This window comes from Tychonema sp. LEGE 07196, assembly GCF_963890365.1.
Classification (GTDB): domain Bacteria; phylum Cyanobacteriota; class Cyanobacteriia; order Cyanobacteriales; family Microcoleaceae; genus Microcoleus.
The window spans coordinates 1-55,233 of sequence record NZ_CAWPRX010000179.1 but is presented as its reverse complement, the minus strand read 5'-3'; the positions used below and the strand labels follow the sequence as shown (position 1 = coordinate 55,233).

Below are 55,233 nucleotides of genomic sequence, written 5' to 3'. Positions count from 1 at the left end.
AGAAACAGCCAAAACCCCTCCCCACTTCCGCCAAATCTGGTTCGGCGGCAAAGTAAAAATCCCCCAAATCATCCCAAAAAAACTTCCCCAAATCGAACCGACAAAAATCGCCCCCAAAATCGCGCCGCCGCCCTGGGCCACAGCCGAAAAAACCCCCGCAGCCGCCGCCAAACACAAAGTACCCCAAACACCACCCCAAGCCGCATCCCGAACAATACGCTCCAAATTGCCCACCGGAGCCCTCGCCGCAGGAGTCCGACTCCGAGAAGACATCGGCATCGGTAACAGTGGCACTGCGTACTGGCCTAGTTGGCGCGGCAGCCCCGTTGAGGAGTATTGACGGCGCGGTGCGGTGTCCCTCACAGGCGCTGTGGGTTGGGGCTTTTTACGCTTGGTTTTGGCGGGCTGCAAGTGCAATCCGTTGTTGACTGCTTGTCGCGAAGGAAACGGATCGCGGCCTTTGAGGAGTTTTGCCCGATCGCACCAAGGACACCGACTCAGATGATTTCCGTATTTGTGCTGAGTGTTTTTGCTGCAAGTAATTAGAGAATCTTCCGCTTCCCGAATCGCATTCACCCAAGTTTTTGCATCCGGGCGTGCCGCCGGATTGAGGTGTCCTTCCTCAAAACAGCGGATAAACATCTGCCGCAGCCTGGGCGGCAGCATATCGAAGGGCGGCGCTGCAGGCATCGGGCGGTAGGGTATCCGTTTGGTACCGTTGGGGAAATGGCCCGATCGAATTCTCGCTTCCAAAGGCGGCGGTTCGTCGCTACCGAGATAAACCCCCGAAAACGGGTGCGTACCTTCCATCAGCAATTGAAAAATTAGCACCGCTAAACCGAACAAATCGTGCTCTGGGGATCGATCAATATCCCGAAAAGTCTGTCCCTGCAATTCCGGCGGCGTAAACTCCGGCTTCCCCACGGGACACCGATAAACGTAACCCGTATAAGGATCGCGCACTTGAAACGAATCGGTGTCTACCAGCGTTACCAAAGCCGTATCCGTCACCAAAATGTTCGACTCGTTCACGTCGCCGATGACGTAACCCCTGACGTGGAGGGCGTTTACCGCCGAGGCGAGATTTCGGGCAGTTCGGTGGAGGTAAAGATAGCTAAATAGCGGCTTTTGTTCGCGCCTGGTTTTGGGAGTGTAGAAAGTGTGTATTGGCATCACTTTCTTGACGCGCGGCATCACAAAACCGACGATTTTTTCGCGCCCGCCCACAGTATGCAGCAAATCGACTGGCCAAGCTATTGAGGCGTGTCCCGGTTCGGCGATCGGCGCATCCGGCGGCATACTGAACATGACTGTGAGTTTGTCGCCGTCTTCGTCTGTCGGTTTGTGGTAGATTTTTGCTACTAGGGATGGATCTTGGGCGATCGGGTAGATGCGACCTTCACCGCCGCTGGCGATCGCGCTGTTGCTGTCGATCGCAATCAGTTGTCCGCTAAATTGGCGCTGCAACTGCATAGAATTCCGTTAGGGGATAGAGGATTAGTCGATTTTAGATTTTAGATTTTAGATTTTAGATTTACGGTATGGGAGCATCTCAGTTTTCCAAAAAGCATTTTTTTTGACAGTGCGAGCGTCCCCGAAGAGCGAGTCTTTTATAGCTCGCGAGCGGGGACGCTCGCACTATAAATGCAAAACTGAGATGCTCCCTACGGTAGTGGTGCAGAAGCGTCCGTTGATTCATGGGATTGGCATCCCGCCCCTCCCATGCAAATTAGACGTGAATCAGCTTCAAATCTACCGACAATAACATCTTATCCTCAATTTTTTGTTTAACGGCGGGTGTCACCTGACAATTATCGGTGTTGAGGCATTCCACCAGCAAGTTGTAGGCGTAGTAATACTGTTTCAGCAAGGTTTTTTGTTGAGGGCGAAAATCTAAATTGTAGCCGATCGCGCTCTTAAATTTTGCCAGCCAACTTTTGCCGCACTCTTTCCGCCACGTTTTCCAATTTTGCAAATCTGGCATCTGATGCTGAAATTGTTGCAGCAGTTGTTTGAGTTCCGGTTCAATATTCAGCCCCAATATCCCCACCAATACACCAGTCAAATCCTCGTCAAATTCCAGTTTTCCCATCCCGAAATACTCCGCAAATTCTACATTTTTGCCTGCTTTTGCCAAACAATTTCGCAACTTGCAAACTTTCGATTTATCAAAATCGAGACTTGGTTCGAGGACGCGAGTTAAAGTCAAATCTAAGACACAAACCAAGGCTACATAAAAGGCCCGAATTTCCCCCTTCTTTAAATTATTTTCCACTGACACCGACTTCTGATTTGCCCAGATTAGCAACTGTTGCAAGGTTTGATCTTTAGCTGCCATACTGTCAATTTTTTCTTGCATTAGCAGCACAAGTTCGTCAGCAGGTTGCAAAATTTCTGCGACTCTCAAAAATTCATTTCTCCACTTTTTGTCTGCAATCCGGCTGACAAATTCTGGCAGCGATTCCGGGTTGGCACTGTCAATCAGATATTCTGGTTGAGTGTCGGTTTCCTCTATTAGTTCGTCAACTGCGGTTTTGATAAAGTTATCCACCAACCAGTCGCGGGTACGCGAGAAATTGCTGTTCAATTCCAAGTAATGACTGCCTAATTTTGCCTTAAAGTCTTTGGGGAAAATCTCTTTGGCGGCTAACAGATTTTTCCAGTGAGTTAGCTGGCTGCTGTTACGTTCGGGAAAGCGGTTGTACAGATAGTCGATCGCGATCGCCTCTAGAATCGCCGCACCCAAGATTTCCCGCCGTTTTAGTTCGTTCTCTGGCGCACTTTCGGGCCGCTGATTTAGGTCGATATGCTGGCTGAGGGTTGTTTCGACCGATCGTTCAATCAACCATTTACCCGCACGGTAAAAATTGCGATCGAACTCTAAGTAAATCGCCCCAAACAATGCCTCAAAAGTCTGAGACAAAAAAATATTGTACTCGCCATTGTCTGTTTCTTTACAGTTACCGACAGGCCGACCAAATTCGCTCAATTTTAAATTTTGTGCTGATTCGGCAATTTTTTTTTGGTCTGCTAAACGACTTTTTAGCGTTGCTATATAATCGCAGTTCAGATCGGGATAGGTGCGGTACAGGTAGTCGGTAACAACAGCATCAAAAATCGCTCCGCCTAGGAGTGACAGCCGTTGTTGCTTCATCTCTTTCCCTGTTTGGCGATCGCACTTGTTGCCTAGCTGCCAGCGGCTAGTCAAGGCAATTTCCAGCAGTTCGGTTTGCCCGAAGTCCTGCAGGTCGATCGCTGCTTTGACTGCTTCAACATCTACCTTTTGAATTTTTATCTGCTTTAATTCTTTTTCACATTCATCCCATTTTTCTAACCAATCACCGCCTGCATCTTCCACGTACAAATCAACAAAATCTACCCCGCGATCCATCCAATCATCCTGCATTTTCCTGGCTGCTTCCAGTTCTTCCAAGACTTTTTGCAAGTTGCTTTCAACGGTGCTTGTACCTTGTACTGTCATAGTATTGATTTTGATGTAATTTGATTTTATTTCCAACAATTTCACTGCGATACAATCAAATCTCTATCTTTCTTAGGGTGCAAATTAGGAACCTTACCGCTATTGATTGCTGCGGTAAATCTTCCGTTGCTTAGCATTCGTATCGATCGCCTGTTGCCCTTCATGATGTCAACAATCGCTTAAAAACCTTTGTATTTTTCGTTTATAACCGAATCTCGATCCCCCTCAATCCCCCTTAAGTGGGGGACGCAATAAAAAACTCTTGTCCCCCCGATAGATTGGAGGGGCCAGGGCGATCCAAGGCCTAATAATCAAACAGCAGACCCATACTAAGTTTGACATTAAATTGACAGCTATGCCTGCAGCCGCAGTCTGGCAGAATACCCCTCCCAGAAACAGAAAATGGGAGGAAAAATCTTGGCGCAGTCTTCCCGGACAAGAGAAGCGAACTGAGGCTTAGATTTTGACCGTCTAGAGTTGTGGAATATATGAGGCAATTCAAAATTTCTTCTTCACCGAGTTTTTAGGAGTCGAACTATTCTCAGCAGCAGATTTGGTAGATTTACGGGAACTTCAGGTAACGACCTGGGGGCAAATTATCACTATTATATAATGCAATGTTAACTAACTGGTTCAGGAAATTTGCATCGTTTCTATCATAACTTAAAAATAATCCTCTGTCAATCCCCCAATCTTGAAGAGTCTGTTGCCATTTTTGATATTTTTGTTCCGAAAACTCATCAGAAAGAGTAGTGACTTGAATGCAGAGGGGCTGCTGTTGGCGGTTGCTAACGATCGAATCAGTTGCCATAGAAAGATCGGCAACATAGCGATACAAAAAACTGCCTTGGCGTTCGACAATCCGGGATGCGATCGCCCGAATCACGATATCGTCCGCCTGATCGAATTCACCAGCCTTGAGTTTTTGTTTCCAGATGTGTAATTTGCGATCGTTTTCGTTCAGCCATTTAGGAAATAAATAACCGTACCAATACCTTTCTCCCGGAGTCATTAACTCAAACGCCGCTTGTTTTTCTATTTCCGAAGGTAGAGATTGAACCGCCAGCCAAACCTGAGAATCTCGGATAAGCTGCAGCAAAAAAGCCATCACAAATTTCTTAGCAGTTAGCGAACCGGGTTTAAGATCCTTTACCCAGCGATTGATTTCCTCCAATCTTCTCGCCAAACTCGGATCTATTCGATCTGCTGCGCTAATTAGGGAGTTGAGCTTATCCTTAATATCTTGTGCTTGCAAGTGACGACCTACTGTACAGATTAAACCAGAATTGTTGACACCTCGATTTTATTATAGAACCGCACCCAATTTTCGCCGATCGTTAAACATCTCCAACAATCGTTGGTGGCGCAGGTATCCTGCATCCTTTAACTTTCTTTGAGGAGATGTCTATTAAATAGTTCCTGCCGATTTCCGCAGAGCCTTGTACAATAAAATCACATAAACATTTATCAACACTCCGGCTATCAATCCGAGTACCTGACCCACAAGCTGAGATGCTAGCAAATTCCCCAATATTGAACCGATTAATCCAGAAATCAATATGGTTGGCACAAAAACGACAAAAGTTATCAGAAAAATCGCTCGACATACCAACCACCAATGCCCTTTAGTTAAATTCCAACTGCTACTAATACTGTCCAGCGCCGAAGAGTTATCAATGACGGTAGCGTAGGATGAAAATATTAAGCGACACGATACATAAATTCCAGGAATTATTAATGCAATAAAGCCTGCTGACACCAGCAGCGCCAACAGAATATTAACCAAAATCAGGTGCAGGAATCTTCTGCTTGCTTGATTGAAAGCTTGACCAACAGTTACTTGATTTCGAGCAAAACTTCGGTAAGTGTAGAAAATCATGGCTCCCGACAAGAAAGGAATGACCACAAACGAGTAGATAGTATATAAAGCAACACCTGTTGAATTTTGTAGGCCACCCAAACTATTGAACGCGACAAAAAATATCAAACTGGGAGAATAGATTATCAATAGGGGAGCGTATAGAGTTCCCATAGCGGCAAATGTTTCTCGTAACAAGTTTCTGGCACTAATTCCTTGAGCATTCATAATTTTTTATCCAACTTTTAAAAGTAAATTTGAACAGATTAGACATTGCTCGAAAAAGTTGCTAACAATAATGTTAAGTCATCGTCGGTGCGTTGGGAAACTCTGGGCGATCGCAAAAAAGACTCTAACTGCTGTTTCGCATCTTCCTCTTCTTTCGCTTCGCCCGAAAACCGAAACAACGGCGTAAAAAATGGCTTGTGGGGCGTACCTTCGGGGATTTTGAGAGCTAGCATTTGCAAGCCGTCGGAAAACACAGCCAAGTGCCGCAGCGGTTGCCGCATTACCTGAAATTGCGCTGTTTCGATCGCATTTGGCGAAACCAAAAAGATGGTTTCGTTGATATATTCGCCGCAGGGGGGTACAGTAAGGGCGATCGCATTTCCCTCACTGTCACCCGCAACCGCCGCACCATCACCAATTTGAGCAACTGCGATTAATTCCGGTGTCGCCACAACCGCAATTAAAGTGCAAGCCAAATCCCTCGCCGGCACTTCCCGCACAGCCGCTTCTGCTTCCACCTGCGCCCGCGCGACTTGCAGCGATGCTGTCAAAAACACCTGCCATTCACCGTCATTCTCAGGCTGCAAATCCTGTTGACAAATCATTTCGACAACCGCTTCTACAGCAATTTTTGCCCCAACTTCTGCCAGTGCAGCCGAGCCCGCGCCGTCAGCAACTGCTGCTACCAAAACACCGTTGGCCAAGACGCGCCAGCAGTGGGCATCTTGACAGGGCTGCGATCGTTTTTCGTGGCTAGTACCCGTCACGGATGCCGCTACAACTTGCCAATTACTCAATAGTTCAGATTCGTTAGTCATCAGTCATTAGTTATTAGTCTGTGGTCATTAGTCAACAGTCATTAGTCAACAGTTATTGGTTGTTAGTTATTGGTTGTTGGTTATTGGTTATTGGTTATTGGTTATTGGTTATTGGTTATTGGTTATTGGTTGTTGGTCTTTACTTATGAGACTCAAGAAACAACTTAGATTGAACTATTCCCTAAAGGAATCAAGAAAAATCCTTAGTTCTGGTCTCTGCTTTACAATCTCTATCATCAATTATTAGTTTATGTTTATTTTGTAGAGACAGTTATTAAGGTTCCATTCTTATTAATAACAACCAACAACCAACAACTAACAACCAACAACTAACAACTAACAACTAACTAACTAACTAAACAGTTCCCCATCCGGGCGGCGGCAGTGCTACTTGTTCGTCAATTTTTGAGTGAGAAACTCTCTGCATACTAGCCGAGAGCCAAATGAACATCTCTCGAAAGTCTAATCCTTTCAATTTTACAGGAGTGCGATCGACAATTTCTGCGAGACGGGAGATATTAGCACCTTCGACTCCGACAGCAAAAAATGCCACGCGCTTGTTCGTTTCTTCCTCTTTAATTCGCTGTGCTGCTATTTCCACAACATCATCTGATTCGCCTTGAGGTTCGCCGTCGGTAATCATAAATACCCACGGGCGGTAGTAAGTGATGCCGTTGTTGCGGTATTCGGATTTGCGGGCGGCAATGGTATCTAGTGCGAGCTGAATGCCCGCGCCCATGTGGGTTTGTCCTTGGGCTGTCAGCAGCGGTGTCTCGAACTGGTCGGCGGTCACGAAGTCTTGCACGACTTTGATATTATTGTCAAAGGAAATAATCGCGACTTCGACTCGCTTTTTAGCTAGTTCGTCTTTAATTAGGTCATTCCTAAAAACTTCCAGCCCCTCATTCAAGGCATCTATGGCTGCGCCTTGCATGGAGCCGGAGGTGTCCAGCAGCAAAACGCAGGGACAGCGCGGCTCTGGATTTTCGGCAAATTCAACGGCTTCGTCTAGTCTCATGGTTCGGGGTTGACCTTGGAGTGGCTTGATTTCTAGGTTTGTTACTTTCTACCCTAGCCAGTAGGTGACATATTTAACTCAATCTGCCGGCTGGCGATCGTATTTTACCATTTACCTGAATCGATTTGAGATTTTTGATTGTATATTTTTGATTGTAGAATTGGATATCTGCGGTCAAAAAAACAAATTCATTCCTGCCTGTGGTAATGTAGACTAATAGTATTACTGCAAAATAAGGACAAATCTTATGATTGCAACAGTCACGCAAAAATTAACCTTTGACCAATTCCTTGTAGAATGTCCAGAAGATGGACTCTACGAACTGGTGAACGGAGAAATTGTCGAAATAATTTCAACCATAAATCATATTGATGTTGCTGACTGCATCTTTGACTCTTTTCACGCTCAAATCAAAAACCTGAGCTTAAATTATGTAGTGAATAACAAAACAGCTATCAGAACTGTAACTAAAGCCGGCGTTGAACAAGCGCGGAGACCGGATGTCAGCGTCATCGATCGCGATTTATGGCGATCTAACCGTTCTGCTTATGCTGCGTTGCGAGAACCAATTCAATTGGCAGTCGAGGTAACATCAACAAATTGGGATGACGATTATATCGACAAACTGGACGAGTACCAGCGCCTCGGAATTCCTGAGTATTGGATTGTCGATTACTTAGCAATTGGTAGCAGGGAATTTCTGGGAAATCCCAAAGTTCCAACTATATTTGTTCATCTTTTGGATGCAGAGGGCAACTATCAAAGAAGCGCGTTCAAAGGCAACGAACGAATTGTATCGCGAACTTTTCCTGAATTAACGCTGACAGCAGAAGAGGTGATGAACGTTTAAATTTGTTTTCTCTAGATAGCCCGATCGCCAATCTATACAAAATTACTGAAAATATGAAATCTGTTTCTGAAAAAAAAGCTATTAGTGCTTGGGACTACAAACCTTGGTGGTGTCAGCCTTGGTCGATTCTTTTGACTGGCACGAGTCTGATTGGCGGTAGTTGGTTTGTGTTAAAAACTGTTTGGATAACTGTTTTAGTCGCGATTCCTTTATTGGCTTGGATGGGGTTTTTCTTGTTGGTTTGGCCGAAGTTGATGGTGTCTAGCGGTGCTTTAGATTCTCATTCAGATTAGGTTTTGGTAGTGCGCTGTTTGTGGGTGCGCCCATAATTACACTAAATTTATAGCAAAGTCTCGATCCTCCTAAATCCCCCTTAAAAAGGGGGAATTTGAGCCTTTCCTATCTCCCCTTCAATCAGAGAGAATTTGAGCATTTCTTGTCTCCCCTTAAGAAGGGGGCGCCAGGGAGATCGATGGCCTAACGATCGAACAGTGTTTCGCGCCCTAAAATAACTCTACGCTTGCGGGTAATAGTCTTGAATTGCTTTCACTTTCATCGGGTTGGATTTGAGCGATCGAATTCCCGCTGCTGTGGCTTTGGCACCGGCGATTGTGGTAATAATCGGGATTTTGTAACTCAAAGCTGTGCGGCGGATAAAGGTTCCGTCGGCGCGGGATTCTTCGCCGGAAGGTGTGGTGATAATTAGTTGGATTTTTTCATTTTTGATCGAATCCAACAAATTTGGCCGCCCTTCGTGCAGTTTCAATTCCAAATATACATCTAAACCTTGCTCTCGCAAAACTTTGCGCGTTCCGTGAGTTGCTACTACTTTGAAACCTAATTCTAAGAATTCCTTCACAACCGGTACCACTGCTAGTTTATCGCGATCGCACATTGAAACCAGCACGACTCCGAATAACGGCATCACTTGTCCCGCACCGAGTTGAGCTTTGGCATATGCTTTGCCAAAATCTGTGTCAATCCCCATGACTTCGCCAGTCGATCGCATTTCTGGCCCTAACAAAGTATCAGTTCCCGGAAACTTAGCAAACGGTAGCACGGCCTCTTTCACAGAAACGTGAATTGGTACGATCTCTTTAGTAAAACCTAAAGCTTCTAGAGTTTGGCCCGACATGACTCGCGATGCGATTTTTGCTAGGGGAACTCCGATCGCTTTTGACACAAAAGGTACTGTGCGAGAAGCCCGTGGATTAGCTTCTAAAATGAAAACTTCTTCGCCTTGGACAGCAAATTGAATGTTCATCAACCCGATCACTTTCAGGGCTTTTGCTAGTTCCACAGTCTGGCGGCGAATTGTTTCTACCGCTTTTTTAGAAAGGGTTTGGTAAGGGATGGAACAAGCCGAGTCGCCGGAGTGGATTCCCGCTTCTTCGATGTGTTCCATAATACCGCCGATCGTGACATTGCCGGTCATATCGGCGATCGCATCTACATCGACCTCGATCGCATTTTCCAAGAACTTGTCAATTAAAATCGGATGCTCCGGTTCTACCAGCACCGCGTAGGTCATGTAACGTTCCAATTCCGTATCGGAATAAACAATTTCCATTGCTCGCCCGCCCAACACGTAACTAGGCCGCACCACCACCGGATAACCGATGCGTTGAGCTACCATTAAAGCATCCTCAAAACTGCGCGCCAAACCGTTAGCGGCTTGCTGAATATCCAACTGTCGCAGAATTTTTTCAAATCGCTCCCTATCTTCAGCAGTATCGATGGAATCCGGCGAAGTTCCCCAGATTTTTGTTTGTACGTCGGGATGATTTTCAAGAGCTTTTTGTAAAGGAATTGCCAATTTTAACGGCGTTTGTCCGCCAAATTGAATGATTACTCCTTCGGGATTTTCCGCCTCAATAATATTAAGAACATCCTCTTTAGTTAGCGGTTCAAAATACAGGCGATCGCTCGTATCGTAATCTGTAGAAACTGTCTCAGGGTTCGAGTTGACCATAATTGTCTCAAACCCGTCCTCGCCTAGGGAATAAGCAGCGTGACAGCAACAGTAATCAAACTCAATTCCCTGTCCGATGCGGTTCGGCCCGCCGCCTAAAATCATCACTTTGCGCTTAGTAGAAGGCAAAACTTCCGACTCCGGTGCGAGACTGTGACCGACAGGCGAAATTTTCTTTTCTTCATCGCCCTGTTCCCAAATTGCCGCTCCTGCTTCGTAGGTGGAATAGTAATAAGGTGTGAATGCTTCAAATTCAGCGGCGCAGGTATCGACTGTTTTGTAAATCGGCACTACGCCCAATTCTTTGCGGTAGGCGCGGACTTGATCTTCCGATGTTTTGGTGGCGTAAGCAATTTGGCGATCGCTAAATCCCAACTGCTTTACTTCAAACATTGTCTCTTTTGTCAACTGCTTGAGCGTTGTTCGTTTCAAGAACTTCTCTGCTTCCAACAATTCCTGCATTTTATCCAAAAACCAGGGATCGATTGCTGTGAGTTCAAAGATATCTTCCACCGACATTCCCATCATCATCGCGTGGCGAACTGTAAAAATGCGATCGGGATTTGGTGTCCGCAATCCGGCGCGAATTTGTTCCAAACTCGGCAATTTTTCCGGTTTGTCGCACCCGAAGCCTGCGCGGCCGGTTTCTAGTCCCCGCAGCGCTTTTTGGAAGGATTCGTTGAAGCTGCGACCGATCGCCATTACCTCTCCCACTGACTTCATTTGCGTTGTCAGAGTCGGTTCCGAACCGGGGAATTTTTCAAAAGCAAATCGGGGAATTTTCGTCACTACGTAGTCAATTGTCGGCTCAAAAGACGCGGGAGTTTTCTTGGTAATATCGTTGGAAATTTCGTCTAGGGTGTAACCTACCGCTAATTTTGCCGCCATTTTGGCGATCGGGAAACCGGTGGCTTTTGAGGCCAAGGCGGAGGAACGGGAAACCCTGGGGTTCATTTCAATGACGATGAAATCTCCGTTGACTGGATTAACGGCAAATTGAATGTTAGAACCGCCCGTTTCAACTCCGATTTCGCGGATAATTTTAATCGAAGCATCCCGCAGGCGCTGATATTCTTTGTCGGTGAGAGTTTGAGCCGGTGCGACGGTGATTGAATCGCCAGTGTGAACGCCCATCGGGTCGAGATTTTCGATCGAACAAATAATCACTACATTATCTGCCAAATCCCGCATCACTTCCAGTTCGTACTCTTTCCAACCGATCAAAGATTGTTCGATCAAAATTTGCGACACGGGACTCGCATCAATACCGCCTTGGGCCATTTCTTCAAACTCTTCTTGATTGTAAGAAATGCCGCCTCCCGTGCCGCCCATTGTAAAAGCCGGACGGATAATTAACGGATAACTACCGATTTGGTGGCCGATTGCTTTGGCTTCGTCGAGATTGTTGGCAATTCCCGAAGGACAAACTGCGACACCGATTCGCGCCATCGCTTCCTTAAATAACAGCCTGTCTTCTGCCATTTCAATGGCTGGCAATTTAGCACCAATTAACTCGACGTTGTATTTTTCCAAAACCCCATTTTTAGCGACGGCAACGGCTAAATTCAGCGCCGTTTGACCGCCCATTGTCGGTAAAATTGCTTGGGGTTTTTCTTGGGCGATGATTTGTTCGAGGATGGCTGGGGTTAGAGGTTCGATGTAAATGCGATCGGCCGTTTCGGGATCGGTCATAATTGTGGCCGGGTTGGAATTCACCAACACTACTTCATAACCTTCTTCTCGCAAAGCTTTGCAAGCTTGCGTCCCCGAATAGTCAAATTCGCACGCTTGGCCAATGACAATTGGGCCGGAACCAATGAGAAGAATCTTTTTTAAGTCTTGGCGACGGGGCATAGGTTCGTAATTGGTAATTGGACGAGATTGAGGATACATTTGATATTTTGCATCGCTCTTAGAAACAGGCTTTTTGAGCTGTTCCACCAAAAGCTTACTCAAAACAGCGCAAGTTTTGTTGTTAATTTGAAATTGTGCACCATTATCAGCATTTTGGAAGCGGAACCTCGCGACTGCGGTTGGCAGATACTGCCAGCTAACGAGAAATATTGATGGGAAAATGGTGCAGTCGATCGCTAAATCCAGACTATTTTAAGTGTTGCGGTCGAATCGTGTTCTAAAATACACAATCGGTTTCTGGTGCGAGATCGATCGCGCGAGTTGCGCCAGCAGGGCTAGTCAGAAACCAGGTTTTGGTGTGCAATGCGTCCTGAATTATTAAATTTTGCTGATACCTTAATCGGCGCAGCCTACAAATTTCACCGATGCTAGTAGGGTGTGCGGGCGCACCGCTATCACTCTCCGGGTACACAGTCAATCGGTATGCGGGCGCGCACCCTACCAGTTTGCCATCTCTCTACCCTCGCCCGCGACTTGTACCGCGCAACCGAAGGCCCGAAGCCGCCGCCAGCCCTCTCCTCTGGCTCCATCGAATCTGCTTAGATCGGGGAATGCGCCGAGTAAGAGGTAAAATATAAAATCGTTCCCAAAGCTTGAAATCCAAAATCTCAAACACAGATATGCCTAGAACTCCTAGCGAATATTCAGTGCACCTGCTGCTTGAGGGCGGCCACCGCGAAGAAATCCGTTTTGCAACCCTGCAAGATTTTCAACAGTGGTATAAAACTCTGGTTCCCAAACAAGATTCGTCAGAATTTGTCAATGTCCCGATCAAAAATATTCAAGGCGAATACATGGTAATTCGGCCTAGCAGCATTCTCGGAATTCGGGTAGAACCGCTATTTAGTTCTAGTATCGAACGATACGAGGAATAAGCAAAATTATTAAATGATTGGGGAAAATTGGAAATTGATCAAGATTGTTCGCTATCAATTATTGACGATCGCGTGTTGTATTTTGGCGATCGCTTTTTCGGTGCCCGCCGTTGCAGTTCCGTCGCTGCAACCAGTTAGTATAAATCAATTGCAGGCGACCGAGTTGGAGTCGATCGGGCTTGACACCCAAATCTGGGGCGAAAATGGCCAACCGGGCGATCGCCAATTGCTGTTAAAGTCGATCGACAACAGCCTCCGCTATCTCAATACATCAGCCGCTGCAAGTGCTTACAGCCGCTATCCAGTTTCGGGAATTACGCGCGATCGAGTCCGCCGTTCCCTCGATCGATTCCGCCAATTAGTAGTCAGTTCCACTACACCCGCACAACTCCAAGAATCTGTCAAGCGAGAATTTGTTTTTTACAAATCGATCGGCAAAGACGGCAAAGGAACAGTGGCATTTACCGGTTATTTCGAGCCGACTTATGCAGCATCTCGCACGCCTAATTCCGAATACCGTTATCCCCTGTACCGAGTGCCGCCAAACCTCGGTTCTTGGTCGAAACCTCACCCGACTAGATTGGAATTGGAAGGTGCAGATGCTTTGCAGGGAAGCAAAGGATTGCTGCGCGGATTAGAATTAGTTTGGTTGCGCGATCGATTCCAAGCATTTCTCGTGCAAGTCCAAGGTTCCGCAAGATTGCAGCTAGCAGAAGGCGGCGAGATGACAGTCGGTTTCGCAGGTAAAACCAGTCGCAATTATACAGGAGTAGGGCGAGAATTAGTTAAGGACGGCAAGTTTACTTTAGAGGAGTTAACATTGCCGAAACTAACCGCATATTTCACCAGTTTTCCGGCAGAGATGGACAAGTATTTGCCGAAAAATCAAAGCTTTGTGTTCTTCCGGGACACTAACGGAGCACTGCCGACGGGCAGCATCGGAGTGCCGGTAACTGCCGAAAGGTCGATCGCCACAGATAAAGCTTTAATGCCCCCCGGCGCGCTAGCATTAATTAGCACCAAATTGCCTTATCCCAATGCGGCGGGAAAACTCGAACAAAATGCCGTGAATCGGTATGTTTTGGATCAGGATACCGGCGGTGCAATTAAAGGCGCGGGGAGAGTTGATGTATTTATGGGAACCGGAAATTTGGCGGGCGATCGCGCGGGTTATATCAACTCAACAGGAGAACTGTATTATCCGCTTTTAAAGTAGATTGATAGTGTTTTCCTGTGTCGGGGCGATCGTTCCTCCCGATGCTAACAAAAAACCCGGTTTCTGACTGCGCCGCGCGAGGCGAAAACCCAAGGAACCGGGTTTTTCACGAATTTTTCCGGCTGTCACGAATCTTGATTGCTCGCTATATCAAATCCTCTCTTCATCGGAATAGTAAATTCAGGCGTTGACTGTTGACTGTTGACTGTTGACTGTTAACAGTTAACATCACCAGGAGTGCAACCAGAATTTATATTACCAGACTCTGCCTGGTAATGCAGAGCCAGAGGCTTTACCTCCTTCTATCTGGCCACTTACACGAGAGAGGAGTGTAGGAAGTGGTTAAGTTATTCAGTTTTCGATCGTCAAACAGTCACGGATTTTTCTTTAAATACGTCACTTTATTATTTTCATCAATGCGTATGTATTGTAACTGTTGAAGTTCCACGATAATTCTTTCTTGTTCAACCTCAGAAATACCACCTTGAAACTGAAACATAGCATCGATAGAATTCTGAAGGGTACTTCTTCTGGTTGGCTTTAACTTGATAATCCTTTCAAAAACATATTGAATTATATCAGAGTTATTTTGACTTGGTGAGGATTCTTTCCAATTCCCTGCAATTCGATGTTGGGGGTTTTGACTTTCCTCTTCTTTTCTGGCTAGCTGGATCAGCATTTGAGCTAAACGCAACTTCTCCCTGTATCCAAGCTGCTGACACAAGCCAGCGATCTCATCATAGTTCATGACCAATTTTGGTGTATTAGCTTAATCAAGATCGGTCATATTTTACCATATCTAACCACTTGTTTCTGCTTCGGGTAGATGGATTAAATTCAACTCGCCAATAAAACCTCCTGGGAGCATCTCAGTTGTGCATTTATAGTGCTGTCCCCGATCGCGAGTACAATACGCGATCGGGGACGCTTGCACGCTCAAGAAAAGAACCCAGCGCCGTTTCCCTGCCTAAATTGCGTACAATTTAACCAACAATTAAGACAAAGCCGAGCAATTTTTGGGTTTTATTAATTCAATTTCCCACAGCAGCCGGCTGCTGACGGTTGCGTACTTCCAAAAAAATCAACAAAGCATTAACATCAGCCGGATTAACCCCACCAATTCTCGCAGCTTGGCCAACAGTCAGCGGCCTGATTTTAGTCAACTTTTCCCGCGACTCCTTCGAGAGAGTTGTAATTGCCATATAATCCAAATCTCCCGGCAATTGGCGGCGTTCGTGTTTGGCAATGTCATCAATTTGATTTTGCTGTCTTTGCAAATAACCGGAATATTTGAGGTCAATTTCTACAGCATTTTTCTCGGCTAATTCTAGACTGGAATCACCGAGATTGTAACGTTCCAAATCGACATAATGAAAACCGGGACGGCGCAGCAAATCAGCGAGAGTAATTGAACCTTTAATCGCTTGTTGAGTATCGGCCAAAATTTTCTTCCCAAGCTCTTCGTGTTCTTTGACGCGAGTCGAGTACAAACGGGCTTTTTCCGCGATAATATTAGCTTGTTTGCGCTCAAATAACTCCCAACGGCGATCGCAAATTAAACCGATTTCTCGTCCGAGCGGAGTCAAGCGTTGATCCGCATTGTCCGATCGCAATAATAACCGATATTCCGATCGCGAAGTCAGCATCCGGTAAGGTTCCCGCAAATCCTTCGTACACAAATCATCGATCAAAGTCCCGATATAACTTTGCTCCCGAGGAAACACAATCATCTCCTGATTTTTCGCAAATCTAGCCGCATTAATCCCCGCCACAATCCCCTGTGCCGCCGCCTCCTCATAGCCAGTCGTACCGTTCACCTGACCCGCGCAAAACAGCCCTTCAATCTTCTTAGTCATCAGCGTTGGAAAGCACTGAGTTGCCGGCAAATAATCGTACTCCACAGCATAAGCAGGGCGCATCATCTCGCACTTTTCCAAACCAGGCAGAGTCCGCAGCATTTGCAATTGCAAACTTTCCGGTAAACCAGTCGAAAAACCTTGGATATAAAGTTCAGGAATATCCCTACCTTCCGGTTCAATAAAAATCTGGTGGCTTTCCTTATCCGCAAACCGGACAATCTTATCTTCAATACTCGGACAATAGCGCGGCCCCTTCGCATCAACCCAGCCGCCGTAAACCGGAGAAAGGTGCAAATTGTCTCTAATTAACTGGTGAGTTTCTGGCGTAGTTCGAGTTAGATAACAAGGCATTTGTTCCCGTTCCACCCAAACTTCAGGATCGAAACTAAACCAACGAACTTCTGCATCTCCCGGCTGCGGTTCCATGTTGGTGTAATCGAGAGTCCGCTTGTCAACTCTTGCCGGAGTTCCTGTTTTCAATCGTCCAGTTTCAAAGCCCAAACGGTTGAGAGTTTCTGTTAAGCCGACGGCGGCAAATTCTCCGGCGCGTCCGGCCGGCATCGACTTATTGCCCACCCAAATTGTGCCACCTAAAAAAGTTCCTGTGGTGAGAATTACGGCTTTGCATTCAAAGGCAACGCCGAAGTATGTTTCAACGCCGATAATTTCTTCATTCTTGCCTAAAACTAAGTCTGTAACCATCGCTTCGCGGACGGTCAAGTTCTCTTGATTTTCGACAATATTGTTCATCACGGCGGCGTATTCCCGCTTGTCTGTCTGTGCTCTGAGAGCCCAAACTGCGGGGCCTCTGGAAGCGTTGAGGACGCGCTTTTGCAGGTAAGTGCGATCGGCCATTTTACCGATTTCCCCGCCCAAGGCATCCACTTCGTTAGTAAGTTGAGTTTTCGCGGGCCCGCCCACAGCCGGATTGCAGGGTTGCCACGCAATTTTGTCGAGGTTGAGGGTGAGTAAAAGCGTGCGACAGCCGAGGCGAGATGTGGCGAGGGCGGCTTCGCAGCCGGAGTGTCCGCCACCAACTACGATGATGTCGAAACTATCTTGGAATTGTACTGTGGTTTTTGCGGTCATGGCTGAGTCAACAGAAGCGCCGGCGAGAGACGCGATTTTAATCTTTATGTTTAGTTTAACCTAAGTTCAAGGTTCCAAGCGAAAAAAGGTTCTATAAGCCTGATATATCAAAGCCCCTAGTTTTTGGAGATGTCCATAGACATATCCGCTATCCTATTCAACTAAATTGGATGAAATTCATGCGCCATCCAAATGCAGTCTGTATCAGAATAATACTGATGCCACGGATAAACAAATTGAGCATCCTCTCCTACACTAGCAAAAGGAATATGAGTTTCACCGGGACTCATAATTACATCTTGATCGAGAGTATTGAAGTCATTTTCACGAAATTTTTGCATTCTTCCCACACCATAAATTTGAGTGTGAATTTCTAAAATTTCTGGCTCAGTATGATGCTTATGAATTGTGCAATTCGTTTTGGCTGGAGCAAACCACCAAGTTACTTTGACTAGGTAGTCTCTTTTCTTGTAGTCTTCAGGTTGCTCAGACATCCCAGTGACAAAGTATGGATCAAAACTGACTATTCCTAGGTCATATTGGGGAGATTTATACAATGGCACATTTATTGGAAAATCAGCGATTTGTCCGAGTTGATTCCATTCAGGTTCTAAAGCTATGGTCTCGATATTGGTTTTATCTCCTAATTCGATGAGGAGTAAAGAGTCACCATTGATGATTGTAACTTCTTTAAGAATAGTTGAAGTTCTCGGATGTAAATATTTTTCTGCTAACCCTAAAATCTGCGCTTTTTCATTGCCAAAATTGACAACTATTGTCTGATTTTGAATATAATAGTTTTCAATATGCCTTAGCCATGTGGTTGGCAGATATTTTTCGGAAAACCCGATCCGTTCTTCAATCATTGATACCACCTTTCTATAGTTGAGAGTTTAAGATTAACGTATCTTTATACGGGACTAATTTCTTGTATTATACGGCAATCAGTAGATTATCTGCTGTACAATACCTGTCAACATGATAGCCTATGGTTCAGAAAACCCTGTCACAAATTGCCAAGCTGTATCTTTTTCAGAAATTTCTGTAACGTCTATCGGCCATTTAATACCTAACCTAGGGTCGTCATAACGCACACCTCGTTCACATTCTGGTGTGTAAAATTGTCCTACTTGAAACATCACCTCCGCCCCGTCTGTGAGTGCCTGGTAGCCGTTAGCAACCATTTCCGGGATGTATAATGCTCGCCGATTTGTTGCCGTCAGTTCTAGCCCTATGTGGCACAGATAGGTAGGAGACTCAGGACGCAGATCAACGATAACGTCATAGATTGCCCCTTGGATACAACGGATTACTTTGTTATCAGTCGCTGGAGCAATTTGGTAATGCAGACCCCGCAGCGTGCCTTTTTTATGGTTGAAAGATAGGTTGCACTGTACAGCTCTTGGGTTTAATCCCTGAACCTCAAATTCATTAGCACAGAATGTCCGAGCAAAAAAGCCTCTTCGATCAGCTCGTTCTTCTAAGTCAATAATCAAAGCACCTTTGATACTGGTTTCTGTAAATTGCATAACTAATTCCAAAAAAAATTTTTGTCAATTTGTTGAGTACGAATCAAATACTCCAACTGTTTCAGACGAGTAAAGCCTCTAAATAAAAAAAGCTCTTTAGATAGATCAATCTGCGTGAAGAGATTCCAAAGTTGCTGTGTCCCCTGTCTGGGGTTCCACTCACATTGAAATCCAGGCAATTTTTGATTAATTTTATCAAAAGAAACTCGATAGTTACGATTATCGGAGCCTGCGCTACCAAAACTTATATTACAACCAGTGAAGGTTTCAGATACAAGTTCAGCAATGGTTTTGATTTGATAATTATTATCGGTACTACCCACATTAAAAATCTGGTTGTGAATGCATTCCTGCGGTGCTTCTAATGTGCAAACAATTGCTTGGCAAATATCAAGAACATGAACTAATGGACGCCAGGAAGTACCTTTGCTGGTCATTCTGATTTCTTTTGTCGTCCACGCTAACCCTGCTAGGTTGTTTAAAACAATATCAAAGCGCATCCTGGGAGAAGCACCAAAAGCTGTGGCACTTCGCAGAAACGTTGGGGAAAAACTTTCATCAGCCATTAGCTGCATATCTTGCTCAACCATTGTTTTACATTTGGCATAAACTGTCTGAGGATTAACAGAAGAACTTTCTGTTATCTCCGTTTCAGTGGTAAGACCATAAACACTGCATGAAGATAGGTAGACAAAGCGACGTACTCCGGCTGCCTTCGCTAATTTAGCTAAGTAAACTGAACCTTTATAATTAATATCATAACTAATATTGGGGCATAGCTCCCCTATTGGATCGTTGGATAGTTCAGCCAAATGTACGACAGCTTCTGCTCCTTGTAAGTCTTCTTTAGTGATGTTTCGGATATCTTTGTTCAGAGTTTTAGGAGTCTGTTGAGTGCCATTATAGAGCCAAGCTAATTTATAAAATCCTGTATCTATTCCCATAACTTTGTACCCTTTTTGCATCAAGAGCGGAGCCAAAAGCGAACCAATATAGCCTTCATTTCCGGTTACTATTACTTGCATAAGTTTACCAAATATTCTAAGAAAAACTAGCATTTTTTCACACTTGTTTAATTTAAAATTAAGCTTTTCTACATTTTTAATTTAGGAAAAGTAAGTTGATAGCTGTCCTAGGGGTGGTCATCAAACAATTGTCAATTTATTTTATTATTAATCTAGTGGGTTAACTCCACAAATTCGATGAGTGGGCAAATATTCTTGATATGGACAGTTATACACACAAAGTTGAGGAAAGTAATACCAGCGACGACTCGGATATGGTATCACTGCCAGCGAGGCGATCGAAAAACATTTACGGTTTTTTTGGGTGTACAGTCTGCGACTTATTAGCATATTGTAGGCATATTGTATAGAAGCTCACTGTCACCTTGATTGGATACAAGCATCGTACAGCTTGCTGTGTACATTGTCAATTTAATTTCTGGAGATTTATAATAAAACAGTTTCTCTAATTTTGAGCATAAATTTACATAAATTTATATAAAATTTGATCGGTGAAAATGGCTTCTATAGCTTAAACGAAATTGGCTTTTCAGACTGCTAGCAGAGTAACTACTTCTTCTGTGCTCTTTCTTGGCTTCCTAGCGCTGGCGCGCGGCGAAAGCCTAAAGCGTCTTTCATAGGTTCAAGAATTCGGCACTCTTGCAGTTTTGCGCTACGCTAAACAACAAAATCTCAACAACCGTACACAGCAAATGAAATATTTTTTCTTATCCGACGGCTGGAAAGTCGGGCGCGTCTGGGGGGTTGGTGGCGAGTGGACAGCCGCCGCCTGGAGACGACAGCCGGATATCCAACAGCTCAACCTCTGTCTTTCGGATCGAAATGAAAAAATGTGGCTCTACCGCGTAGAAGACGCTGTACTCATGGTAGAAGTTCAGCCCGGAACCCCTCTAGATCCGTCAGATCCGGGAAAAAATATTGGCAACGTCACCCTTACCAGACTCATCGATGCCGAGCAAGTTCTCGAACGCCTCGGGGCGATCGCCGCCCGCTGCTCGATCGATAGCCCACAATTAATGTAATGTCGAACATATTGCAATCGGTTCTAACACTCGATACACTTCTTTAAATAACTTTCATTTTTATACCTCCTCCTGTGAAGGTAGAAAGGATTCGGCAAAAGGCAGAATTTAAACCCCGGACATCACCGTTCGGGATGGAAAATCTGAATTTTCCGTCAAAATGACATCATCACTTACACCTTGGAGAACCGCAGTCAATGGGACTACCCTGGTATCGCGTACACACAGTCGTCTTAAATGACCCAGGCCGATTGATTTCTGTACACTTAATGCACACTGCCCTCGTGGCAGGTTGGGCCGGCTCGATGGCCCTTTACGAACTAGCAATTTTCGATCCCTCAGACCACATTCTGAACCCGATGTGGCGTCAAGGGATGTTCGTGCTGCCCTTCATGACTCGCTTGGGAGTCACCGGTTCTTGGAACGGTTGGAGCGTCACGGGCCAAGGTAACGTCGATCCTGGCTTCTGGTCTTTTGAAGGCGTTGCGATCGCTCACATCATCCTCTCGGGTTTACTGTTCTTAGCAGCAGTCTGGCACTGGGTATTCTGGGACTTGGAGCTCTTCAGAGACTCCCGCACCGGCGAACCCGCCCTCGACTTGCCAAAAATGTTTGGCATTCACCTGTTCCTCTCCGGCTTGCTCTGCTTCGGCTTCGGCGCATTTCACCTTTCGGGACTTTTCGGCCCAGGAATGTGGGTGTCCGACCCCTACGGCCTGACCGGTCACGTCCAGGCAGTGGCACCTTCTTGGGGCCCTGAAGGCTTCGATCCGTTCAATCCGGGTGGCATCGTGGCTCACCACATTGCAGCGGGCGTAGTCGGCGTAATTGCCGGTTTGTTCCACTTGAGCGTGCGGCCGCCGGAACGTCTTTACAAAGCCCTGCGGATGGGTAATATCGAAACTGTACTTTCTAGCAGTATCGCTGCTGTGTTCTTCGCCGCCTTTGTGGTTGCGGGTACGATGTGGTACGGTTCTGCTGCTACTCCGATCGAACTTTTTGGCCCTACTCGCTATCAGTGGGACAGCAACTATTTCCAACAAGAAATCGATCGCAGAGCCCAAGCTAGCTTAGCCTCCGGCCAAAGCTTCCAACAAGCTTACGAGCAAATTCCTGAAAAATTGGCTTTCTACGACTACGTGGGCAACTCTCCGGCTAAAGGCGGTTTGTTCCGCGCTGGCCCGATGGTCAACGGTGACGGTATCGCCAAAACTTGGCTCGGCCATGCAGTATTTACTGACAGTGAAGGTCGGGTATTGTCGGTGCGCCGCCTCCCGAACTTCTTTGAAACTTTCCCAGTCGTTTTGACGGACAAAGATGGAGTCGTTCGCGCTGACATCCCCTTCCGCCGTGCTGAATCAAAATACAGCTTTGAACAAACGGGAGTTACTGTCAGCTTTTACGGTGGCGAATTTGACGGTCAAACCTTTGATAATCCTTTAGATGTGAAAAGGTTTGCTCTCGCCTCCCAAAAGGGTGAACTCTTTGAATTCGATCGCGAAACCTTGAAGTCTGACGGTGTTTACCGCACTTCGACTCGCGGTTGGTTCACTTTCGGACACGCTTGCTTTGCTTTGCTGTTCTTCTTCGGCCATATCTGGCACGGTTCTCGGACAATCTTCCGCGACGTGTTTGCTGGAGTTGAGGCTGACCTGGAAGAACAAGTCGAGTGGGGCTTGTTCCAAAAACTGGGCGACGTGACCACAAGAAGAGAAGAATCTATCTAGTTTTCGCCAGCCCCACGGGCAGGCCGGAAACTTCCCCGGTACAAAAAACCCGGTTTCTTCAAGAAACCGGGTTTTTTTAGTTAAAAATAAAACCAGCAATTAAGATAAAATAAGACTGCAAGGGAAGATAGGGAAAATTTAACATGGAAAGCGTTGCTTACATTTTGATTCTGGCTTTAGCTTTAGGTGTACTATTTTTTGCGATCGCCTTTCGGGAACCACCCCGGATTGGCAAATAATTAGCCCTACGGCGGAGGTCAAGGGGTATCAACAACGGCCTAAAAACCTTTGTATCTCTCGTTTATAGCCCAGGATCGATCCCCTGACATACTAAGCGGGAATCGGCTCTAGTCATCAAACAGTAGACTGATACTAGGTTTTAGCTCTAGTTCACACATCAACTCACCGCCGGAGTGCCGAGTCATTTTTCTAGTCCAGTCATTCATCTAACCGCGCGGTCAGATGAATGGCAATTTGCTGGCAACGCCTGTTAAAATCAGCAATCATGCGCTGTTCCTCCTGCCAACATACAAATAGTCGCGTTCTCGAATCGCGTTCAGCCGAATCAGGTCAAAGCATCCGTCGGCGGCGCGAGTGTTTGAGATGCCAGCACCGCTTTACAACTTACGAACGCATAGAATTTGTGCCGATTACAGTGATCAAGCGGGACGGCAAGCGCGAATCTTTTGACAGGTCAAAATTAGTCAGGGGACTGGTTCGGGCCTGCGAAAAAACTGGTTTGTCCTCCGGGCAGCTAGAAACTCTGGCAGAAGAAATTGAAGCGCAACTCCAAGGTCGATCGATCCGAGAACTCGCCAGCTCAGAAATTGGAGAACTGGTATTGTTGCACCTGCGACCCCTGAGCGAAGTCGCTTACGTGCGCTTTGCCTCAGTATATCGGCAGTTTCGAGGTATCAGAGATTTTGTAGATACCCTAAATCACCTTCAAAATCCGCTCAACGAAGCTCTAGAGCCAGAAAATCAGCCTGATTTTGACGCAGATTCCCTCGATGGCGATCGAGTCGATCGAGAAAGCCCCGCATCCTGCGCTACTGGCAGCTAAACTCCCTTAAATTAATTTATAAAGCAGTATGCAGGTAAGTTATAATGATTTACTTGACTCTGAATGTTACGATTAAACGTTTTAACGTAGAGTTTGCACCAATAGCAGTGGCAAGCCCGGATGCAAAGTTGCACCAGGCAAAAGTTAGCAAAAACTGACTTTAGTAAAAGATTTTGCAAGAAGTTAACCGCTTTTTCACCAAAATCTCTCATATTTGCCGGCACAAACGAAAAACATGAAGGAGAGAAATCCTAGGAAACTATTCGCATGGTCAATCTCAAAACCACAGTCAAAGACATCGGCTTTACTCACGAAGATTTTGCAGCCCTACTCGATAAATATGACTATCACTTTAGCCCGGGCGATGTAGTAGCCGGTACAGTTTTTAGTATAGAACCCAGGGGCGCTCTGATTGATATCGGTGCTAAAACAGCAGCGTACATTCCCATTCAGGAAATGTCGATCAATCGAGTGGAAAGCCCTGAAGAGGTATTGCAATCAAACGAAACCAGAGAATTTTTCATCCTCACCGATGAAAATGAAGACGGACAATTAACCCTGTCCATCCGGCGCATCGAGTATATGCGGGCCTGGGAAAGAGTGCGACAACTGCAAGCAGAAGATGCCACGGTGCGATCGCAAGTATTTGCCACCAACCGCGGCGGCGCACTCGTCAGAATTGAAGGGTTGCGAGGCTTTATTCCCGGTTCTCACATCAGTACCCGCAAACCGAAGGAAGAATTAGTCGCCGAAGAATTACCATTAAAATTCTTAGAGGTAGACGAAGACCGCAACCGCCTAGTGTTGAGCCACCGTCGCGCCTTAGTCGAACGGAAGATGAACCGCCTCGAAGTCGGGGAAGTCGTCATCGGTACAGTGCGCGGCATCAAGCCGTACGGTGCCTTTATCGACATCGGCGGAGTCAGCGGCTTGCTGCACATCTCAGAAATTTCGCACGATCACATCGATACGCCTCATAGCGTCTTCAATGTCAACGACGAAGTGAAAGTGATGATCATTGACTTGGACGCTGAGAGAGGCCGGATTTCTCTCTCCACCAAGCAGTTGGAACCCGAACCGGGCGCGATGGTCAAAAATCGCGAATTGGTTTATGAAAAAGCTGAGGAAATGGCAGCTAAGTTCCGCGAAAAAATGCTCGCTCAAAAGCAAGCTAAAGCAGGCATAGACATTCCAGCAGACTCAACAGATGCCTTGGATCTCTCCGACGAAATACTCGAAGACGTACCCTCAGCAATGGAAGAGGACGTGCCGGAGGTAGCAGCCGAAGCAGCACCCGAAGCAGCAGCCGAAGCAGCACCCGAAGCAGCACCCGAAGCAGTAGAGGAAGCAGCAGCCGAAGCAGCACCCGAAGCAGTAGAGGAAGCAGCAGCCGAAGCAGCACCCGAAGCAGTAGAGGAAGAAATCCCTGCTGCGACTGTCGAATAAAATCGCAGTCACCGTTACAAAAAGAGGGATTATCCCTCTTTTTTTTGCTTCAACCTCGCAATTACCAGATACATCTTGTCCAGTCGATTGACAACAGAATTATGTAGCGCCATCGAGAACCAGCGACCTCACGGGACACTTCCCCGACAGCACTCTCGACAATTCAAATATATAATTCCGATGCAGCCGGAAACGATACGATCTAAACCAACATCGCCATCGATTCGCATTAGAGATTAACCCTCTCCTGCAGGTATGCGGACAGTAAAAATTGACCCTTTTCCCTCCTCGCTTTCCACCAAAATCTCGCCGCCCATCATCTGACAGTAATGGCGGCTAATTGTGAGTCCCAATCCAGTGCCGCCGTACTTGCGCGTCGCCGAACAATCAGCTTGCACGAAGGCTTCAAACAATTTGTACTGCTGTTCCTCAGACATTCCAATGCCGGTATCTTGAACTCGGAAACAAATCCAATCCGATGCTTCAGCACTAGCAATTGGACAAGCAATCGAGCCTGTAGCAATTGAATTTTCAACACCCGACAGCTTAGCTGCCTTAGATTTTCCGGTTCCCTCAATGCGGCTGACGCTGATTTTTACCAGACCGTTTTTGGTAAACTTAGCAGCATTGCTCAGCAGATGCAGCAGCACTTTCCGCAGTTTCGCAAAATCTGCGTGCATTGTGCCGACAGTTTGAGGATTGCACTCTATTTCAAAAACATTGCCATTCTTTTTTACCGACAATTTAGTCGCAATCTCCACATTATCAACCAGGGATGCAATGTCAAATTCTTCGATTTCGAGTTTCACCTCCCCCCCTTGAATTTTAGACAAATCGAGGATATCGTTAACCAAACATAGCAAGTGCGTACCAGCATTTTGAATCTTGTGTAAGTCTGGAACAAAATCCTCTCCTTCAAGCTCTGCCGCCTCTTCTAAAAGTAGTTGGCTGTAGCCGATAATCGCGTTTAAAGGCGTCCGCAACTCGTGGCTCATATTTGCTAAAAACTGGCTTTTGGCAGTGCTAGCAACTAAAGCCTCTTCCTTGGCTTGTTCCAATTCTTTTGTATGTTCCGAAACTCGCTCGATCAGGTGATTGAGAGACACAGCTAATGAGCCTATTTCGTCTTGCCCGGTGACTGGTACTCGCAAATCAAAATTTGACTCTGCGGCTACTTGTTCGGCCACCTGAGTGAGGCTGACGACTGGTTTGGCGATCGCCCGACTGGTGCGGTAAGCCACCATTCCCGCCACTGCTACCGACAGCAGCATACTCATCATAATTATGCCCTTTTCGATGCCTTGAGCGTCCTCCATAACTGCACCGCTTTGCCGCTCTTGCCGCTGGGCAATATCGAGGATTTTGCTCACTTCCTGAAAGCGAGCTTCGAGTTGTTTTGCACCTTCTCCACTTTCTGTAGCCAACAATTTTCTGGCTGACTCTATCTCGCGAGGCGACAGTTGCGATTGCTGGATTTGCTGCAAAGTTAAAGAGAGAGTATCGGCGTAGGATTCTAAATTTTCCGTGCAATCTTGTAGTAAAGTTTTGATAACTTCCGGCTTTGCCGCCAGCCATGCGGGTTCGCTATCGGCAAATCTTTCTATGTCCAGCCGCAGGTTTTTTGCTTTGACAATACTGTTAAAAAACTGCTGTTTTTGGAGTTCCAGCTTGGCGGAATTATCTACAAAAGAATCTAGCTGCGCTCCCTGCAATTGTGCCGCCAGGGCTGCATCTTTAAAATTGCCGAGCAATTGCGCTTGTACGTGAGCGTCATGGAGCTGTGTTAATCCTTTTCCTTGGTAGTAGTCGGCAATCACCAGTCCGCTCATGGAGCCAAGAAAGCCGATTCCTATTGCTAGTAAATACCCGACACCAATTTTTTGATGGATGGGCAACCCCCCAATTTTAGCTGGCAATATTTTATTGAATTTCAAGGATAATCTATCGACAAAATCCTGAATGTACGAGTTTTGATTGGCGGTTTTTACAGAAGCCAGTTGTTCGGAAATAAAGAGTGGCATCGGCTTACCTGCATTGCTATTTTTGGGGTTAAGTTTTTGCGTTGCTACAGGTTTTGCCTGCTGATTTAATGCTTCTAACTCTGGATTTGACTCGCCGTTGCCAAACCAAGCCGGCATCGAAAATTTTTCTTTGTTTTCTGTTTGTTTGAGCAAGTTAATTCTTGACATATGCAACCGCTGTATTGTGTTAAAATCTACCACCCTCCTAAGTTTTCCAAACGGAAAAGCTTGTGGGTTTTCCCGCAGACATCTGTGAAAAAGTATCTTTCACTCTTGTCGAGTCAAAAGATCAACTTAAATTCGGTTGATGTCTAATAGATAATTAGGCTGTTGATGGCTGTTCCAAATTACTTGTTCGACTTGTAAAAGTCTGCGACAGGCAAAAAATGAAATATTTATCCCGGCAGTGAATTATCGCCGCAGGAAATGTTACAGGCAGAAAATTCTGTCTGATGAGTTTTGCTTGTGAATTGTCCAAAGCTGAAATTGTCTGTTGACAATGCACCCGATTCCTCAGCTTTGGAGCTTTGCTGTCAGCAATGCGACGATTGCTTGACGGTTTTTGTTGAGCATGAACATCCGACGACTTCGTACTACAGACTTTGACACTCCCCAGCTATCAGGCATGGGGATTCTTCGTTCACAGACCCAACTTGCTCAGACAAGATTGCTCCAGCCTGAGTAGAGGTCGAATCTCCCGAAGCGTTCGGATTTAAAATCCAGGTTCCTACATGACCTGTAGTACCCAAGGCTAAATTCAGGATATTCCTAGCCGCGTTCCAATCTCTATCTAATTCAAGTCCACACTGACAATTGTGTGTCCTCGTAGATAGTGATTTTTTGACAACTGCACCACAGTTAGAACAGTTTTGAGAAGTGTACGCTGGGTTAACGGCTACCGTTATTTTTCCAAGCTTGACTCCAAAATACTCCAACCATTTCCTGAATTGATACCAGCCAGCATCATTAATCGACTTGGCGAGACAATGATTTGTAACTAGGTTTTTAATCCTCAAATCTTCATAAGCAACCAAATCGTTAGATTGGATGACGCAACGCGCTAGTCTTTTAGCGTGTTCTTGACGCTGCCTACTTATTTTGAGGTGTACTCGCCCTAGTCGATTAATGGCTTTCTTTCGATTGGTAGAGCCTTTCTTTTTGCGAGAAACACGTTTCTGTCTAGACTTTAACCGCTTCTGACTCTTCCTGTAAAATCTGGGGTTTGGCTCGTTATGTCCGTTGCTGTCGGTATAAAACTCTTTGAGTCCAACATCTAAGCCGATTATCCTACCAGTCGAGTTTGTCTCGACTTGGTGGTCAATCCTGATTACAAATTGGACGTAATAGCCGTCAGCACGTTTGACCAGACGCACCCGCTTGATCTGATCTATTTGGTAGAAGTTTAAATCCCATGTCCCTTTTAGTCTTAACTTGCCAATAGCTTTCTTGTCGGTAAAGACTATTTGTTTGCGTGTCTCAGAAAGCGACCACCCAGAAGTCTTATACTCAACAGAGCGACAGTTCTTTTTAAACTTCGGATAGCCCTTTTGACCGGGAACTTGTCGTTTGCAATTGTCGTAGAACCGAGCAATTGAACTATAAGCCCGCTCGACAGAGGCTTGACAAGCATGGGAATTTAAAGTCTTGACAAACGGAAATTCAGCCCTTAGCGCTGTGTTGTAGCGATAAAGCTCTTTCTGTCCAACACTTTTGTTGTCCATCCAGTAACGGATGCACTTGTTGCGGACAAATTGAGCGGTTCTAATCGCTTCATTTATTGCTGTATATTGGGTTGCTTTTCCTTTAGCTTTAAATTCCACAACGATCATTTGACGTGGACAAACTCTACGGCAATATTCTAGCACAACAAGTCGCCCTAGAAGAGCGAGGCTTGAAACCCAATTTTCTGGTCACAAATGCGGCTGGCGATCGAACTTTTGCACCTTGGGGCGATGGCTTATACCCCGCTAGGCTAGGACTTTTGGCACTGCGGCCCCGCTTTCGAGCAGTCTGAGGCCAAGTCATGCAAGTCAAAAAGATGTTGAAAATATCTAAGATTTATCTTCAACCCACGGAGGTGGGTTTTGTCTGTGTCGCCGCGATTTCTAATCGCCCGGGCTGTGTCACCGCAGTTTCCAATCACCCGGGCTAAAAAATACGATCGCCCTTAATTAAGTTGTATACTCGGCATTAATCTTCACGTAATCGTAACTCAAGTCGCATCCCCAAGCCTTGGCAAAACCGCCGCCATTCCCGACACCAACCTGAATTAAAACCGTGTCTCCCTTCAAATATTCTCCCGAAGCGGCCGCTTTCATATAATTACTCGCAGCAGATTTATCGAACTCTTTGGGTTGGCCGTTTTCCATCATCAAAAAATCTCCCAATTGAATCCGCAAATTCTCCTGTTCAAAAGGAACACCAGCGCGCCCCGCAGCCGCCGCAATCCTGCCCCAATTGGGATCGCGTCCGAAAATAGCAGCTTTCACTAAAGAAGAACCGACTATTGTTTTAGCAATTTTACTCGCAGAAACTTCGTCGGCGGCACCGCTAACTTGCACTTCTACCAAACAAGTTGCACCTTCGCCGTCGCGGGCGATCGCCTTTGCTAAATTCACGCAAACTTCTGTCAGCATCGCTTCTAATTTTTCAGCCTCCGGGCCCATTTCTGTAATCGCCGGGGTGCGAGATTGACCGTTGGCCAAAGCAATTAGCGAATCGTTGGTGCTGGTATCGCCGTCAACTGTAATTTGATTGAAACTTCTGTCAGCGGCCCTACTCAGCATTTCTTGCCACAAATGCGAGGATACTGCTGCATCACAGGTTACAAATGCTAGCATTGTTGCCATATTCGGGTGAATCATTCCCGAACCTTTGCAAATGCCGCCGACGCGCACGGTGCGATCGCCAAACACGGTTTCTAGGGCGATCGTTTTCGGCACTAAATCAGTCGTACAAATAGCCTTCGCCGCCGCATCGGAACCAGTTTCCGATGCCTCAGCAACTAATCGCGGAATTCCCGCCCTCAGCGGTTCCATTTTAATCCGCTGTCCTATTACTCCTGTGGAGGCCAAAAGAATCGATTCTGGAGGAATATTTAACGCTTCTCCCAACAATTTGGCACTTTCTAGGGCATCTGCCAAACCTTGTTCGCCAGTAGCAGCATTAGCTTGTCCCGCATTGCACAAAATTGCTTTGGCGCTGGGTTTAGTTTGCAAACGCTGGCGACAGTAGTCCACGCAAGCGGCCCGGACGGTGGATGTAGTGAAGACTCCTGCGGCGATCGCGTCTACTTCTGACAAAATTAAGCTTAAATCCGGCAAGCCTGAAGGCTTCAAACCCGCTGTAATTCCCGATGCTCGATACCCTCTGGGTGCTGTAACTCCGCCGTCAATTACTTTCCACTCCGACATGATGACCTCCCTAGTAGCCTTCAATCTTCTGAAGAGGGATTATATCATTTTAGATTTTAGATTTTAGATTTTAGATTTTAGATTGCCCGCGACTGATGATTTGGTAAGGGTTGCTCGTTTTCCGGTTTTTCGGCGTGGAAATGCCGTTAAGGGAGGCTGTGCTTTACTTTTTGTATTTAACTAGCCCAATAAAAACTAATCGCGACTTCCTTTCTAGAGATCGAACTCAAGAAGAAGTCGCGACGGTTTTGTAACTGTCATTATTAATTTTTAGCTAAAAACAACAAACTCGATTCAACTGTCTCGCTGTTGAAAAAACGAGTTATTTGCGATCGATACTCGCTGGAGAACCAGCATCTAAACCAACTTCAGCAGCCACACGGCTCAGCATGGATTCCTGACGGTTTTTGACGACGTGTTGGTGGCGCATCATCAGGCTGCGGGCTTGTTCTTGAGTTGACATAACTGGTTTCTCCAAAAAATTATCGGTAATAACTTCGTAGACAATTAGGGAATTTGAGCTTGCCTTAGCTCATGGTGGCGTTGCTGCGATCGTAACTGGATCGAAGGCTTGGCTGCGCTTTGCCTTGAATGTGGCCCCAGTAGTTGGTATCTTCCATTCCGACTTCGCTAGCGGTGCGGTTGAGCATGGATTGCTGCCGGTTCTTCACCATGTGGTGGTGGCGCATCATCAGAGAGCGGGCTTGATTTTCGGTAGACATATGCGGTTCCTCCGTATTTTTTTTATTTAATGTTGAATTATTTTTTTATTCCTATTTATGACTATAACAGATAATTCTGTATCTAATGCTACCGAATTAAAATTGTCACAAAATTTTACAATCGCTCGGTAGATCGAGAGTGCAGAAAGTGCGATCGGGCTTTGGGTAATTGATTCAGCCTGCAACCTCAAGCAGCGATCGTTCCTTGAGGTTGTGAATAAAGGCTGGACGGGCGATCGCAAATATTGACCTACAACCAAACTCTAGAATATTGCTAGATCAGTTTGCTTGTAGGTCAGCGACAGGTGAGGGACACTGTAGGGAGTCTGGTAAAAAGTTAATTCGGTAAACTGGCTTGCTAGATAGTTCCTAGAAAACTAGCCAGTCATGGCCGAAAGCATTGATAATTCGTAATCTTACTGAAAATTGGGCACTGAGAACAGAAAATGGCTTTGATTTTGACATTTTTGGGCAAAGGCGGCACTGGCCGCAGTACGATCGCGATCGCAACAGCTAAAAAATACGCGGCTCAAGGCAAGCGAGTTCTGCTGCTGGGCCAAGATCCGGGCCCTGCATTGGGTATTCTGCTAGGGACTCCCCTGACTCTCAACCCCCAGGAAATCGCCCCCAACCTCAAAGCAGTTCAGGTGCAAAGCGCGCCGCTGCTAGAACGCAGGTGGGACGAAGTTAAACAATTAGAAGCTCAATATGTCCGTACTCCCTTTTTCAAGCAGATTTACGGTCAAGAATTAGGGGTGTTGCCGGGAATGGACAGCGCCCTGGCGTTGAACGAACTTCGGGAATACGAGGACAGCAAACAATACGATGTAATTGTTTATGACGGCAGCGGCGGCATGGATACGCTGCGGATGCTGGGAATGCCGGAAATTCTGAGTTGGTACATCCGTCGCTTCCGTCAAGCTTTGGTAGATTCGGATTTGGGGAAAGCGCTTTCACCTTTTATTCAACCGGTTGTCAGTACGGTGTTGACGGTGGATTTGTCGGGAGACAATGCTTTTCAATCTACTAAGCAAGTCGATAATCTTTTGGATAAGGGTAAGGAAGCGCTGGCAGATCCGAACCGCACGGCGGCTTTTTTGGTGACAACTGGGGATGCAAGTGCGATCGCCACAGCCCGCTATCTTTGGGGAAGTTCTCAACAAGTTGGCTTGACTGTAGGCGGTGTCATTGTCAATCAATCAGCGGTTACAGAAACAGTTGCTGCAGATTTCGATCCTTTGACAGCGGTTTCGGTTCCGGCGCACAGCGAAAATAATTGGCAGCCCTTAATTGATGCTTTGCCAGATTTTTCGGAGGCGGGCAAAGCTCCTAAACCGATTAACATAAACACTGCACAGCGTCAAGTTAGTTTGTTTTTGCCGGGGTTTGACAAGAAAGAAATTAAATTGATTCAATCCGGGCCGGAAGTGACGATCGAAGCGGGCGATCAGCGGCGCAATATTTTGCTACCTCCGGCGCTGACTGGCAAGTCTGTTACTGGTGCTAAATTCCAAAATGGTTACTTAATTGTTTCTTTTTAGGGTGAGGAAGAAGATCGTTTCTAGTAAGGACTAAAGTCCTTAGTTTCCAGAAAATTATGTGGGGTAGGGAGACGGCAATGCCGTATCCTCCGCGGCCTAAGTCAGGACACGGCAGTGCCGTTTCCCTACAATTAATCGAGGGTAGGGAGACGGCATTGCCGTGTCCGACCTTGCTTATGCTACAATCTCCAACAACACCTCACCAACCCAGCCAATGCTCCGACAAATTTGGCAAAGAATCCTCAATCTGTGGCGACAAATTCAGAGACATTTCCGCAAACCAGCACCGCCACCGCCGACAAATCCGATTCGCTCTTTTGGGGAATACGAACAGAAATTTTTGCAACTGTTAGAGGGTGTTGAAAAAGGCTGGAGTCGGGGCGAAATTAAAGGTTTTTTAATCGGCTGCAACATCAAAGATGCTGAGTGGGAAAACTGGCTGCAAGAATTTGGAGAAAGGTTGCTGGTATCCCCGGAAACGAATTTAGAATTGGGCAGGCGAATGGTGCGACTGGGTGAGATGAATTGCGGAAAAATCAGTGAGGTGGCTGGCAATATCGGCAGGCAATTGTTGGCTGGGAAGAGTTTAAATCGGACTCGTGCGGATGATTCATGGGAGATAAGTGAAAATATTGTTACTCGATTGTTAGCTGGGGAAAGTTTGAGTGTTTCTTCTACAGATAATTCATCCGCTGCTAACAAATATGATTCAGCTTCGCAGGCAGAATCTATAGAAAGAGAAGTCAGGCAAAAGGCAGAAGAATTATATAACCAAGGAGTCGCTCGCTATCGTGCAGGAGATTTAGAAGGGGCGATCGCAGCCTTCAACCAAGCCTTAGAAATTGACCCCAAATTCCACCATTCCTGGTACAATCTGGGCGCTACCCTAAATAAATTAGACCGCAACATTGAGGCGATCGCAGCCTTGGAGAAAGCCTTAGAAATTGACCCCAAGTACCACTTTACCTGGAACGGGCTGGGCGCTACCCTACATGATTTGGGCCGCAACATTGAGGCGATCGCAGCCTTCGAGACAGCCTTAGAAATTGACCCCAAATACCACTTAGCTTGGAACGGGCTGGGCCTTACTCTAAATGATTTGGGCAGCAACATTGAGGCAATCGCAGCCTTCGAGACAGCCTTAGAAATTGACCCCAAATACCACTTGGCCTGGAACGGGCTGGGCGTTAGCCTAAATGGTTTAGGCCGGTACAGTGAGGCGATCGCAGCCTACAACCAAGCCTTAGAAATTGACCCCAAATTCCACTTGGCCTGGAACGGGCTGGGCAATGCCCTAAATGGTTGGGGCCACAACAGTGAGGCGATCGCAGCCTACAAGCAAGCCTTAAAAATTGACCCCAAATACTGCAATGCCTGGAACGGACTGGGCGTTACTCTAAATGATTTGGGCCGGTACAGTGAGGCGATCGCAGCCTTCGAGACAGCCTTAGAAATTGACCCCAAAGACCACTATCCCTGGAACGGGCTGGGCATTGCCCTAAATGATGGGGGCCGCTACCGTGAGGCGATCGCAGCCTTCGAGAAAGCCTTAGAAATTACAGGCGATCAATACGGCCTAGCTTGGGGCAATCGAGGTTGGGCATTTTTCAACTCCGGGCGCTACAGTGAAGCTATTCAAAACTGGGATGAAGGCTTACAGAAATATCTCCCCAGCAACCGCGACTATCGCCTCGCTTGCGGCAATTTGCACCATCAAAAAGGCAAGGCACATTACCAACATGGCAAACAAACAGCCACTTATTTTGAATCTTTCCACAAAGCCAAAGCCAGCTACGAACAAGCCCGCGAATTTTTGAAATTACCCCTCATCCCAGAAACTTATTTAGAAGTAATGCAAGACTTAATTACAGTCTGCCGCAGCTTGCGAGATCCCCAAACCAGCCAGTACATTACCGAAGCTACTACCGTCTTAGAAACCTTACTTTTAGACAATGAAACTCACCCGGAAATCAAACTGCGACTCCAGCGCAAATTTGTGGGACTTTACCAGTTAGAAGTCGATGCCCTCGTCGAGTCTGGCCACAAGGTAAATGCACTGGAAAAAGCGGAAGACAGGAAAAACTTTTGCCTGCAATGGATGCGCGCAGGTTGGCAAAACCGCACCGAAAGCCCGACTTATCCCCAAATCCGAGACTTACTGGCAAACAACACCGAAACGGCGATGATTTACTGGCATCTCAGCCCACTTTCCTTGACTGCTTTTATCATTACCCTAGACAAGTTTGAAGTTATCTGCACACCTGTCACCGATATATTCGCAGCAAGCAACAGTCAGAGTTTAGAAAAATGGCTGGAAAACTGGAAAACAAACTATCAAAATTACGGCAAAACTACCAGCAAACAGCAAAGCAAAGAATCCCATCCCTGGCGCGAGTCAATGACAGCGCAATTGCAACAACTCGCTGACATCCTGAAAATTCCCGAAATTTATACGCACCTCACTAATATCCAACACTTAATCTTAATTCCCCACCGCGACTTGCACCTGCTGCCGCTGCACTTTTTATTCTCCGATAATCTTTTCACTATCACTTATCTGCCCAGCATCCAAGTTGGGATAGACAGACTAGACAGACAACCCTCATCTTCAATGTCTCTGCTGTTGGTAGAAAGCCCCGATCCATTACTTTTTGCTGAAATAGAAGCGCCCGCGATCGCGAATTTTCACCTTAACTGCAATACCATCTCCAGTTCACAAGCTACCACAGACAATCTTAAAGAAGCTCTGCAACAAGCTGCTGACATATTCCATTTTACAGGTCACGCCTACCACAACACAAAACAGCCGTCCCAGTCAGCGCTAATCCTGAAAAACAAACAGCCCCTAACTTCAGAAGAAATTGCCAAATTCCATTTAAAAAGCTATTATCTAGTTTGCCTTTCCGCTTGCGAAACCGGCATAACAGGAAAAGAAGAACTGATAGATGAATTTGTCGGTTTAGCCAGCAGCTTTTTAGCTGCGGGTGCTGTTTACGCCCTCAGCACTCTTTGGATAGTTGATGAGATATCTAGCGCTTTAATGATGATTCGATTCTATGAAATTCTCAACCAACAGCGTTGCCAAAATAAGTTGCATCCGGCACTAGCCCTCAAAGAAACGCAAAAATGGCTCCGAACTATTACTTACAGCGAACTATCCAACTGGTATCTCGAATTGTCTGAAGTAATGAAAGACAATTCCGGTTGCAGTCAAGATTTGAGAGACGAAGCTAACCTCATCCGCAGAGATTGTGCTAAAATTGAATCTGACAAACCTCCTTATGCCGATCTCTACCACTGGGCAGGTTTCACAATTACTGGTAAAGTTAATCCCTAACTTCCCAACCATCGACTATTATGAAAGCAAGAGATATTATTAGTCTGCAAGCCCTTGGCGCTGCTTTAGCTAAACTAGATTCATCTGTCCAGCTTGGCGAGTTGGAAGAGAATATAAGTCGTGAGATATTGGCTTTAGAAAAATTAGCAGAACAAAACCACACTCTGAACGAAATTTACACAAAAGAACGCCTCGACTTAAAAGAGCAGTACCAAGCAAAATCAAAAGACAAACGCTACCAGCCGACAAGTGACAGCATTTACAGCAACGACGCTGGAAATTTAAGCCCTTCCTTTCCTCAGCCGCCTGAAGAAATGGAAAATCCCTCTGAAATAGCTAAAGCCTTTGACAATTTAATTGCATCTTTTAATAAAATCAAAAGCCTGTACGCGGTTGAAAACCCTATAGAAAGTTTTCAAATCATCATCGAACAAGAAGCGATCGCACCTTTGATTCTGGAAGCTTACGATCGCATTCGAGCGCTATTTCCTACGGAAAGATTAGGCTTGGAAGTGAAAACCGATCCAGAAATTGCCAACTGGCGATCGCTCTGGATTACCATTTACACCAAACTCGAAGTCGATGAAGCTTTTGAAAAGTTAAAAATTCTTGACGATAGTTGGTGGCTAGATGCTAAAATAGCAGCCCCCAAAAATGATTTACATATTAGCCTTGAATGGGAGTCAAATGAGATTTGAGTGGTCTGAATATTTGAACTTAGCCCAAGAGTTAGCTGCCACAAATAGTGACAGTTCAGGTAAGAGGGAAGCCAAGTTGCGATCGGCGATAAGTAGAGCATACTATTCGACATTTTGCCTAGCGCGAAATTACTTGCGCGATATTGAAAAAGACCCAAGACTTTCTCGTAAGAATCGCGATATCAACGAACATCAATATGTAGCCGAAGAATTTATATACCACCCAACTAAAATGAAAAACATGGTCAAAATAGGTGAAAATTTAAGCAGATTGAGAGAACTTAGGAATAAAGCTGATTACGAAGATACTATGTTTAACTTACAAAGAGAAGCGATAAATGCGTTAATGCTAGCTCAGAATATTATTTCAGCGTTAAGTAACTTAACTGAATAATCCGAGAAATGGAAATCGATCGCAATAAACTTTAATAGCAACTCGTGCAAAAACCCGGTTTCTTCAAGAAACCGGGTTTTTAAAGACAATTACCTAACTTTTACCGTTACCGTTTCCGTTAGTTAGCAAAACCCGTTTTGCTAAAGGTTCCGGTACTTCTTGCAATCGATCGAACTCCCAATTAAAAAATCCTACTCCCATTGTCTGCGATCGCAATTCAACGATCAAATTCTGCATTTCTGCGATCGGCAAATAAGCCGAAACAGCATCCCATCCCTTCCAGTCGTGTTTACCTTCGTAGCCGAGAATTTGGCCGCGGTGTCCGCTGACCAACTGCAACACCTTTGATGTACACTCGTTCGGAGCACAAATTTCAACTTTGGCGATCGGCTCCAGCAATGCCGGTTCGCACTTCGCCATTCCCTCCTGCATCGCCAACCGCGCCGCTTGCTTAAAAGCTTGTTCGGAACTGTCAACCGAATGGTAAGAACCATTTGTCAGCGTCACCGATACATCTACCACCGGGAAACCCAAGGGGCCGCGATCCAAATACTCGCGCACTCCCACTTCCACGCCGGGAATGTACTGTTTGGGTACGACTCCGCCAACTATTTTGTCGCTGAAATTGAAACCTTCTCCGCGAGGCTGCGGTGCGATGTCGAGATACACGTCGCCAAACTGTCCGTGTCCGCCGCTTTGGTGTTTGTAGCGCCCGTGGATGGAAGATGCCGATTTGCGGATGGTTTCTTTGTAGGGTACTTGCGGTAAGTGAGTTACCATCGGCAAATTATACTTGCGGCGCAATCGGTCTAAAGCTACTTTCAGGTGGATTTCGCCTTGACCCCAAAGTATAATTTCGTGGGTGTCTCCGTGCTGTTCCCACACTAAAGATGGGTCTTCTTCGAGCAATTTAGCTAAAGCGGAACTCAGCTTAACTTCATCGTTGCGCTTTTCGGGGACGATCGCCAGTGCGTAGACAGGGGATATGATTTCGGCTTTTGGCAATAATTTGTCCGAACCCAAAACATCGCCTGTTCTCAAGCCTTCCAGCCTCGCCACAGCGACAATTTCTCCGGCGCTGACCGACTGCAAACTTTGCGTTTGTTGACCGGTCAATCGGTACAAACCGTTAACTCGAACCCCGTTCACAACTGCTCCGTCTGCCAGCGTCCCCCGCCAAATTCTCACTAAAGATAGTTTGCCTCCCTGCGGTGTGTAATAGGTTTTGAGGATTTGAGCCAGAACTTGGTCTTCACTTTGTATAATGCTGCGCCGCTCTGCTGTAGTTTCCGGTGTCGGCGCTTCCCTCAGCAAAGCTTCCAGCAGAGGCCGCACCCCGAAATCTTGTTCGGCGATGCCGATAAATACTGGCACTATTAAATCAGCGCCTAATTCCATCTTCAAATCGCGGGTAATTTCTTCAGCGTCGGGATTGATTTCTTCGAGCAATTCTTCGAGTAAACGATCGTCAAAATTGGCCAATTCTTCCAGCATTTCCTGTCGCGCTGCGCTTTCTTGTGCTTTGAGGTGTTCGGGAAGCGGGACTGGATCTGCGGGTGCGCCGGAGTGATAGTGGTAAGCTTGTTCGGTTACTAAGTCGATAAAACCGATGATTTGTTCGTTTTTGCCGATCGGGTATTGGTGAGGTACAATTGGTCTGCTGGAAACGGATTTGAGCGCGTTGACTACCTCGGTGAAGTTGCTGCCGCAAGTAATTTCGTCGGTGCAAGCGCGATCGATCTTGTTGATAAAAACTAGGTGGGGAATTTCCCAATCGTCGAGGAATTTGAACAGCGGGGCGAGGGTTAAATTGCGATCGGCAACCGGTTCGCAAACAATCACCGCTGCATCGACACCGATCAGTGCATTGTAAGTTTCTTGGGCAAATTCTATCGAACCCGGACAGTCAAGAAATGTGAAGCGAACGCCTTCATATTCAGCGGTAGCGCTGTTGACTTCTACGCTCATTTTGCGATCGCGAGCTTCCGGCGAACTGTCACCTACCGTATTACCATCTTTAGCATTACCTTTGCGAGTAATTGTTCCTGTCACCGACAGCAAACTTTCTAGCAGTGCGGTTTTCCCGCTTAAATAAGGGCCGACAATTGCAACGTTTCGCGCGGCTCCGATAACTTTTTCGTTCATAATTACCTCCTACACAAAGTGAAGGGGAAGGAGAAGGTGATGATTCAGGAAAAAAACTTTTGTTTGCCTGTTTCTCAGAACTCTTCCCTTGTGAGTGTGAAAACTTTTATTTGCGATCGTTCTTAGTTTAAACTTAAATTGCTACACTAATTCATTAATTACTGTGAACTATTAAGTATTTTTGTAAATCACTTTGAGTCGCGAGTAGCCAGAAACCGGTTTTTTTCAAAATACCTCGGTATCGCCAACAGATTCGCAAAAAAGCCCGGTTTCTTTGAGTCTTAATGCGTGCTAATTCGTATACACAATGGCGGAAGGTGGGTAAATCAAATTGTGTGTCGGTTTCATATAGCACTTCTCACAAAAATGAAGTATCGATCGATAGATTCCTCAATCCATCAATACCTCAATTCCCCAATTCCCCAATCTCAAACTTGTACACTCGCGAAGCCGAAGTACAAGTTTGAGATTTGAGATTTACTTGCAGGATGGAATCTGGAAGCTGGCAGTTTAATCTAAAATGTTGGAATCGACCATCAGTCGTGTCGGCGGCAGTTTTTTTTGCCTGGGTCAAAGATTTATTGAGAATCCGACAAGACTTAAGTTTTTAGGACTTATCCAAACTGATATTAGTTTCCAAAAGTAATTAAACTGTAGGTAAAGCTCCCAACCTCGCTCTCAGCAGTCCTTCCCCAGCTAAAATCTAAAATCTAAAGTCTAAAATCCTATGACTTTGCTATAGTAGTGTCACTTTACCTAATTTCCAACCCTGCTTCAACACTGCAGAGCAGACCGACACACCTTAGACGGCGACCCAGAGGCGATGATTCCTGGCCTCTACCTGAAAAGTCAGTCGTCTGTCGCCGATGTCGTGCAGGATTCGCCCCCATCAAAGGAGAAATAATCATTGTCACGTCGCTACCTGTTCACCTCTGAATCTGTTACCGAAGGCCATCCCGATAAAATCTGCGATCAAATTTCAGATACAATCCTAGATGCCTTGCTGACCGAAGACCCTAAAAGCCGCGTCGCCGCCGAAGTTGTCGTCAACACGGGTTTGATGCTGCTCACGGGCGAAATTACCACAAAAGCGCAGGTAAATTACATAGAATTAGCGCGGAAAAAAATAGCCGATATTGGTTACATCCACGCTGACAACGGCTTTTCTGCCAATAGCTGCTCGGTGTTGGTGGCTCTAGACTCTCAGTCTCCCGATATTGCCCAAGGTGTCAATACGGCTCAGGAAAGCCGGGAAGAAGCTAGCGAAGAGGAATTGGATGCTATCGGCGCGGGCGACCAAGGTTTGATGTTTGGTTTTGCTTGCAACGAAACGCCGGAATTGATGCCTCTGCCGATCAGCTTAGCGCACCGGATCTGCCGTCAATTGGCCACAGTCCGCAAAACAGGTCAGTTATCTTATCTGCGTCCCGATGGCAAAAGCCAAGTTACGGTAATTTACGAAGACGGAAAACCTGTTGGTATCGATACGATCTTAATTTCTACGCAGCACACTGAGGCGATCGGCGATATCACAGAAACAGCCGCGGTTCAAGCCAAGATTAAAGAAGACCTTTGGACTGCTGTCGTCCAACCAGTGTTTGCCGATATTAGCGTCAAGCCGGATTCAGAAACTCGCTTCCTTGTCAACCCTACCGGCAAATTTGTAGTCGGCGGGCCTCAAGGAGATTCGGGTTTGACGGGCCGCAAAATTATTGTGGATACCTACGGCGGCTATTCTCGCCACGGCGGCGGCGCTTTTTCTGGAAAAGACCCCACGAAGGTAGACCGCAGCGCGGCTTATGCTTGTCGCTACGTTGCTAAAAATATCGTGGCGGCCGGTTTGGCCGAAAAGTGTGAAGTGCAGTTGAGTTATGCGATTGGCGTGGCGCGGCCTGTCAGCATGATGATCGAAACTTTTGGGACGGGGAAAGTTGATGACGATCGGCTTTTGGAAGTTGTGAAGCAGCATTTTGAACTGCGTCCTGCAGGGATAATTCACGCATTTAACTTGCAGAATTTGCCGGCAGAAAGAGGCGGCCGTTTCTATCAAGATGTGGCGGCTTACGGTCACTTCGGGCGCACTGATTTAGAGTTGCCTTGGGAGCAAACTGACAAGGCCGAGCTTTTGAAAGCAGCTTTGAGCCAGAAGTTGTCTGGAGTAGCTGCATAGCACAATTTCAGGGCTGGTCAGTAAAATTTCAGGGGCGGGCTAGCGTGCCCGCCCCACAAGAAATTTTATTGTTTGTGGAACGGGCACGCGAGCCCGTTGCTAACAGCCCACAAGAAATTTTATTAATTGTGGAACGGGCACGCGAGCCCGTTGCTAATATTGACACCTAATGCGAGTTATAAAAAATCGTGCAAAATCTTGTAAATCCCTAGATTAAATGCCATTTTTAGAGCGATTCCAGTCAGCAATTCACAGTTTCAAATCTTTATTTAAACAGCAGTTTGCGGTTTTAGTTGACGCGAAAAATGAAATAACGATTCCCAGAACATTTACGCCCCATCACACGGGAATTCGCGGCGTTTGGATACCCAGCACCGACTGCAAAGTTCTCACCTCAAAACAGCGGATTGCTGAAGCAATGGACTTTCTGGCAGATACGGGATTTAATACAGTTTTTCCTGTTGTTTGGAACCGGGGTTTTACTGCTTATCCTTCTCAAATTATGCGCGAACAATTTGGGATAGAAATAGATGCGCGCTATCAAGGGCGCGACCCTCTGGCAGAATTAATTGTTGAGGCGAATAGAGTTGGTTTAAAAGTTATTCCTTGGTTTGAATACGGATTTGTGAGTTCTTACAATCTCAATGGCGGTCATTTGCTGGCGAAAAAACCTGAGTGGGCGGCTCGCGATTGCAGCGGCAATTTACTTAAAAAAAATAAGTTTGAATGGATGAATTCTCTTGATGGGGAAGTTCAAGATTTTTTGCTGGGGTTGATGCTGGAAGTTGCTAGGAATTATCCGGTAAATGGGGTTCAAGGAGACGATCGCATTGCGCTTCCTTCCGAAGGCGGTTATGACGAAAAAACGGTTAAACGCTACCTGCAAGAGTGCGGGAGAGAAGCGCCACAGAATCCGAGAGAGCAACATTGGCTGCACTGGCGCGCCGATATTATTACTGAGTTTGTGGCTCGCTTGCACCGAGAATTGAAGGCTATTAATCCTGATTTGTTGCTGTCGCTTTCGCCTAGTCCCTATGAATGGGGACTGGTGGAATATTTGCAAGATTCTCAAACTTGGGTTGACAAAAAGTTGGTTGATATGCTTCATCCCCAGTTTTACCGCCGGGATTTTAAGGCTTACAAACAATTGGTCGATCGACTCGTTGACCAACAGCTTAGCGGCGAACAACTGCACTGCGTATCCCCCGGTATTTTGTTAGCGAATCGAGGTAGTAAGTATAGCATGAATCCTGAGCTATTGTTGCAAGTAATTGCTTACAACCGCGCCCGCGGCATTCAAGGAGAAGTGCTGTTTTTTTACGAAGGTTTGCGAGATAACGGTAACGCTTTGGCTGAGGTTTTGAAAAACGGGCCCTACGGGTAAGATACTGTCCGGGAATTGGGCTGTTTCCGGTTCGCTGCGTTCAACGGAGCCGATCGCTCTTTGAACCTAACTTGCTCTAAAATTATATAGCGCAGTTCGCCTAGTCAAGAGCGCGGCGATGCCAAGTAACAAACACTACTAACTTTCTTGCCGATCGCCAAAACAACTTAGATAATTAATTATTGAGGAATTGCCAAAAATAGTCGAATTCGACATATTTTAAAAGTAGTACAAGTTTTATGAGAATTTGAGTTTTGTAGGTGCAGCTAATTTTTTTTTATGAGCCCGCCCAAAAACAGGTACAAGTCGCTGATGCGAGAGTCAGTGTCTAACTAAAAAAAATCAACCAGAGTTTAAGCTTCCCGATTAATCTGTGGAGCAATTCTAAAATCTAAAATCTAAAATCTAAAATGGACGCTTCGGTGAGTTTAAAAGAGCAATCTCAAGCGATCGCCAAAATATGAGGATAAATCAATGAACTCAGCAGCAACCCTCATCCAACAGCTACCAGAGCTCAGCGATGCTCAATTTAAACAAAAATATTTGAAAGAAAGACAAGGGATGCACGCCTTGGCGACAATATTGCCACAAGTAGAACAGGAAAGTATGGCTTTGCGCGCCATCAAATTAGCTTTAAAAGTAAACTTAAAACTAGGCTCGAAGCTAGCAGGTACTCTCAAACCAGAATTTCAAAAAACAGCAATAAAATTAATCGAAAAAATCCCAACTTCGCCACTGCTAAAAATTCAACTGCTAGCACTAACTGGTTCCGACTGGGCAATTCCGATCCTAGTCAAAGCATTGAACCACAAACAAAGTGCCGTGCGCCTTCACAGCATTCGGGCGATCGGCAAAATTGGCTCGGAAGCTGCAGTAATTGAATTAGCCCGATCGCTCGAATCCGAAGATTCCCAAGTGCAAGCTTGGGCCGCTTGGGCCCTAGGAGAAATTGACTCGAAACCAGCAGTCACAGCACTGCTAGAAGCCCTCAACCACAAAACCTCAGCAGTGCGCGCCAAGGCTGCTTGGGCCTTGGGCCAAATGAAGCCGAAAACAGCCGTCAGAGCACTGCTTACCACCCTCAAACACCAAGACCCCGAAGTGCGCTGGCGGGCGGCGGTCAACTGCGGGAAAATTGGGGGCTCTGAGATGCTTCCCGGGCTGCTTGCCGCCCTCCGAGACACCAATCAAATAGTGCGCGCCCGGGCTGCGGCGGCTTTGGGGAAAATCGGCGACCCCGACGCAGTACCCCACTTAGTAGAATTGCTGCACGATCCCGACTACTACGCCGTTTCTTTGAGGGCTGCCGAGGCCTTGGGACAAATCGGCACGGAAACGGCTGTGGCGGGGCTGCTTGCCGCCCTCAACCATAACGACTCAGACGTGCGCGGCAGTGCAGTTTCTGCCTTGGGGGAAATCAGCAGCGAGGTGGCTGCGGTGGCAGTAATGCGATCGCTCTGGGATCGAGATATTTTCGTGCGCGGCAGGGCGGCGGTGGCCCTGGGGAACATCAATACAGGCTCAGATGCTAACTTGCAAAAAATGGTGGCTGCGGGACTGGCGATCGCGCGAGGCGACAGCGAATCCTATGTCCGGTGGAGAGTTGCTGCTGCTTTGGGGCAAATTGCTACAGAGGAGTCCGTCGCAGGTTTGGTGCATCTGCTGGGGGACGAAACCCCTGGAGTCCGTCAAAAAGCTGTTAAATCCTTGGGTCAAATTGGATCGGGTGCTGCAATTTTGGCTCTGGAATCAGCTTTAAACCGCGAAGTTGCTGACGTTCGCGCCCTGGCGGCCCAATACTTACCGGATGTTAGCGTTGAGGTAAACACTGTTGATTCTAAATCCTCAACTTCTGCAGATTTATTGGGTGAAAAACTGCCGAAAATTTTGATAGCTTCGGAAGCAGAAGCCACTGAATACATTATCGATCGCGCTGCGGGACGGCAACTCAAATACTTAATCTCGATCGGCACTCCGGGCCTACCCCAACCCAAAAGTTTTCACAAAATCCCGAACCGACTGCGGCGATCGTTAAACGACCTCGAAACCCCCATTGACGACCCCGATCTGGTTTTAGCTACACTCGATGACGTCCTCCAAATTATTGACTTTGCCCTCAAAATGTCGGCGAACCCCGGCAATTTGCTCGTCTGCTGTCAAAGTGGCATCAGCCTTTCAACAGCCACAGCTTTGACTGTTTGTGCTGCGCTGTTGGGCCGAGGTAAAGAACCAGAAGCTTGGGCCTTGGTGCTCGCGGCCAGACCCCAAGCGCGGCCGAATCGCTGGATGGTGGAATTGGCCGATGAAGCTTTGGGTAGAGACGGTAAGTTACGCGATTTTAAATGGGAAATTTGAGGTTTTAGATTCTGTTAATTGTTAACTGTTATTTGTTATTTGTTAACTGTTATTTGTTATTTGTTAACTGTTGTTTGTTATCCCGATGAAGAGAGGATTTTATATGACATCATGTCCGATCGATTAATAACACAAACAGACGGTTCGTATTGCGGACATGATATGACTGATTTTCTGAGAGTTTCAACCACGAGCAAGCGAACTGCATTCTTGTTTTAAACCTTATTTCAGGTTCAATCTGAATGACGGAATGTAGGTTAAATTCACAATGCTTTCAACCCGCTCCCGTAGTCGGCTGCAAGTTTGTGCCGCCGCCAATTTCCTGCGGCCGAAATCTCAATGACCGGGAATTTCAAGAACTATTTTACCTGTTACCGAGCCTGTTTCTAACAGTTCGTGAGCAGCACCAGCTTGTGCTAGCGGGAAAGTTTTGCTGACATGAATTTTGAGCAAATTACGATCGCACAAACCAGCGCACTGCTGCAAAATATGAGCCTGCTGTTGCTGTTCCTCCGCCAAACCTTGCAGCATCGGAGTTAACATTAATTCCAGACTAATTCGCAGATTTCGCATCCTCGCTGTTTTCAAATTCCCCAAAGCCGGATCTGGTTCCAAGATTGTTACCAAATCTCCATAAATCTTCACAGCCGGAACAGTTAGGTAAAAAGTTTCTCCCCCGACAGTATCGAAAGCCAAGTCAACTCCTCGTCCTTTAGTCCAAGTCAAAACCTCATCGACAACATCAGTATTTTTGTATAAAATAACTAAATCTGCACCCAACTGCCGTACGAATTCGGCTTTGGCTTGGGAACCAACAGTAGTACAAACCTCAGCACCTTGCAACGAAGCCAACTGTATCGCGACGTGGCCGACACCGCCGGCACCAGCTTGGATCAATACTTTTTGGCCAGCTTGCAACCGCCCGCGATCGTACAGCGATTCCCATGCTGTAATTAAAACTAACGGTGCCGCCGCCGCCTCAACAAAACTTAAAGCAGCAGGCTTGATGGCGAGGAAACGTTCGTCTACAACGGCAAACTCAGCATAGGTACCCATCAACCCGCCCAAACCGCCATTGCAGAAAAAAACCTCGTCTCCCACTTGGAAACTTTGCACCGCAGCACCGACAGCTTCTACGATTCCAGCACCGTCACACCCCAAAACGTGAGGAGTTTTTTCTGGATAAAAAGTGCCGCGCGATCGCAACTTAGTATCTATCGGATTGACTCCCGCCGCCCGCAACCGCACTAAAACTTCACTTTCTGTTTGTATAGTAGGGGCGGGGATATCTTGCAGTCTCAGTACGGACGCGCTTCCGGGCGTTTCAAAAACGATCGCTTTCATCAGGGTTATTAACTTGCATTGTTGCCTTCACTGCGATCCTACCTTGTCTGCGTTACCCATTGGTGACAATACTTAGTTATTTTTAATAAATAGATTGGCTTCAGATAACTACTATAATTGTCGAGCGGTATTAATCAATGTTCGATCGAGATTTATTTTTTTACTTTGAGATTCTTGTATACCTTCTAGGATTATCGGCGACTTTAGCTTTTGCCGGAGCGATTTATCTCAAATTGCAGCGAAGGCCTCCCAATCTGCAGCCTGCAGAGCAACCACAGCCGCCAGAATTAAACGGGGATTTATCTGCAAAATTGAAAATTCCGAAAAACTTTTTGCTTTTCCCCAACTCAAATCTGTTCCCCGTCGCTGACAGATTCTTGCGTAAAATTTTAGGTATTGTCCGCGCTCTATTATTCCCCCAGCAACAGCGCCCAACAGTAAACTCTTCACCTGTTGTCGGGCCTTGCACCAGCAAAACCCTAAGTCAGAATGTGGATGGAGAGATGGCCCAAAATACATCTCGCCCCCAGGCCAGCAACCAAGCCGCTGTCAGCGATTCCCCGGAATTAGATCGAGACTTGCTCGGCCACATTCTAGCAGGTACTGATGCGCCGGGAGGATCGGAATTCTTTGATACTTTAGTTCGCCACTTGGCCTGTGCACTCGGAGTTCGCTGCGCCGTGGCGGCCAAGTCGATTAAGTCGATCGAACGCAGCGATGCAATTCCCGATCGATTGCAAGTGCTCAGTTTTTGGAGCGACGGACAGCTACAGCCAAATTTTGAGTGCGACACCGCCAACACTCCCGAAACCCTAGTGTTCGAGCAGGCAATGTACTCCTGTCCAGACGGCCTGGTGGAAGCATTCCCACAAGACCGCAGAGCGGTAGTTACAGGTTCGCGCAGTTTCGTCGGAGCCCTGCTCAAAAACTCTTACGGCGAACCTTTAGGGATTATTTGTATTTTTGACGATCGACCTTTGCTAGAAGCAGAACTCACTAAATTTCAACTAATTCTCAGCATATTTGCCGGACGCGCCGCCGCCGAATTAGAGCGGCAGCGCCTAGAAGCAGCACTGTGCACCGTAGAAGCCAAATACTGCGCCCTCGTAGAACAAATACCGGCTGTCACCTACATTTCTCCCCTCAACCGCAGCGCTGCTAAACTTTACATCAGCCCGCAAATCGAGACTTTTCTGGGTTATTCTGTAGCTGAATGGAGGGCAGACCCTGATTTGTGGCTGAAACTCGTTCACCCAGAAGACCGCGATCGCGTGTTGGTAGAAAACGCCACACAGAAATTTAGCGAGGGGGAAGATATCTTTGGCGACGCGCCGCTGGTTTCAGAATACCGGGCGATCGCCCGCAACGGTCGAGTCGTCTGGTTCCGCGATCGAGCGATCGCAGTTCGAGATCAAGCCAGCAAATCCGTCATCCTTCAAGGCGCGATGTTCGACATCACCGAGACTAAAATAGCTGACAGAGCCCTGTTAGAAAGCGAATACCGCTATTACACCTTGGCAAAAATCCTGCCGGTCGGGATTTTCCGCGCCGACGCGGCTGGAGATTGTTTTTACGTCAACGAGCGATTTTTGGAGATGGCGGGACTGACAGTCTCACAAGCACTCGGCGAAGGTTGGACTCAAAGTTTGCACCCAGAAGACCGCGAGAGCGTTTTGAGCCAATGGTATGGCGCTGTTAAAAACAAGTTGCCTTGTAAATTAGAGTACCGCTTTTGCAACGGCGATCGCACAACCTGGATATTTTGGCAAGCAGTCCCGGAAATTGCCAACAGCGGGGAAGTTCTCGGCTATCTCGGGACGCTGACGGATATCAGCGATCGCAAACAAGCGGAAGAAGCGCTGCAACAAGCCGAGGAAAAATACCGCAGCATCTTTGAAAACGCGATCGAGGGAATTTTTCAGACAACGCCCAATGGGCGCTACCTCAGCGCTAACCCTGCTTTGGCCAGAATTTACGGCTACGAGTCAGCCCCGGAACTGATCGCAAACATACACAATATCGATCGCCAACTCTACCTCGATCCCAACCGCCGCGTCGAATTTTTGCGCGCGATCGAAAAACACGGTTGTGTGTCAGAGTTCGAGTCCCAAGTTTACCGCGCTGACGGCACTACCATCTGGGTTTCCGAGAACGGCCGGGCTGTTCGCGACGCTGGCGACAATTTGCTTTACTACGAAGGTACTGTCGAAGATATCACCCTCCGCAAAATAGCAGAGGAGAAGTTAGTACACGATGCTTTGCACGATACGCTAACGGGTTTGCCCAACCGAGCTTTATTTATGGATCGCTTGAGACACGCGATCGAGCTTTCAAAACGCCGTCCCGAAGTTGTGTTTGCGGTGCTGTTTATCGACCTCGACCGCTTTAAGGTTGTCAACGACAGTTTGGGGCATTTAGTGGGCGATCGCTTGCTAGTCGCGATCGCGCAGCGCCTGGAAACCTGTTTGCGCCTTGGAGATACCGTTGCCCGTCTCGGCGGCGACGAATTCGCTATTTTGTTAGAAAATATCAACAATACAGAAGATGCAATCCAAATTGCCGAACGAGTGCAAGCGGAACTAGCAGAGCCTTTTTATCTCAACGAATATCAAGTTTTTAGCAGTGCTAGCATTGGCATTGTTTCTTCTGGTTTACCTCCGCAGCCAACGCAAAGCAGCGAACTATCGGACTCTGGAAATGGCGAAAATATCGATCGGGCAACTGCCTTGTCTTGCTTGTCTTCCGAATCTCCCGGTGCTAATGTCCCGTTCCAAATGTTGTACGATCGACCCGAAGAATTGCTGCGAGATGCAGATGCAGCTATGTATCACGCTAAGGGATTGGGGAAAGCTCGCCACGAAGTTTTTGACTTAAGTATGCACACTCGCGCCGTCGCTCTTTTGCAACTAGAAAACGATTTGCGGCGAGCTCTCGACTCCCAGGAATTTCGGCTTTACTACCAGCCCATCGTCTCTCTAACCAGCGGTAAAATCTGCGGTTTTGAAGCGCTGCTGCGGTGGTATCACCCCTTGCGGGGTTTAGTATCTCCCGGCGAATTTATTTTAGTCGCAGAAGAAACCAGATTGATTGTACCGATTGGTTGGTGGATGATGCGATCGGCTTGCCGTCAGATCCACCAGTGGCACCAAAGATTTCCCATAAATCCGCCCTTGACTGTCAGCGTCAACCTTTCTAACGAACAATTCAAACAGCCGGATTTAATCGATCGCATCAGCGAAATTTTACAAGAAACTCAACTAGACCCCCGCAGCTTAAAATTAGAAATTACTGAAGGCGTAATCATGGACAATGCCGAATCAGCAGCCGCTACCCTCGCGCAATTGAAAAATTTAGAAGTTCAATTATATATTGACGATTTCGGCACAGGCTATTCTTCTTTGAGCCGCCTGCACACTTTTCCAACTGACGCTTTAAAGATCGATCGAGCTTTTGTCAGCCGCATGACTGAAGACGAAGGCAATGAAGCTATTGTACAGACTATTTTAATTTTAGCCAGTCATTTAGGCATGGATGTAATTGCTGAAGGAATTGAAACTATCGAACAGCTTAATTTGCTCAGATCGCTCAAATGCGAATACGGACAGGGATATTTTTTCTCAAAGCCGGTAGACACCATTGCAGCCACGCTTTTAATAGAAAGTCAACCAGTCTGGTAATTGGGAAGAAAAAAGCAGCAATAAGGGAGGAATCTGTGTTTTGGATTATAGAGTTCGGTGTTGCATCTGCCCGATATCTGCGGTTTCTGGATCGATCGCCTGCATCTGGACTTTGTAAAAAGCATTTTTTGTTTGAGTGGTGGGGCGATCGCCCTACAAATGTTCGCGCACAGGTTGTTAATTTGGGCGATCGCTCTCAAAACCCTTGCAAAACGCCCGATCGAGCCAATCTGCAACCCATCGCCTCCCCACCCGTACAGGAAAAATGCTCTAGCCCTGCTGGACAATTTTTGATTTTAGCTCTTAGAGTTGAGTGTTACCTTAACTGAGAAACATCTAAAGTTGAAAATCCTATGAGCAAATTTGTGTTTGTGACCGGCGGCGTGGTTTCCAGTATCGGGAAGGGAATTGTCGCTTCTTCCCTCGGCCGCTTATTGAAGTCCCGAAACTACTCGGTCTCGATTTTGAAGCTAGACCCTTATATTAACGTTGACCCCGGTACTCTCAGCCCGTTTCAGCACGGAGAAGTCTTTGTCACCGAAGACGGTGCGGAAACCGACCTGGATTTGGGGCATTACGAGCGTTTTACCGATACCTCCATGTCTCGCCTCAACAGCGTCACCACGGGTTCGATTTATCAAGCTGTGATTAATAAGGAACGGCGCGGCGAGTATCAGGGGAGCACGGTGCAGGTGATTCCCCACATCACTAACGAGATTAAAGACCGCATTCGCCGAGTCGCAAAAAATACTAACCCGGATGTGGTGATTACGGAAATCGGGGGCACGGTGGGAGATATTGAGTCTTTGCCGTTTTTGGAGGCGATTCGCCAGTTTCGCAAGGATGTCGGGCGGCAAAATGTCTTGTATATGCACGTAACGCTGATACCTTGGATTCCTTCGGCTGGGGAGATGAAAACTAAACCGACTCAGCACTCGGTTAAGGAGTTGCGGTCGATCGGCATTCAACCAGATATTCTAGTCTGTCGGTGCGATCGGCCTTTACCTTTGGGCCTCAAACAAAAATTGTCGGAATTCTGCAACGTACTCGAAGAATGCGTCATCACGGCTCAAGATGCCAAAAGTATCTACGAAGTGCCTCTAATGATGGAAGAAGAAGGTTTGGCAGAACAAACCATCAATTTGCTGCAACTCGAACAGCGGCAACCCGATTTGACTCAGTGGCAAACCTTGGTCAAGCGGCTTTACAGTCCCAGCCACAAGATTGAGATTGCTTTGGTTGGCAAATACGTGCGCTTGAACGATGCTTATCTTTCGGTGGTTGAAGCTTTGCGGCACGCGGCAATTGCGATCGGCTGCGACGTAAATTTGCACTGGATTAACTCAGAAGATTTAGAATCGGGAAATCTCGATAATTATCTCAAAGATATCAACGGCATTGTTGTACCCGGAGGTTTTGGGATTCGGGGAGTCGATGGCAAAATAGCGGCGATCGAATATGCTAAACAGCACAAAATACCTTTTTTAGGATTGTGTTTGGGGATGCAGTGTGCTGTGATTGAATGGGCGCGCAACACCGCCCAACTGAAGGATGCCAACAGTGCTGAATTTGACCCAACTACGGCAAATCCGGTAATTAATTTATTGCCAGAACAGCAAGATGTAGTCGATTTGGGCGGTACAATGCGACTGGGTTTGTATCCGTGTCGCGTCAACCCAGACACCCTCGCTTTCAAACTTTATCAAAAAGAAGTGATTTACGAGCGGCACCGCCACCGATACGAATTCAACAACTCCTACCGCAATCTGTTCTTAGAATCAGGTTATGTGCTATCGGGAACCTCTCCCGACGGCCGATTGGTAGAAATGATCGAATTACCCAACCATCCCTTTTTCATCGCCTGTCAATTTCACCCTGAATTCCAATCTAGACCTAGCGCCCCCCACCCCTTGTTTCAAGGGTTTATCCAGGCGGCTAGCACCCAAGGAAATCAGGATGTTTTAGAAACTGAGCCTCGGGACTTGGTAGCGGGGAAAGTTGCCGCAAGTTAATCTCCTATCCTGTGCGATCGATTAGTTTTGATATATTAAATGTCTGTAGGGACGGGTGAGTGCAGACAAATATTCACATAGGACAGATAATCGATCGCACTCTCACCCATCCAACCCAACAATAGAATTTAAGAGGGGTCTCATCTACCGGACATGATATCGGGCAGCATTCTCAACGACCCAAAAACCTCACCTCTGCCCTAACATAGGGTTTGGGGGGCTAGTACCCCAAGGTATAAGGGAAAACGTAAAAGGTAAAAAGCAAAAATACTGATATTTCTACTGAATTTTTTAGCTGTGATTTCAATAGTGATACCAATCTCAAAACACAATACAACTGCAGGTAAGATGCCAATCCCCACAATCATCAGTCATTCTCAATCTAAAATCGATCGACTGAGCGTTAGCCGCAGTCTAAAATCTAAAATCTAAAATGGTATGAATTGTCAAACTATCATAAAATACCAGGAAACGCAGGTTTGAGGAGGGTTGTGTGGCTTACTGGAGCAAGTTTATTTATGAAAAAAATACATACATAATTGATCTTGACACTATTAGTGCTTTTTCGAGCGAACTGGATAACAAGCGCATCACATTTTGGCTGCCTAATAGCAGTCAGCCGATTATCCTGCATCCCCAAGGCAATCATGAGGCTTACAAGCAAGTTCTCGATTACCTCAAAAAAACCATCGATCGCAATTCTAGGGGTTCGTGGATAAAAATTCATTTTGACCGCAAGGAATTTGCGATCGATTTGAGTCGAATTAGCTCTTTTGTTTGCGAACAAAACGGTCGGCTAATCAGCTTTTTTCTGCCTGACAGCGCGACTAATATTATCCTCATGCGCGAAGGCAACTCAGACGATTATCAAAAAATTCAGGAATACATCAAAAATACGACGGGGCAGTCTCTGCCATGAAGAAGTTGTTAGTTGTTAGTTGTTAGTTGTTAGTTGTTAGTTGTTAGTTGTTAGTTGTCCGTTGTCCGTTGTTAGTTGTTAGTTGTTAGTTGTTCGTTGTTATATCAAATCCTCTCTTCATTGGAATAACAAATAACAAATAACCAATAACCAATAACCAATAACCAATAACCAATAACCAATAACCAATAACAGTCAACAGTTAACAGTTAACAGTCAACATCATGTATGAGTACAATAGAAATTGATATTAGTCAATCAGTTATTAGTCATTAAAGCTAGCTGCCAAGCTAATTTTGCTGCGCCTGCCATACCTGCTTGATTGCCCAATTTAGCAAGCAATAACTGCAAATCTTCGCGAGAACTAGGTAGCACCCGCCGCTCAATTTCGGCTCTAACCGCAGGCAAGAAAAACTCTGCACCCGCACTAATTCCACCGCCAATAATAATAGCTTCCGGTGTTAAAACATAAATCAGACTTGCTAAACCGATACCGAGATAGCGCCCGTAATTTTGCCAATATTCTAAAGCTTTGGTATCTCCCGACTTAGCTAAATTTGCTAATTCTAGGGGTTCCAAACCAGTGTCGCGGCGAATTGCTTGTACGGAAACGTATTGTTCTAAAGAACCGCGATTGCCGCTGTTGCACTCCGGGCCGTCGGGATTGATGGCAATTAATCCTAACTCTCCAGCCGCGCCTAGATGACCTGTAAATAGTTTGCCATCGAGGATAACTGCACCGCCTACTCCAGTTCCTAATGTTAGCAATATGAGGTTTTTAAAGTGCTTTCCTGCACCTAACCAAGCTTCTCCCAATCCGGCACAGTTCGCGTCATTTGCTAATATTGTGCGGAGTCCGGTTTTGGCTTCCAACCAGTCAGCTAGGGGGACGTTATGCCAATTTTTGAGGTTAATTGCGACTCTGGCTATTCTGCCGGCGGCGTCTGCTGGGCCTGGTGTGCCGATACCGATCGCACTTACAGCATTTTCGGCAGGATTTAGTTGTAAAATAGCATCGGTGATGGCAGCTAAGACGGCTTCTGGAGTGGCGGGTTGAGGAGTGGGAACTGTTAAAGATTGGTGACAAACACCATCTTCGCTAAATCTGCCGAGTTTAATTGCGGTGCCGCCTAAGTCGATGCCGATTACTTGTATCATTACTATTTCAGTTTGTAGTGAGGACTTCAGTTTTGTTTAGTCCTATTTGAGTGCGTGAAAATTACCGACGGAAGCGGTGCTTAATTGCTAAGAATATCATGCCGATCGCCCAACTCGACCAAAATGCTAGATACAGGCAAGTTTGGCCTTTCAATTCATCCGGGCACACCTGACGCGCCGCTGCGATTCCCATCCCCAGAAAAACCTAAACCATTCCCAACAAACACCGCCTCAATCACATTCCCATATCCAACATCATCCTCAACCACCGGTAGCGGAAATCGCGTCAAAATCTCCCGCCCAATATCCCCCGCCACCTGCGACAATTCCCCGCTACCCATTCTACCAAACAAACCCAGCCTGTACGCCAATTCCTGCAGCGAAGCCACCGCATCCGCAGAGGCGGTGGATGGTGCGTGCGTCTCCTCCTCAAACAATCGAGTTCCAAACCGTCGCAACCAACCAGCCAATTCACCATCTTTAAGCCGTTTTGCGATTAAAAATCCCGCGACATCCCCTCGACTCCAGCCAGCATTTACCCCTTCCAGAATTTCCATAAATTTCGATTCGTATTCCGCGTCGGTGAGGGTGGGGCGGATGGGCGTATTTTGGGGTTTTGGTGGGGGTGTGGTACCCAATAGGCGCTGAATTAGTTGTTTGAGGAATTGCCAAATTTTGTTTAGCATTTGTGCTACGGGGATGGGTGGGATATTTTCTATTTTAGTCGGGTTTCAATCGACAGCCTCTGGGGCTGCATTGTTGTTTGAAACTAAGATTAATTTGACACTCACTCGGCCTGAAGGCACGAGGATTCTTGAATAATTTCTACTTCAATATCCCTATTTCTAGGGTTCCCAAACTCCCCACGTTTGCTCAATCGAGCGTGAGGATATCTTTTGGGCGTTTAGGCACTAATGCCAGGTTTCGCGGAGTCCCCGCGTACCAAATTCAAA

General features: G+C 46.5%; 44 protein-coding genes. 21 read left to right on the top strand and 23 right to left on the bottom strand.

Going from position 1 to position 55,233, the window contains the following annotated elements; genetic code table 11:
• The 6 genes from AACV78_RS21415 to AACV78_RS21390 all read right to left on the bottom strand — a co-directional run.
• Positions 1-1,473, bottom strand: a 1,473-nt coding sequence (locus AACV78_RS21415) for a helix-hairpin-helix domain-containing protein (RefSeq protein ID WP_194074330.1), incomplete at its 3' end; no start/stop codon positions are given.
• A 256-nt stretch (positions 1,474-1,729) separates the two neighbouring features.
• Positions 1,730-3,481 (bottom strand): NACHT C-terminal helical domain 2-containing protein, encoded by a 1,752-nt coding sequence (locus tag AACV78_RS21410; RefSeq protein WP_194009237.1) that lies wholly within the window; start codon positions 3,479-3,481, stop codon positions 1,730-1,732.
• A gap of 562 nt (positions 3,482-4,043) precedes the next feature.
• A complete protein-coding gene (locus AACV78_RS21405; RefSeq protein ID WP_194009236.1) occupies positions 4,044-4,736 on the bottom strand; it encodes a hypothetical protein in 693 nt (230 codons plus the stop codon).
• Positions 4,737-4,889: 153 nt separating this feature from the next.
• On the bottom strand, positions 4,890-5,567 hold the full coding sequence (locus AACV78_RS21400; protein ID WP_194009235.1) for a hypothetical protein: 678 nt from the start codon (positions 5,565-5,567) through the stop codon (positions 4,890-4,892).
• 38 nt (positions 5,568-5,605) lie between these two features.
• Positions 5,606-6,385, bottom strand: a complete 780-nt coding sequence (locus tag AACV78_RS21395) for a PP2C family serine/threonine-protein phosphatase (protein WP_194009234.1) — start codon at positions 6,383-6,385, stop codon at positions 5,606-5,608.
• A 355-nt stretch (positions 6,386-6,740) separates the two neighbouring features.
• Positions 6,741-7,403: a vWA domain-containing protein gene (locus tag AACV78_RS21390; RefSeq protein WP_194009233.1), complete on the bottom strand. Its 663-nt coding sequence runs from the start codon at positions 7,401-7,403 to the stop codon at positions 6,741-6,743.
• Between the two features lie 247 nt (positions 7,404-7,650).
• Between AACV78_RS21390 and AACV78_RS21385 the strand changes: the two genes are divergently transcribed.
• Both AACV78_RS21385 and AACV78_RS21380 read left to right on the top strand, forming a co-directional pair.
• Positions 7,651-8,253 (top strand): Uma2 family endonuclease, encoded by a 603-nt coding sequence (locus tag AACV78_RS21385; RefSeq protein ID WP_194009232.1) that lies wholly within the window; start codon positions 7,651-7,653, stop codon positions 8,251-8,253.
• Positions 8,254-8,306: 53 nt separating this feature from the next.
• The gene (locus AACV78_RS21380; RefSeq protein ID WP_194009231.1) at positions 8,307-8,546 is read left to right on the top strand and encodes a DUF6737 family protein; all 240 of its coding nucleotides are present in this window, start codon (positions 8,307-8,309) and stop codon (positions 8,544-8,546) included.
• 221 nt (positions 8,547-8,767) lie between these two features.
• Here the strand turns inward: AACV78_RS21380 and carB are convergent, their stop codons facing one another.
• Positions 8,768-12,079, bottom strand: coding sequence for a carbamoyl-phosphate synthase large subunit (gene carB, locus AACV78_RS21375; protein ID WP_194009244.1), 3,312 nt, complete (start codon positions 12,077-12,079; stop codon positions 8,768-8,770).
• A gap of 455 nt (positions 12,080-12,534) precedes the next feature.
• Positions 12,535-12,669 (bottom strand): hypothetical protein, encoded by a 135-nt coding sequence (locus tag AACV78_RS21370; protein ID WP_255513783.1) that lies wholly within the window; start codon positions 12,667-12,669, stop codon positions 12,535-12,537.
• Between the two features lie 90 nt (positions 12,670-12,759).
• On the opposite strand from AACV78_RS21370, the gene AACV78_RS21365 reads away from it, so the two are divergent.
• A complete protein-coding gene (locus AACV78_RS21365) occupies positions 12,760-13,014 on the top strand; it encodes a hypothetical protein (RefSeq protein WP_194009230.1) in 255 nt (84 codons plus the stop codon).
• Between the two features lie 13 nt (positions 13,015-13,027).
• Positions 13,028-14,230: a murein transglycosylase A gene (gene mltA / locus AACV78_RS21360; RefSeq protein WP_194009229.1), complete on the top strand. Its 1,203-nt coding sequence runs from the start codon at positions 13,028-13,030 to the stop codon at positions 14,228-14,230.
• Here mltA and AACV78_RS21355 read toward each other — a convergent pair.
• From AACV78_RS21355 to AACV78_RS21330, 6 genes are all read right to left on the bottom strand, one after another.
• Entirely contained in the window at positions 14,222-14,359 is a 138-nt protein-coding gene (locus AACV78_RS21355; protein WP_194009228.1) for a hypothetical protein, read from the bottom strand. The two genes, mltA and AACV78_RS21355, sit on opposite strands and share 9 nt — an antisense overlap.
• Positions 14,360-14,603: 244 nt before the next feature.
• A complete protein-coding gene (locus AACV78_RS21350) occupies positions 14,604-14,978 on the bottom strand; it encodes a hypothetical protein (RefSeq protein WP_194009227.1) in 375 nt (124 codons plus the stop codon).
• A gap of 283 nt (positions 14,979-15,261) precedes the next feature.
• Positions 15,262-17,178 (bottom strand): tRNA uridine-5-carboxymethylaminomethyl(34) synthesis enzyme MnmG, encoded by a 1,917-nt coding sequence (gene mnmG, locus AACV78_RS21345; protein ID WP_194009226.1) that lies wholly within the window; start codon positions 17,176-17,178, stop codon positions 15,262-15,264.
• Positions 17,179-17,339: 161 nt separating this feature from the next.
• Entirely contained in the window at positions 17,340-18,044 is a 705-nt protein-coding gene (locus tag AACV78_RS21340; protein WP_194009225.1) for a hypothetical protein, read from the bottom strand.
• A 120-nt stretch (positions 18,045-18,164) separates the two neighbouring features.
• A complete protein-coding gene (gene rfbC, locus AACV78_RS21335; RefSeq protein ID WP_194009224.1) occupies positions 18,165-18,707 on the bottom strand; it encodes a dTDP-4-dehydrorhamnose 3,5-epimerase in 543 nt (180 codons plus the stop codon).
• Between the two features lie 2 nt (positions 18,708-18,709).
• Entirely contained in the window at positions 18,710-19,765 is a 1,056-nt protein-coding gene (locus tag AACV78_RS21330; RefSeq protein WP_228052076.1) for an SDR family oxidoreductase, read from the bottom strand.
• Positions 19,766-20,424: 659 nt separating this feature from the next.
• Here AACV78_RS21330 and AACV78_RS21325 point away from each other — a divergent pair.
• The 5 genes from AACV78_RS21325 (at position 20,425) to AACV78_RS21305 (ending at position 24,990) form a co-directional block, all read left to right on the top strand.
• Positions 20,425-20,754 carry a hypothetical protein gene (locus AACV78_RS21325; protein WP_194009223.1) on the top strand — a complete coding sequence of 110 codons (330 nt, stop codon included), beginning with the start codon at positions 20,425-20,427 and terminating at the stop codon, positions 20,752-20,754.
• Between the two features lie 197 nt (positions 20,755-20,951).
• Complete coding sequence (gene psbB, locus AACV78_RS21320; protein ID WP_194009222.1) at positions 20,952-22,481, top strand: photosystem II chlorophyll-binding protein CP47; 1,530 nt, start codon at positions 20,952-20,954, stop codon at positions 22,479-22,481.
• A 143-nt stretch (positions 22,482-22,624) separates the two neighbouring features.
• Complete coding sequence (locus AACV78_RS21315) at positions 22,625-22,720, top strand: photosystem II reaction center protein T (protein ID WP_083622085.1); 96 nt, start codon at positions 22,625-22,627, stop codon at positions 22,718-22,720.
• A gap of 266 nt (positions 22,721-22,986) precedes the next feature.
• Positions 22,987-23,544: a transcriptional regulator NrdR gene (gene nrdR / locus AACV78_RS21310; protein ID WP_194009242.1), complete on the top strand. Its 558-nt coding sequence runs from the start codon at positions 22,987-22,989 to the stop codon at positions 23,542-23,544.
• Positions 23,545-23,811: 267 nt separating this feature from the next.
• On the top strand, positions 23,812-24,990 hold the full coding sequence (locus tag AACV78_RS21305) for a 30S ribosomal protein S1 (RefSeq protein ID WP_194009221.1): 1,179 nt from the start codon (positions 23,812-23,814) through the stop codon (positions 24,988-24,990).
• A 236-nt stretch (positions 24,991-25,226) separates the two neighbouring features.
• Here AACV78_RS21305 and AACV78_RS21300 read toward each other — a convergent pair whose 3' ends face one another.
• A complete protein-coding gene (locus AACV78_RS21300) occupies positions 25,227-27,179 on the bottom strand; it encodes a HAMP domain-containing sensor histidine kinase (protein WP_228042374.1) in 1,953 nt (650 codons plus the stop codon).
• A gap of 425 nt (positions 27,180-27,604) precedes the next feature.
• Positions 27,605-28,840 (bottom strand): RNA-guided endonuclease InsQ/TnpB family protein, encoded by a 1,236-nt coding sequence (locus AACV78_RS21295; protein ID WP_194009220.1) that lies wholly within the window; start codon positions 28,838-28,840, stop codon positions 27,605-27,607.
• A gap of 5 nt (positions 28,841-28,845) precedes the next feature.
• Between AACV78_RS21295 and AACV78_RS21290 the strand changes: the two genes are divergently transcribed.
• Positions 28,846-29,025: a hypothetical protein gene (locus AACV78_RS21290; RefSeq protein WP_194009219.1), complete on the top strand. Its 180-nt coding sequence runs from the start codon at positions 28,846-28,848 to the stop codon at positions 29,023-29,025.
• A gap of 157 nt (positions 29,026-29,182) precedes the next feature.
• On the opposite strand, the gene argJ is transcribed toward AACV78_RS21290, so the two are convergent.
• From argJ to AACV78_RS21275, 3 genes are all read right to left on the bottom strand, one after another.
• On the bottom strand, positions 29,183-30,424 hold the full coding sequence (gene argJ, locus AACV78_RS21285; RefSeq protein ID WP_194009218.1) for a bifunctional ornithine acetyltransferase/N-acetylglutamate synthase: 1,242 nt from the start codon (positions 30,422-30,424) through the stop codon (positions 29,183-29,185).
• A gap of 322 nt (positions 30,425-30,746) precedes the next feature.
• The gene (locus tag AACV78_RS21280) at positions 30,747-30,887 is read right to left on the bottom strand and encodes a hypothetical protein (RefSeq protein WP_194009217.1); all 141 of its coding nucleotides are present in this window, start codon (positions 30,885-30,887) and stop codon (positions 30,747-30,749) included.
• Between the two features lie 64 nt (positions 30,888-30,951).
• Positions 30,952-31,146, bottom strand: a complete 195-nt coding sequence (locus AACV78_RS21275) for a glutamine synthetase inactivation factor IF7A (protein ID WP_194009216.1) — start codon at positions 31,144-31,146, stop codon at positions 30,952-30,954.
• A gap of 446 nt (positions 31,147-31,592) precedes the next feature.
• On the opposite strand from AACV78_RS21275, the gene AACV78_RS21270 reads away from it, so the two are divergent.
• The 4 genes from AACV78_RS21270 to AACV78_RS21255 all read left to right on the top strand — a co-directional run bounded on the left by AACV78_RS21270 (position 31,593) and on the right by AACV78_RS21255 (position 37,116).
• Positions 31,593-32,687 carry a Get3/ArsA fold putative tail anchor-mediating ATPase NosAFP gene (locus AACV78_RS21270; protein ID WP_194009215.1) on the top strand — a complete coding sequence of 365 codons (1,095 nt, stop codon included), beginning with the start codon at positions 31,593-31,595 and terminating at the stop codon, positions 32,685-32,687.
• 160 nt (positions 32,688-32,847) lie between these two features.
• Positions 32,848-36,024, top strand: a complete 3,177-nt coding sequence (locus tag AACV78_RS21265; RefSeq protein WP_339383750.1) for a tetratricopeptide repeat protein — start codon at positions 32,848-32,850, stop codon at positions 36,022-36,024.
• 20 nt (positions 36,025-36,044) lie between these two features.
• Positions 36,045-36,722 (top strand): hypothetical protein, encoded by a 678-nt coding sequence (locus AACV78_RS21260; protein WP_228042373.1) that lies wholly within the window; start codon positions 36,045-36,047, stop codon positions 36,720-36,722.
• Positions 36,712-37,116, top strand: a complete 405-nt coding sequence (locus AACV78_RS21255) for a HEPN domain-containing protein (protein WP_194009214.1) — start codon at positions 36,712-36,714, stop codon at positions 37,114-37,116. The genes AACV78_RS21260 and AACV78_RS21255 overlap by 11 nt, the downstream gene beginning before the upstream one ends.
• 93 nt (positions 37,117-37,209) lie before the next feature.
• On the opposite strand, the gene AACV78_RS21250 is transcribed toward AACV78_RS21255, so the two are convergent.
• Positions 37,210-39,261 carry an elongation factor G gene (locus AACV78_RS21250; protein ID WP_194009213.1) on the bottom strand — a complete coding sequence of 684 codons (2,052 nt, stop codon included), beginning with the start codon at positions 39,259-39,261 and terminating at the stop codon, positions 37,210-37,212.
• Between the two features lie 907 nt (positions 39,262-40,168).
• Here AACV78_RS21250 and metK point away from each other — a divergent pair.
• The 3 genes from metK to AACV78_RS21235 all read left to right on the top strand — a co-directional run bounded on the left by metK (position 40,169) and on the right by AACV78_RS21235 (position 45,170).
• Positions 40,169-41,431 carry a methionine adenosyltransferase gene (gene metK / locus AACV78_RS21245; protein ID WP_194009212.1) on the top strand — a complete coding sequence of 421 codons (1,263 nt, stop codon included), beginning with the start codon at positions 40,169-40,171 and terminating at the stop codon, positions 41,429-41,431.
• Positions 41,432-41,648: 217 nt separating this feature from the next.
• Positions 41,649-42,815 (top strand): glycoside hydrolase family 10-like protein, encoded by a 1,167-nt coding sequence (locus AACV78_RS21240; protein WP_194009211.1) that lies wholly within the window; start codon positions 41,649-41,651, stop codon positions 42,813-42,815.
• A gap of 474 nt (positions 42,816-43,289) precedes the next feature.
• Positions 43,290-45,170, top strand: coding sequence for a HEAT repeat domain-containing protein (locus AACV78_RS21235; protein WP_194009210.1), 1,881 nt, complete (start codon positions 43,290-43,292; stop codon positions 45,168-45,170).
• 336 nt (positions 45,171-45,506) lie between these two features.
• Here AACV78_RS21235 and AACV78_RS21230 read toward each other — a convergent pair whose 3' ends face one another.
• Positions 45,507-46,514 (bottom strand): zinc-dependent alcohol dehydrogenase family protein, encoded by a 1,008-nt coding sequence (locus tag AACV78_RS21230; protein ID WP_194009209.1) that lies wholly within the window; start codon positions 46,512-46,514, stop codon positions 45,507-45,509.
• 137 nt (positions 46,515-46,651) lie between these two features.
• On the opposite strand from AACV78_RS21230, the gene AACV78_RS21225 reads away from it, so the two are divergent.
• The 4 genes from AACV78_RS21225 (at position 46,652) to AACV78_RS21210 (ending at position 53,122) form a co-directional block, all read left to right on the top strand.
• Positions 46,652-50,191, top strand: a complete 3,540-nt coding sequence (locus tag AACV78_RS21225) for a sensor domain-containing protein (RefSeq protein ID WP_194009208.1) — start codon at positions 46,652-46,654, stop codon at positions 50,189-50,191.
• Positions 50,192-50,226: 35 nt separating this feature from the next.
• Positions 50,227-50,520, top strand: coding sequence for a hypothetical protein (locus AACV78_RS21220; protein WP_194009207.1), 294 nt, complete (start codon positions 50,227-50,229; stop codon positions 50,518-50,520).
• Positions 50,521-50,544: 24 nt separating this feature from the next.
• The gene (locus tag AACV78_RS21215; RefSeq protein WP_194009206.1) at positions 50,545-52,203 is read left to right on the top strand and encodes a CTP synthase; all 1,659 of its coding nucleotides are present in this window, start codon (positions 50,545-50,547) and stop codon (positions 52,201-52,203) included.
• Between the two features lie 493 nt (positions 52,204-52,696).
• Positions 52,697-53,122 carry a hypothetical protein gene (locus AACV78_RS21210; RefSeq protein WP_194009205.1) on the top strand — a complete coding sequence of 142 codons (426 nt, stop codon included), beginning with the start codon at positions 52,697-52,699 and terminating at the stop codon, positions 53,120-53,122.
• Positions 53,123-53,380: 258 nt separating this feature from the next.
• On the opposite strand, the gene AACV78_RS21205 is transcribed toward AACV78_RS21210, so the two are convergent.
• Both AACV78_RS21205 and AACV78_RS21200 read right to left on the bottom strand, forming a co-directional pair.
• Positions 53,381-54,280 (bottom strand): ROK family protein, encoded by a 900-nt coding sequence (locus tag AACV78_RS21205; RefSeq protein ID WP_194009204.1) that lies wholly within the window; start codon positions 54,278-54,280, stop codon positions 53,381-53,383.
• Positions 54,281-54,435: 155 nt separating this feature from the next.
• Entirely contained in the window at positions 54,436-54,966 is a 531-nt protein-coding gene (locus AACV78_RS21200; RefSeq protein WP_194009203.1) for a hypothetical protein, read from the bottom strand.
• Between the last annotated feature and the right edge of the window lie 267 nt (positions 54,967-55,233).

What these genes read in the sequence shown, in the direction of transcription:
- AACV78_RS21410 (WP_194009237.1), bottom strand. Translation starts at nt 3,481, where the DNA reads ATGACAGTACAAGGTACAAGCACCGTTGAAAGCAACTTGCAAAAAGTC.
- AACV78_RS21400 (WP_194009235.1), bottom strand. Translation starts at nt 5,567, where the DNA reads ATGAATGCTCAAGGAATTAGTGCCAGAAACTTGTTACGAGAAACATTT.
- AACV78_RS21395 (WP_194009234.1), bottom strand. Translation starts at nt 6,385, where the DNA reads ATGACTAACGAATCTGAACTATTGAGTAATTGGCAAGTTGTAGCGGCA.
- AACV78_RS21390 (WP_194009233.1), bottom strand. Translation starts at nt 7,403, where the DNA reads ATGAGACTAGACGAAGCCGTTGAATTTGCCGAAAATCCAGAGCCGCGC.
- AACV78_RS21385 (WP_194009232.1), top strand. Translation starts at nt 7,651, where the DNA reads ATGATTGCAACAGTCACGCAAAAATTAACCTTTGACCAATTCCTTGTA.
- AACV78_RS21380 (WP_194009231.1), top strand. Translation starts at nt 8,307, where the DNA reads ATGAAATCTGTTTCTGAAAAAAAAGCTATTAGTGCTTGGGACTACAAA.
- carB (WP_194009244.1), bottom strand. Translation starts at nt 12,079, where the DNA reads ATGCCCCGTCGCCAAGACTTAAAAAAGATTCTTCTCATTGGTTCCGGC.
- AACV78_RS21370 (WP_255513783.1), bottom strand. Translation starts at nt 12,669, where the DNA reads ATGGAGCCAGAGGAGAGGGCTGGCGGCGGCTTCGGGCCTTCGGTTGCG.
- AACV78_RS21365 (WP_194009230.1), top strand. Translation starts at nt 12,760, where the DNA reads ATGCCTAGAACTCCTAGCGAATATTCAGTGCACCTGCTGCTTGAGGGC.
- mltA (WP_194009229.1), top strand. Translation starts at nt 13,028, where the DNA reads ATGATTGGGGAAAATTGGAAATTGATCAAGATTGTTCGCTATCAATTA.
- AACV78_RS21350 (WP_194009227.1), bottom strand. Translation starts at nt 14,978, where the DNA reads ATGAACTATGATGAGATCGCTGGCTTGTGTCAGCAGCTTGGATACAGG.
- mnmG (WP_194009226.1), bottom strand. Translation starts at nt 17,178, where the DNA reads ATGACCGCAAAAACCACAGTACAATTCCAAGATAGTTTCGACATCATC.
- AACV78_RS21340 (WP_194009225.1), bottom strand. Translation starts at nt 18,044, where the DNA reads ATGATTGAAGAACGGATCGGGTTTTCCGAAAAATATCTGCCAACCACA.
- rfbC (WP_194009224.1), bottom strand. Translation starts at nt 18,707, where the DNA reads ATGCAATTTACAGAAACCAGTATCAAAGGTGCTTTGATTATTGACTTA.
- AACV78_RS21330 (WP_228052076.1), bottom strand. Translation starts at nt 19,765, where the DNA reads ATGCTAGTTTTTCTTAGAATATTTGGTAAACTTATGCAAGTAATAGTA.
- AACV78_RS21325 (WP_194009223.1), top strand. Translation starts at nt 20,425, where the DNA reads ATGAAATATTTTTTCTTATCCGACGGCTGGAAAGTCGGGCGCGTCTGG.
- psbB (WP_194009222.1), top strand. Translation starts at nt 20,952, where the DNA reads ATGGGACTACCCTGGTATCGCGTACACACAGTCGTCTTAAATGACCCA.
- AACV78_RS21315 (WP_083622085.1), top strand. Translation starts at nt 22,625, where the DNA reads ATGGAAAGCGTTGCTTACATTTTGATTCTGGCTTTAGCTTTAGGTGTA.
- nrdR (WP_194009242.1), top strand. Translation starts at nt 22,987, where the DNA reads ATGCGCTGTTCCTCCTGCCAACATACAAATAGTCGCGTTCTCGAATCG.
- AACV78_RS21305 (WP_194009221.1), top strand. Translation starts at nt 23,812, where the DNA reads ATGGTCAATCTCAAAACCACAGTCAAAGACATCGGCTTTACTCACGAA.
- AACV78_RS21300 (WP_228042374.1), bottom strand. Translation starts at nt 27,179, where the DNA reads ATGTCAAGAATTAACTTGCTCAAACAAACAGAAAACAAAGAAAAATTT.
- AACV78_RS21295 (WP_194009220.1), bottom strand. Translation starts at nt 28,840, where the DNA reads ATGATCGTTGTGGAATTTAAAGCTAAAGGAAAAGCAACCCAATATACA.
- argJ (WP_194009218.1), bottom strand. Translation starts at nt 30,424, where the DNA reads ATGTCGGAGTGGAAAGTAATTGACGGCGGAGTTACAGCACCCAGAGGG.
- AACV78_RS21280 (WP_194009217.1), bottom strand. Translation starts at nt 30,887, where the DNA reads ATGTCAACTCAAGAACAAGCCCGCAGCCTGATGATGCGCCACCAACAC.
- AACV78_RS21275 (WP_194009216.1), bottom strand. Translation starts at nt 31,146, where the DNA reads ATGTCTACCGAAAATCAAGCCCGCTCTCTGATGATGCGCCACCACCAC.
- AACV78_RS21270 (WP_194009215.1), top strand. Translation starts at nt 31,593, where the DNA reads ATGGCTTTGATTTTGACATTTTTGGGCAAAGGCGGCACTGGCCGCAGT.
- AACV78_RS21260 (WP_228042373.1), top strand. Translation starts at nt 36,045, where the DNA reads ATGAAAGCAAGAGATATTATTAGTCTGCAAGCCCTTGGCGCTGCTTTA.
- AACV78_RS21255 (WP_194009214.1), top strand. Translation starts at nt 36,712, where the DNA reads ATGAGATTTGAGTGGTCTGAATATTTGAACTTAGCCCAAGAGTTAGCT.
- AACV78_RS21250 (WP_194009213.1), bottom strand. Translation starts at nt 39,261, where the DNA reads ATGAACGAAAAAGTTATCGGAGCCGCGCGAAACGTTGCAATTGTCGGC.
- AACV78_RS21240 (WP_194009211.1), top strand. Translation starts at nt 41,649, where the DNA reads ATGCCATTTTTAGAGCGATTCCAGTCAGCAATTCACAGTTTCAAATCT.
- AACV78_RS21235 (WP_194009210.1), top strand. Translation starts at nt 43,290, where the DNA reads ATGAACTCAGCAGCAACCCTCATCCAACAGCTACCAGAGCTCAGCGAT.
- AACV78_RS21230 (WP_194009209.1), bottom strand. Translation starts at nt 46,514, where the DNA reads ATGAAAGCGATCGTTTTTGAAACGCCCGGAAGCGCGTCCGTACTGAGA.
- AACV78_RS21225 (WP_194009208.1), top strand. Translation starts at nt 46,652, where the DNA reads ATGTTCGATCGAGATTTATTTTTTTACTTTGAGATTCTTGTATACCTT.
- AACV78_RS21215 (WP_194009206.1), top strand. Translation starts at nt 50,545, where the DNA reads ATGAGCAAATTTGTGTTTGTGACCGGCGGCGTGGTTTCCAGTATCGGG.
- AACV78_RS21205 (WP_194009204.1), bottom strand. Translation starts at nt 54,280, where the DNA reads ATGATACAAGTAATCGGCATCGACTTAGGCGGCACCGCAATTAAACTC.
- AACV78_RS21200 (WP_194009203.1), bottom strand. Translation starts at nt 54,966, where the DNA reads ATGCTAAACAAAATTTGGCAATTCCTCAAACAACTAATTCAGCGCCTA.